The following is a 57080-nucleotide window of genomic DNA, read 5'->3' as shown; positions in this document are numbered from 1 at the left end:
TGGTCGCCGCTCTAGATGCCCGGCCGGGCACGGCGTTTCGGCTCAGACGCATCCCGCAGCTCGAAGCGGTCTCCCAGCTCCAGGACGATCTGACCGTCGAGGAAAAGGCCAAGCAATCCGGCATCCTGACCGTCACGCTCGAGGGCGACGACCGGACGCGCATCCGGGACATCCTGCGGGCCGTGGTCGACGGTTATGTCCAGCAGAACAAGGAGTACCGGAGCGAGGAGGCCGCCGCGACGCTGGCATCGCTGAAGAGCAGCATGCCGACGGTCATGAAGGCACTGAAGGACGCCGAGGACAGATACGCGGCGTTTCGCGCGCGCACGGGGACGGTCGATCTCGACGAACAGGGCAAGCTGCTGCTCGGTCAGGAAGTGGACATCGAGACGCGCACGCTCGAACTGAAGCAAAAGCGCGTCGACCTGATCGCGCGGTTCGCCGACGGCCATCCGGCCGTGCAGGCGCTCGACGCCAACCTGGCGGAACTGGCGGGCAAGGCGAAGGAGCTGAAGGCGCTCGAAGCCAGGTTGCCCGATACGGAGCGCGAGGGCCTCGGCGTGTTGCGTGACGTGCGCGTCAACACCGAGCTGTATACGAACCTGCTGAACACCGGCCAACAGCTCGAGATCGCCAGGCGCAGCGAGATCGGCAATGTCCGCGCCGTCGACCAGCCGGTCCTGCCGGTGAAACCCGTCAAGCCCAAGCGCCTGCTGCTGGTCGCGCTGTCGTTGTGTGTCGGGATTGCCCTTGGCATCGCCGCCCCGTTCGCGCAGCGGGCGGTATGGGGCCGCGTCGAGCATTCCGAGCACCTCGAGCAGGTGCTGGGCGTACCGGTCTATGCGGTGGTGCCGCATAGTCGGGAGCAGCGGCGTCTCGTGCAAAACCAGCAGCGTGCGGGACAGGGCGCGCATGTCCTCGCATCGGAAATTCCGGAGGACGTGACCGTCGACGCGATCCGCAGCCTGCGCACGACGCTGCAGTTCACGATGTCCGAGTCGGGGCACAACGTGATCATGGTCACGAGCCCGCAGCCCAGTGCGGGCAAATCGTTCCTCTGCGCGAACCTGGCTTCGCTGTTCGCGTCGGGCGGCAAGCGCGTGCTGCTGATCGATGCCGATATTCGCCGCGGTCAGTCGCACCGCCACTTCGGGCTGCCGGCGGCGCCCGGCCTGCCCGACGCGATCGCGAGCGGCGCGCTCGAGCGCGGCGTCCAGAAATCGGCGGTCGCCGGCGTCGACGTGCTCGCGCGCGGTGCCGTCGCCCGCACGTCGGAGCTGTTCAACGACGGCCGCTTCAAGATGCTGCTCGACACGGCAGCGCGTCTCTACGACATCGTCATCGTCGATACGGCCCCGATCCTCGCGCTGCACGATGCGGCGACCATCGGCCGCCACGGCGCGACGACGCTGCTGTGCGTCCGGCATGGCCGCAGTTCGATGCCGGAGATCCGCGAGGCGGAGCGTCGCCTGCGCAACGCCGGCATCGCGATCAGCGGCGTCGTGCTGAACGACGTGCCGCGGCGTCAGGCCGTCTACGGTGCGTATGGCGAAGGGAAATACGCATATGAAACCGAGCACTGAGCCCGCGATTCGCGACATCGCGCTGCGCGCCGCGAGCGACCGCGCGTCGCCCGCCGGCGAGCGGCTCGGTGCGCGCACGGTGCGAAGCCTCGCGTGGGCACTGGTGCAGGCATGGGGCGGCAAGCTCGTCACGCTCGTCACCTACTTGCTGGTCGCGCGCTGGCTCGGTCCGGCGGACGTCGGGCTTGCGGCCGCGGTCACGCTGTCGCTGTCGCTGGTCCTGATGATCGCCGAGGGCGGCCTGGGCGACGCGCTGGTTCAGCGCGCATCGCTCGACGACGACGATCTCGAATGGCCGTTCGCGTGCTCGATCGGCATGGCGATCGTGCTCGCGGCCGCGCTGTTCGTCCTCGCCGGGCGCGTCGAAACGTGGCTGGGCGTACCGGGCCTGGCGCCGTATCTGCGGGTGGCGTGCGCGTTCGTCCCGATCGGCTCGGCGAGTTCGTTCCAGGAGGGGCTGTACAAGCGGCGGCTGGATTTCCGTACGCTGGCGATGCGTCAACTCGTCTCGGTGAGCGTTGCGGGCGCCGTGGCGGTCGCGCTGGCGATCGCGGGCGCCGGTGCGTGGAGCCTGATTGCGCAGGCGGCGACCTTCATGACGATGTCCGCGCTCTGGCTCTGGCGCAGACCGGTCTGGCGTCCGCGCGGCCGCCGGAACGCGTCGACGTTCTGGCCCATTGCGCGCTTCGGCGGTCATGTCGTCGCGGCGAGGCTGATCGACTGGTGTGCGACGCGCACCGTGGACCTGATCGTCGTCGCGCTGTACGGCGCGGCCGGGCTGGGCATCTACGCGATCGGCGCGAGGCTGTACCAGACGGCGCTGGAACTGCTGTGCCGCGCCGCGACCGACGTCGCGCTCGCGGTGCTGTCGCGTGTCGCGCACGACGCCGGGAAGATGGCGGCCACCTACCTCGACGTCACGGGGCTGGCCGCGATGGTTGCGGCGCCGCTGTTCGTGCTGATGGCCGTGTCGAGCCACGACATCACGATCGCGCTGTTCGGCGCCCGCTGGGCCGATAGCGCCGCGATCATGACGCCGCTGATGGGGCTCGGCGCGATCCAGACGGTCCAGTTCGTCAACGGTGCATTCCTGTCGGCACGCGGCCGGCCGAACGTCACGATGTGGCTGACGGTCGTGAAGCTCGTCCTGGTATTGGGCGCGATGGTCTGCCTGCCGTCGCACGACGTCGCCGGGCTGGCGTGGCTGTATGTCGGCGCGGTGCTGTTCGTCACGCCGCTCAGCTTCGGTGCCGTCGTCGTCGAGCTGTCGATCGATCCCGGCCGCTTGCTGGGGCGGCTGCTGCCGCCGTATCTGATCGCGCTCGGCTGCGCGCTGCTCGTGTCGCGGCTTGGCGCGCACCTCGGCGGCGTGCCGGCCGTGGTCAGGTTGCCGCTGCTGATCGTCTGCTTCGGCGCCGCTTATGCCGGCGCAACCTGGATGTTGCGTCGTCAGGCCGCCCGGCAAACCGTGGCGATGCTGATCGCATTGCGTGACGCGAGGCAACGGACATGAGCCGCCTCGCGCTGCAGGTGCCGCGGCAACGCGCGTCGTCGTCCGGTGCGTCGACGATCGGGCCGCATCTGCGCTTCGATCTCGCGGACGCGGTCTTGCTCGTGCTGCTGCTGCTGAACTCGATCCAGTTCCTGAAGATCGGCGGTGCGCAACTCGGTCAGATGTTCGCGGTGCTCGTGCTGCCGGTGCTGCTGGTGCGGCGCCGGATTCCCGTCGGCGCGTGGGAAATCTGGGCCTTTGCGTTGTTCGTCGGCGTCGCGTTGTCGACGACGTTCCTGTCCGGCTATCCGCGCTTCAAGGCGGCCGAGCAGATCGTGAAATTCGTGTTCGTGATGCCGGCGTTCTATTTGATCGGCCGTTATTACGGCGCGCGGGCACGCACGCGGCCGTTGCCGTTCGGCTATGTCGCGATCGCGGGGTTCCTGGCGTTTCAGTACGCGCTGCAGTATTTCGACGTCCCGGTGCTGTACGAAAAAGTCGATTTCATGCAGAACGCGATTCACGGTTCGTTCAAGGAGCGCAACTGGTTCGCGGCGTCTTTCTTCCTGACCGCCTATGCCTGTTTCCTGCAGTCGCCGCGCCGCATTCCCGACGTCGTGAAGTTCGTTGCGCTCGCACTCGTCGTGACGCTGCTGAGCGAATCGAAGACGGTGTTGATCGCATGCGCGATCGTGATCCTGCTGCAGGTGCGCGGCCATTTTTTCGCGAAAGTGCTGACGATGGCCGCCGGGGCCGGGTTCTATCTGTACATGTTCACGCGCGAACTGACCGGCGACCAGCTTCAGGTCCGGCTGCAACAGGAGCGCGGGCTTGCCTTCACGGAATCGATCAAGCTGGTCGGCCGCGACTGGATCGGTCACGGCTTCGGCTTCGTCGAGCATTACTTCTCGCACTCGGCCGTCGCCGTCCGCGGGCTCGGCGAGGGCACGAGTGCCGTCTTTTGCGCGCCGCTGGATCTGATGCTGGTCGCCGGGCCGATCGGGCTGCTCGCATGGGCGGTGTTCTTCGCCGGTCTCGGCCAGGGCAGGCGCGCGATGGTGTTGCTGGCGCCGATCGCGGCGTGGTCGCTGATCAACCCGATGCACCAGAGCGAAACGTCATACCTGTTCGTCGGTTATCTCGCGTCGTTCGCGTTCGCTTCTCGGGCGGCACGCCTGAAAGCGCGCGCTGCGCCGCGCGTGTTGCGGCCCCGATCCATTTTCCCGTCCGGACCTACGCGATGAAATTCTCTCTCATCATGGCGACGCTCGGCCGTAGCGACGAGATCGAGCGCATGTTCGATTCGCTGCTGCGGCAGGCCTACGCCGACCTCGAAGTCATCGTCGTCGACCAGAACCCGGACGACCGGGTCGAGCGGATCGTCGGCCGGTATCGCGACCGGCTGACGATCGTTCATCTGAGATCCGACAAGGGCAAGTCGCGGGCGACCAACGTCGGCCTGAAGGCCGTGACGGGCGACGTGGTCGGGTTCCCCGACGACGATTGCTGGTATCGGCCCGGGACGCTCCATGCGATCGCGGCGCGCTTATCCGCCGACAGGATGCTCGACGGCGTGACGGGCATGAGCGTCGACGCCGCGGGCCGGCCGTCGCAAGGACGGTGGGCGAGCTCGGCGCAGACCGTCAACCGCTTCAACGTGTGGGTGTGCGCGACGTCGTACACGATCTTCCTGCGCCGGTCCGCCGTGCATGCGGCGGGGCAGTTCGACGTGGACCTCGGCGTGGGCGCGACCACGCGCTGGGGAGCAGGGGAAGAAGTCGACTTTCTCGTGCGCGCGTTGCAGGCGGGGTGCCGGATCGACTACGACCCGCATCTGCGCGTCCATCATCCCGAACCGCTCGCCGTGCTCGACGAGCAGGCCTATGCGCGCGGCCGGCGCTACAACCGCGGGTTCGGGCATGTGCTGCGCATCAATCGTTATCCGCTCGCCTACGTCCTTTACATGATCGCGCGGCCTGTCGCCGGCTGCCTGCTGTCATGCGTGCGCCGCAATCCCCGGCGTGCGAAGTACTACTGGATCGCCGCGTCGCATCGACTGCTTGGCTGGATGGACTGAACGATGAGCACGATCTCCACCGCTTCGACCGAATGCACCGACCGTGCCGAGCCCACCGAGCGCGCACCCCTCACGGTCTATGCCGACACGCGCTGGCCGGCCGGAACCGGCATCCACAACGTGATGGCGGCCTATGCCGAGCGCGCGCCGTCGACCGTCCGCATCGATCCGCTGCCGGTCGGCGGCGGTGTCGCGCACCCGCTGTCGCCGCTTGCGTTGAGCCGGGCGCTGAGGCGGCTGCCGGCCCGCAACGCCGTGTTCTGGAATCCCGGTTTCGTACCGGCCGCGTTGCCCGATTTCCCGTCGGTGGTCATGGTGCACGACCTCACGCATCGCCACTTCTACACGCGCGCGCATCGCTTCTACTACGACACGGTGCTGCGGCCGCTGTACCGGCGTTGCACCGCGATCGTCTGCGTGTCCGAGTTCACGCGCGACGAATTCCTCCGCTGGTCGGGCATGGCGCCGGATCGCGTTCACGCGATCCACAACGGGACCGACGCTGCATACCGGCGCAACCGCGACACGCTCGGTTATCCGTTCCCGTACGTGCTTTATCCGGGCAACCGGCGCAACTACAAGAACCTGCATCGGTTGATCGAGGCATTCGCCGCGAGCGGGCTGTTGTCGCTCGGCGTGCGTCTGATGCTGACCGGCGACCCCGACCCGTCGCTGCTTGCGCACGCCGCGCGGCACCGATGCGCGGACGGCCTCGTATTCACGGGGGTATTGCCGAACGATGCGATGCCGAAACTGTATCGAGGCGCGCTGTTCGTCGCGTTCGTGTCGCAGTACGAAGGTTTCGGCCTGCCGATTCTCGAGGCGATGGCATCCGACGTACCGGTGCTGACCTCGTGCGTGTCGGCGATGCCGGAAGTGGCGGGTGCCGCCGCGATGCTCGTCGACCCGTTGTCGGTCGTCGACATCGCGGTCGCCATGCGCCGGCTCGGCACCGAGGCCGCGTGGCGGGACGCGCTCGTCGCGCGGGGCCGGGAGCAGATCCGCCGGTTCGACTGGGACACATCGGCGCGCAAGTTCTGGCGGCTCGTCGAGCAGGTTGGCGCGTCGGCGTGACGCGCAGGGCAACGAACAGAGCCGGGCAAACCGGCCGACACAATCCACCACGGCGCGGGGTATCACGATGGAAACCGAAGGAAGAATCAGCGTCATCGTCGTCAATTACGGCACGCCCGACCTGACGATACGATGCGTGGCGTCATTGACGTCGTTGCGCGTTGCACTCGCCGACGACATCGTCGTCGTCGAGAATGCGTCGCCGGACGACTCGTACACGCGGTTGCGACACGCATTGCCGCGCGGCGTCAGGCTGCTGCGTGCCGCATGCAATCGCGGCTTCGGCTCCGGCGTGAACTTCGGCATGGCCGCCTGTCGACGCGACTACGTGCTGGTGGTCAATCCCGATACGCGTTTCAGCGAGAACGGGCTGGCGAAAGTGCTGGATCTGTTCGAGCAGCGACCGGAGACCGGGCTCGTCGGGCTCGACCTGCAATATCCCGACGGCCGGCGCCAGTACTCGGCACGACGGTTCTACAGCTGGCTCGACATCGTCGCGCGACGCACCGCGCTCGGCCGCTCGGGCCGCTTTCGCGCGCGGATGAACCAGCATCTGATGATCGATGCATGGTCGTGCGGCAATCCGTTCGACGCCGAATGGGTGATGGGAACGGGGTTCGTCGTGCGGCGCGACATGTTCGAGTCGCTCGGCGGCATGGACGAATCGTATTTCCTGTACATGGAGGATGTCGATCTGTGCGCGCGGACCTGGCTGGCCGGCTATCGAGTGCTCGGCATGCCGGGCGTCACGCTCGTGCACGATCATCAACGACAGTCGGCGGCGAGCCCCGTGTCGCGAGCGGGGCGGCATCATCTGCGCAGCCTGTGGCGGTTCTACCGCAAGTTCCACGTGCCGCTGTCGTTGCCGCCCGGCATCTCGCGGATCGCACGGCAATGAGGCCGGCGTCGCCGGTTCGTGTCGCCGTGCGTGCCGTGGTTGTCGCGTTGTGCGCGGTGGTCGCGCGCGGCGGCGATTGCGCGCAGCCGGTGCGGCCGCCGCACGACGCGCATGTCGTCGCCGGAAGCCCGCCGGTGTCGGCGCCGCGCGTGCTGCTTGCGCAGGGTGGCGTCGCGCGCTACGTCGTGCGCGCCGGTGCGACGGATGCCGTGACGCGCCATGCGGCGGACGAGATTGCCGACTACCTGTCGCGGATCAGCGGCGCGTCGTTCGCCGTGTCGGACGACGCGCACGACCGGACGCCGGCCATTGTCGTCGGCGGCGAGCATGCGGCGGAACGATGCCGTTCAGCCCGCGCGGCGCCGCTCGGCAGCGACGGCTTCGTCGTCTGCCGCAGCGGCGACGACCTCGTCGTGGCCGGCGACACCCCGCGCGGCACGCTGTTCGGCGCGTACTGGTGGCTCGACCGCAAGCTCGGCGTGAAGTGGCTCGCGCCCGATGCGACCGAGGTGCCGCAACAGGCCGAGCTGCGCGTCGACACGGCACCCGTCCGGCAGGTTCCCCGCTTCGCGTATCGGGAGGTGTTGATCGCGGAAGGGGAGGACAAGCCGTTCCGCGCGCATAACCTGCTGAACGGCGAGTCGCACGGCACGTCGTATCGCGCTTCCCCACCCGGTATCGACATGTGGGATCGCAGCTGGCTCGCGCGGGACGGCGACGCCGATTTCTGGACGCTCGTGCCGCACGACCGGTATGCGGCCGCCCATCCCGGCTGGTATGCCGGCGGGCAACTCGCGATGATGTCGGCCGACGTCCGCGCCACCATGGCGGCCGAGATCGTGAAACGCCTGAAGCGGCAACCCGACCCGAGCCGCATCTGGTTCGGCATCCGCGACATGGACTGGGGCTGGGACCTGGACGCAGCCAGCCGCGCGTTTGCCGACGCGCATGGCGGTGCGCCGTCGGCGGCGTTTCTCGATATGGTGCGGGACGTGGCGGCGCGGGTCCGGCAGGCGGTTCCCGGCGCGCGTTTCGCGATGCCGGCCTATCACTGGGGCTTCACGCCGCCGGACGGCATGCAGGTTCCGGATCACGTTCGCGTGTATCCGATGACGATCCAGGTCGACTACAGCGTCGCGCTGAACGAGGACCGCAACGCGCCGCTGCGCGACGGTCTGCGCAAATGGAGCGACATCGCGCGGCACGTCACCGTGTGGGATCACGTCGTGAACTTCGGCGGCTACCTCCAGCCGACGCCGAATCTCTATCCGATCGGCCGCAGCATCGCGTGGCTCGCCACGTTGCCGAGCGTCGACGGCTACTTCGCGGAAGGCGACTGGCAGTCGCGCGGCGGTGAATTCGCGAGCCTGCGCGTGTGGCTGATCGCCCGACTGCTCTGGTCGCCGACCGCGGACCCGCGCACGCTCGTCCGCGAATATTGCGACGCCTATTACGGCGCGGCCGCGCCGGCCGTCGTGCGCTACATCGATCGCATGCATGCCGCGCTGCGCGCGAGCGGCGACGTGCTGGCCGAACAGACGCCCATCGGCATGTCGATGTACACGTACGACTTCGTCCGCGAGTCGGAGCGGGATTTCGACGCCGCCGCCCGTGCGGTCGACGGCGATGCCGTGCGTAGCGCGCGCGTTCGCCAGGCGCGCATGCCGCTCGATTTCGTGATCCTGGCGCTGCGCGACCGCTACGCAGCGCGCGCCGCGCAGGAAGGCTGGGACCTCGATATTCGCGCGCGGCGCGCGCGTTTCGATGCGGCGATCTCGGCCGCGGGCGTTCGTCAGTACCGGCAAAGCGGCAATCTCGCGGCACTCGGCGCATTGCTCGATCTCGACCGCCATCCCGTCGTTGCGCCGCCGCTCGTGGCAGGCCTCGCCGACAGCGACTGGCGCGCGATCGATGTTTCGCGCGTGAATCTCTACGACAGCGCACGCGTGGTGGCCGACCCCGGTGCGCCGGACGGCGCAGCGATAGCGATACGCGGCGATTCGAGCGTCTGGGCAATCCAGCTCAAGCTCGACAAGCTGCCGCGCGACGGGCGCTGGGATCTCTACGCGTCGGTGCGTGTGCCGGAAGGCGGCGCTGCGGGTGGTGCTGGCGATGCGGCCGTGCGGGTGGGCGCCTACCCCCCGATGACGCTGCGCACCGACACGCCGGCGCGCACGCTCGACGACGCGCGATTCGAATGGCTGCCTGTCCCGGGCGGCCCGTTCGCGTATGACGCCGATCACGAGAAGGGCATTTATGTCCACGGAGTCGGATTCGCGCGAGGTCAGTCCGTGCGCGTCGGCACGTTCATCGCCATTCGTCACGGCGCGCCGGGCGGCACGCTGTCGCCGGTTCCGCCCAAAGGGAACGCCTCATGAAAGTTGCCATCGTCTCGCCCATTCCGCTGTTTCCCGTCAATGCAGGCAATCGCAGTCGCGTGCTGAATCTCGCGCGGGCGGTCAGATCGCTCGGCTGCGACGTGCATTTCGTGTATCTGGAATCGCGCCAGACGGGCGGCATGGACCTTGAGGCGCATCGCCGGGAGTTCGGTGCCGACCGCGTGTCGATATTGCGCCGCGCGGGCTTGGCGCTGGCGCTGTATCGCGTCAAGCGGGTGGCCTGGCTGGTGCGCCGTCTCGCCGCGAAAGCGGCCGGCAGCCGGCATGCGTACTACACGGGGCTCGACGAATTGTTCAGCGAGCGCTTCTCCGGGCAGTTGCGCGCGCTGCAGCATCACCACGCATTCGATGCCGTGTTCGTCGAATACGTGTTTTATTCGCGCGCGCTCGATGCGTTTCCCGACACGGTGGTCAAGGTCATCGATACGCACGACATCTTTGCGGACCGGCATGTTCCGTTCATCGGCCGCCCCGGCGCGAAGCGCTACATGTTTTCGATTCCACCGGAACGGGAGTGCGACGGATTGCGCCGCGCGCATGTCGCGCTGGCCATCCAGGCCGAGGAAGGCGGCCTGCTGGCGGCGCGCCTCGGCAGCGGCGACACCCCGGCAGTCGCGGTGCTGAGTCACCTGCTGGCGTTTCCGCCGCAGGTGGACTGTGCCGCGCATGCCGACGCGACCTTCCTCGGCAGCGACAACCAGCCGAATCGCGACGCCGTCAAATACTTCGTCGACGAGATCCTGCCGCATATCGTGGCCCGGCTGCCGGCGTTTCGCGTGCATCTCGCCGGCACGATCGCGTCGGCCGTCCCCGACGGGCCGCATATCGTCAAGCACGGCCCCGTCGCCGAGCTGGGCGACGCATTCGCCATCGCACCGATCTCGATCAATCCGATGCTGCTCGGCACCGGCATCAACATCAAGCTGCTCGAAAGCATGGCGCTCGGCGTGCCGATCGTCAGCACCCGGACGGGCGCGCGTGGCCTCGGCGAGCATGACCTGCGCGGGGTGACCGTCGTGCGCGACGGCGATCCGCAGGGCTTTTCGGATGCGGTCGTCCGGCTCGCGACGGACCGCACGCATCGCATTGCCCAAGGTGCGGCGGCGCGAGATTCCGCACGAGCCTGGCACGACACGCAGCTTCGCGTTCTTCGCGAGACGCTCCGGGTCGCCGCACCGGCCTGACGGGTGCATCCGTCGAAACCATCGAATCACCCAGGGGAATCGAACATGTCGAAACTGGCCGGTCTGACGCAGCGGCTTCGCGTCTGGTTGTATGTCAAGCGATTGACCATGCAATGGCGTCGTGAGGCCGCACGACGCGTCGCAGGCGACGACGGTAAGTCCGCCGCCCATCTGCTGGTCTTGCCGTGCGATCCGTGGACGCTGGTCGGCTCGAAGGGCGATGAAGCGATGCTGCGCGCGGTCGTCGAGCGGTTGCGACAGGCGAACGGCGAGTTGAAGGTGTCGGTCGTCACGGCCACGCCCGCGGCGGCAGACGCCGCGACCCGGCTCGGTTTGCATGCGGTCGACGCATGGAACGAGCCATGGCGCCTGACGGCCACGGTCGAACGGCTCGTCGCACTGCGACCCAGCGCGGTGGTCGTCATCGGCGCCGACGTGATGGACGGCTACTACTCGCCCATTACGTCGCTGAGGTTGCTGGCAACCGCGGATCTGCTGGTCCGACGCGGCGTGCCCGGCACGATTCTCGGCTTCAGCTTCAACCGCTTGCCGTACACGCAGTTGCGGCATGCGTTCGATCGGATCGACGCCCGGCTGCTGGTCAACGTCCGCGACGGCGTCTCGCTCGATCGATTCAGGCGTTTCAGTTCGGCGAGCGCGGAGCTCGTGGCGGATTCCGCCTTCATGCTCGAGCCGGACGAATCGTCCGATTGCGTCAGGCGCACGGCGGCGTGGGTCGCATCGCGCCGCGCGGCCGGCGACATCGTGATCGCATTCAACCTTCACCCGATGCTGATCCGCCGGGCCAGCGACGACGATATCGCGGCGCTGGTCGCGTCGGCGCAGGCAGCCATTCGTGAGCTTGCGGAGCATCATCGGATCAGCATCGTGCTGCTGTCCCACGACTATCGCGGCCGGGACGGCGACGATACCTGTCTCGAGCCGCTGCATCACGCATTGGCCGCGACGATGGGCGAGCGGCTTTGCTACCCGCGCACCAGGATGTCGGCGGCGGAACTGAAGGCCATTTCAGGGCAGGTGGACGGCGTGGTGACCGGACGCATGCATCTGGCGATCGCCAGTCTTGGCATGGGCGTGCCTGTCGCCGCGCTGACCTATCAGGACAAGTTCCAGGGTCTCTTCAGTCATTTCGGTCTGTCGGACGCCTTCTTGCTGAAGCCCGAGGAAGCGATGCGTTCCACCGATCTGGCGGCGGTGCTGGACCGGTTCGTGGCGGCGCTTCCGCAACTGCGCAACCAGGTGCACGCCGCGCTGCCGCGTGTAAAGGAGGCGTCATGCAGAAACTTGCGCGGCGTGATCCATGCGATCCGGCCTTAGCGAGCGGTTTCAACGATATTTTCCCCCGCGTTCGCAGCAGCGCCGCATTACGTGCGCGGTCGATCCCGGTCCGGCAAAGGCGTGCGTCCAGGGTGGCCGGTCGGCAGGAATCCGGACGATTGTCCGATCCGGGAAACGCCGCAGCCATGGTGACCGGAAACAAGCTGATTGCCGGGCCGGCTGCTGCTGCCGGCTGCGACGCCGGTCATTCCGGCGTGACTCGAATGAGCTGAATTCCAGAGGTATCGTTTTACATGCGGAATCCAAACGAAGATCCGGTTGATCCCGACGGTTCGGGTCTCAAGAAAAAAGCGAATTATCGTGCGCCGGCACTCGAGAAGGGCCTCGATATTCTCGAGTTGCTCGTCGGTCGCGAGTACGGAATGGCGCAGGCGGACATCTGTCGCGCGTTGAAGCGCAGCCGGAGCGAACTGTATCGGATGATGCAGGTGCTCGAGGAGCGAGGGTACATCTACAGGGTGGATCGTTACGACCGTTACGCGCTGACCATGAAGCTTTATTTTCTCGGACAGCATCATGCGCCGACACGATCGCTCGGCGCGCTTGTCGCACCGCTCCTGCAGCAGTTCGCGTTGCTGACTGTCCAGTCGTGCTACCTGACGGTATTCGATGGCGACACGATGGTTGTCATCGCAACGGCCGGCGCTGAAACGGAATGGAACCTGGCGGTCCGGGTCGGCACGCGCGTTCCGCTGCACGGCAGCGCTGCGGGAGAGATGTACCTTGCCTTTCAGGACGAAGAGGTGCGAAGCCGATTGCTTCGGACCATCGGGCACGATGTCGAGTCGTGGAATCAGCCGCGCAGTGACGAAGCATTGCCGACCCATCAGGTAGACGGTTATATCTGCCGCCCGAATGAGCGCATTCCCGGCATCACGGATATCGCAACGCCGATCGTCGACAAGTCGGGCTCGGCAATCGCCATCCTCGCTTGCCCATACCTGGCGCTCTCGGGAGAAGCCGGAGCGATGTCGATCAGGCAGATCGGCGTCGCGCTGTGCGAAACGGCACAGCGCATCTCCGCGACGGTCGATCAGCGGTTCATGCAGTCCGCCGTCGAGATGCCGTTGCGTTAGCCGGCGCGGAGTGCGCGTCGGGCGGGGTGAGGGTATTCCGGAAGCCGGTGCGGGAGCCGGTACCCTGGTCGATGTTTCTCGAGCACCGCGTCTACCGCCGTCGATCCATCGGTTTCTTCGCTTGTCGGCATGCACGATCACGCTCGCCGGCCTGAATACCCCGCAGATAGTGGCGCATAATGTATCGATGTCGACCCTTGGCAGGAAGAGGGTTTTATGCGCTGCACAATATGCGGGTCCGAGAATCCTCCCGGTTCGAAGGTCTGCCAGGAGTGTCAGGCCGTGCTGTCCCGCACTTGTCCGCAATGCGGACATGAGGCCGAGCCGGCAGCTCGCTTCTGCAGCAATTGCGGGACGTCGCTGGCAACACCCGCCGCTGCGCCGTCGTTTTCTCGACCATCGGGTCGGGAGCCGCCGCCAACCCCCATTCATTACACGCCCGATCATCTTGCCGAGCGGATCCGTGCCGAACACGCGGCCATGGAAGCGCGCGGCGAGCCCGCTGGCGAGCGCAAGACCGTTACCGCGCTGTTTGCCGACATGGCCGGGTCGACCGCGTTGATCCACGATCTCGATCCTGAAGTGGCGCATCGCCTGATCGTGCCCGTGGTCGAGCTGATGATGGACGCCGTCCACTACTACGAAGGGTACGTAGCGAAATCGCTCGGCGACGGCATCCTCGCGCTGTTCGGCGCACCGATCGCCCACGAAGACCATGCGCAGCGAGCGCTTTTCGCTGCATTGCGCATGCAGCAGGCGATGCGGCAGCACGGCGATCGCATTCGTCTGCGGGAAGGCATTCCTCTGCAAATTCGCGTCGGCGTTCATACGGGCGAGGTCGTCGTCCGTTCCATTCGCACCGACGACTTGCACACCGAATACGATCCGCTCGGGCATACGATCCACATCGCGTCGCGGATCGAGGGAATCGCCACGCCCACGTCGATTCTCGTCAGCGAGTCCACCCATAAGCTGGCCGAAGGCTATTTCGAGTTCAAGGCGCTGGGGGCAACGCAACTCAAGGGAATTCCCGCGCCGCTGTGCGTATACGAGGTGCTTGGCCTGGGGGCGTTGCGCACGCGCCTGCAGTTGTCGGCGCATCGCGGTCTCGCGCGGTTCGTCGGCCGTGAACCGGAAATGGAACATCTGAACCGGGCGCTGGAGGCAATGAGGGGCGGGCATGGGCGCGTGGTCGGCGTCGTGGGGGAGGCGGGCGTCGGAAAGTCTCGCCTGTTCCACGAGTTCAAGGAGCGTTCACGGCGTGGCGCGCTGGTGCTGGAGACGTTTTCGGTCTCGCACGGCAAGGCGTTTCCCAATTTGCCGCTCATCGAACTCCTGAAGAACTATTTCCAGATCACGACGCAGGACGACGAGCGGCGCTGCCGGGAAAAGGTCATCGGCAAGGCGCTCACGCTCGAACGCAGTTTCGAGGACCTCGTGCCATACATCCTCTATCTGCTTGGAATCGGCGACGGCGGGACGATACTGGTCGAGATGGATCCGCAGATCCGGCGCGACCGTACCTTCGACGCGATCAGGAAGCTTCTCGCGCGAGAGAGCCGGAATCAGCCGGTCCATTTGCTGTTCGAGGATCTGCAATGGCTGGACCGTGAGACAGAAGCCTTCCTCACGTACCTGGTCGACCACGTGCCGGACGAGCGAATACTCCTTTTGGTGAACTACCGGCCCGAGTATCGGCCCGTGTGGGACCGCGCGGTTCATTGCAGCAAGATCCGTCTCGAACCGCTTGGTCCATCCGATGCTCAAGGACTGCTTACGGCGCTGCTCGGCGAAGATCGCACACTCGTGCCTCTAAAGCAACTCATTCTGGAGAAGACGGAGGGCAACCCGTTTTTCATGGAGGAAGTGGTCCAGACGCTTGTCGAAGAGAAATCGCTGCTCGGCGATGCCGGGCATTACCGCATCGTGGAGACCCCGGCGACGCTGCATATTCCCACCACCGTGCAGGGCGTGCTGGCTGCTCGGATCGATCGGCTTCCCATCAAGGAAAAGGAACTGCTGCAGGCGCTCGCCGTGATAGGCCACGAGTTTCCGTTCAGCCTGATCCGGCGAATTTGCAGTGAAGCGCCGGCGCGGGACGATGAACTGCGCGGTCTGCTCGCCCATCTGGAAGCCGCGGAGTTCATCTACGAGCGACCGGCCTTTCCCGAGGTCAATTATTCATTCAAACACGCGCTGACTCAGGAAGTGGCCGGGCGCTCTTTGCTCACGGAGCGGCGTACCACGCTGCACGAGCGCACTGCGCAGGCGATCGAGGTGCTGTTCCCGACGCGCATCGCCGATTACTGCAGCGAACTTGCGCACCACTACAGTCAGAGCGGAAACATTCCCAAGGCTGTCGAATATCTGCATCGTGCGGCGCAGCAGGCGCTGCGTCATGCTGCCCACCCCGATGCAATGAATCACCTCGGAGCGGCGCTTGCGCTGCTCAAGCGTTTGCCGGATACACCCATGCATGCGCATTGGGAACTGACGCTGCTGCTTTCCCTCGGGCCGGTCTTGATGGATGTCCGTGGGTATGGCTCGACAGAGGTGGGCGTGACATACCGGCGCGCGCTCGAGTTATGCGAGCGGACCGGCGAGGCATCGCAACGCTTTGCGACGCAGCTGGGCTTGCGGATACACCATGTGGTGCGCGGCGAGTATGCAATCGCGACCGATCTGAGCAACCAGATGCTCGGTATTGCCCGGGATGCGAATGATCCGGGCTTGCTCGTGGAGGCACATGGTGCGCTGGGCGCGTGCTTCTTTTTGCAGGGCGATTTCGGCGCTGCTCGCGCAAACCTGGAACAGGCCTGCGCGATCTACGATCCGAAGCAGCATCAGGCACACGTCTTCGCACACGGGGTGGATCCCGGTATCCGGGCTCTCAATTACCTCGTATTGACCTTGTGGTTTCAGGGATATCCGGGACAAGCGCTCAAACGCGGCGCTGAAGCACTCGCGCTCGCGCAGGGCCTTTCTTATGGGCCATCTCTGGCGTTCAGTCTTACCTACGCAGCCCACTTGCATCAACTGCGGAGGGAGCCGGTGCTTGCCGGTGAGCGTGCGGATGCGGTCATTGCCGTATCGACCGAGCATGGATTGCCTTACTGGCTCGCGTGGGGGATGTTTCTGCGAGGCTGGGCGACGAGCGAGCAAGGAAACATCCAGGACGGAATCGCGCAGATGCGGCTGGGCCTCGATGCGCAGCGGGCAGCCGGCGGCGAAGACCTGCGGCCATATTCTCTCGCGTTGCTCGCCGACAGCTACTGGCGTGCGGGCGACAAGAGGGCGGCACGAGACACGCTGGAAGAGGCGATGGCGATCGTCGAGAAATCCGGTGAGCACTGCTACGAAGTCGAGCTCTGCCGGCTCACGGGAGTCTATTTGGCCGAAGCGGCGGTCAAGGACGGTACTGCACCTGCACGCGATGCCGAAGCGGTGGACTGTTTTCACCGAGCGATCGCGCGAGCGCGCCGGCAGGGTGCCAGAGCGCTGGAATTGCGAGCAGCGTCGGACCTTGCGAGGCTGTTGCAACGGCAGGGGAAGACCGTGGAGGCAAAGCGGGCACTGTCCGAGGTGTACAGCTGCTTCACGGAAGGATTCGACACGAGCGACCTGCGAGAGGCGAAAGCGCTGCTGGATGCATTGGACGAACGCGCAGGATGAATGGACCTGCGGCGCACGACGACGTATCGCGTGACGACGTACCGCCCATTACCTGCCGCTGCTCCGCATAACGGAGAGCTGGGGAGACGGGCATGACGATCACGCACACAAGACGCCGCAATGATGGACCGCGCAAACAGATCGCGCTGGCTTTGCAGGGTGGCGGGATGCACGGCGCCTTTACCTGGGGTGTGCTTGACAGTCTGCTCGAAGACAGCAGGCTCGAAATAGAGGGTGTCAGTGCGACCAGCGCCGGCGCGATGAACGCTGCTGTACTCGCATACGGGCTGCAAAAAGGGGGCGAAGACGGGGCGCGCCAGGCACTGCACGACTTCTGGCACGCAGTCGCGCAATCGGCGGAGCGCTACAACCCGCTGCGTTGGGTGCCGTGGCTGAAGGGCACGCACAGCTTCGGGCTCGATCATTCGCCGCTTTATGCATTCGCCGACATGATGCTGCGCGTTTTTTCGCCCTATCAGTTCAATCCGAACAACCTGAACCCGCTGCGCGAAGTGCTCGAAAGCCAGGTCGATTTCGATGCGCTGCGCAAGCACTGTCCGATCCGGTTGTACCTGTGCGCAACCAATGTCGAGACAGGGAAAATACGCATCTTCACGGGAGAGGACGTCAGTGCCGACGCGGTACTTGCATCGGCATGCGTGCCGACACTGTTCCAGGCGGTCGCGATCGATGGCGAGTACTACTGGGATGGCGGCTACATGGGTAATCCGGCCATCTATCCTCTCATCTACAATTGCGCGACGCGCGACGTCGTGATCGTGCACATCAATCCGCTCGTGCGCCGCGGTGTGCCAATCGCGGCTGCCGAAATTCTCAACCGTATCAGCGAGATCAGTTTCAACTCGTCGCTGATGCGCGAGATGCGAGCAATCTCGTTTGTCACCGACCTGATCCAGCAAGGCGCGATAAAACGCGGCGAGATGAAGGAAATGCTGATCCATTCCATTCGGGCCGACGACGCTCTGTGCGCGTTGAGTGTATCGAGCAAGTACAACGCGGATTGGGGATTTCTCAGCGAACTGCATGACTACGGGCGACGCGAAGCGGATACATGGCTCGCGCATCACTACGGAAACATCGGACAGCGGTCGAGTATCGACATCCGCAGGGAATTTCTCTGAGCGCATCGCGGTAATGTCGGCATCGGGCGATCATGCGCAGCCGCCCCGGGCCAAGGAGCGAACGTGAACCGGACGCAGGCGCGGTTCGTCGCGTTGTGGTCGTGCAGCGGCGGGACACAGGCCGAGGATGTGTATCGCATGCTGGCGCGATGCTATACGGAGCCGGCGCGCCATTACCATACGCTCGCGCATGTCCGGCGATGTTTGCGTCACCTCGACCTGGCGCGCGACTCGATTCCCGAACCGGACGCCGTCGAGCTCACGCTGTGGTTCCATGACGTGATTTTCGTTCCTGGCGCGCAGGATAACGAGCAGCGTAGTGCGGACTGGTTCAGCCGCCAGGCCGGGGGGCGAATCCGCGCGTGCGACCGTATCCGCGCGATGATTCTCGCGACGACCCACTTGGGCATTGCCACAGAGCCGGATACCCGTTTCGTGTGCGACATCGACCTGGCAGCGCTTGGCGCTTCTCGCAGCAGATTTCGCGAAGACGGCCGCCTCCTCAGGGCGGAGCGCCCCGATCTTGACGACCGGGCTTACGACCTTCATGAACGGACCATTCTGCGCGGGTTGCTCGCACGCCCGCGCATCTATCTCACGGATTTCTTCTACTCGCGCTGCGAGACGCGAGCGCGCAGAAACTTGAGCTGGCGGCTGGGCTTGCCGATTCCGGAATAACGACGACAAGCTACCGGGTCTCGTCACGTTGAGTTATGACCGTCGCGCAAGGGCGTGGGACAAGCCTTCGCTCAGGCGGCAGACGGATCCTGGCGGCACCCTGGTGAATCGCTAGAGTCCATGCACGACCAGAGTGTGGCCGCGGATGCGCGGCACCGGTGCCGGATGTGAAAGATTGGCGTTGCCACGTGCTACAGGTTGCGCCGACCGGCTGCATTCAGGGCGGACGGTTGCATAGGCTCCGGCGAGTGCTCGGCGGATTGCCGTCGGATCGGCGGCTCGGGACGGAGGTCGTGGTGCGGGTAGGATTCTGTTCGAAAATGCGCCGACTTGCGTCATCGCTCGGAACGTGGCGCGTCCGCCCTTTAGTGTCCATTTGGTGTTCGGGAGGGATGACACTAGTCTTGTTTTGGGGGCCTGAGCGGAAAGCCTTGCGGGGATTGGCTTACAGTACAGGCGCGATCCAAAGTTAAATGAAATGTGATCACTTGCCGCCGCAAAATTTTGCACAATGACGGCAGCGCGCTCTTGCGCCGCGATTCGACCGGGCGACCGGCCAGCCGGACCCGGGCCGGCCCGAGCCGATCACCGGCCGCCGGTCATCCCCCAACCGCCATTACCGAGCCCGACCTGCCGCCACCCACCGCCATGGACCATCCGAAACGCATCCTGATCGTCGAGGACGACGCCGACATCGCCGACGTGCTGAGCCTGCACCTGCGCGACGAGCGCTATGAAGTCGTGCACAGCGCGGACGGCGCGGAAGGGCTACGCCTGCTCGAACAGGGCAACTGGGACGCGTTGATCCTCGACCTGATGCTGCCGGGCGTCGACGGCCTCGAGATCTGCCGGCGCGCGCGTGCGATGACGCGCTATACGCCGATCATCATCACGAGCGCGCGGTCGAGCGAGGTGCACCGGATCCTCGGCCTCGAACTCGGCGCCGACGACTATCTGGCGAAGCCGTTCTCGGTGCTCGAACTCGTTGCGCGCGTGAAGGCGCTGCTGCGGCGCGTCGACGCGCTCGCGCGCGATTCGCGGATCGACGCGGGCACGCTCGACATCGCCGGGTTGTCGATCGACCCGATCGCGCGCGAGGCGAGCGTCGACGGCGCCCGCATCGACCTCACGCCGCGCGAATTCGACCTGCTGTATTTCTTCGCTCGGCACCCGGGCAAGGTGTTCTCGCGGATGGACCTGCTCAATGCCGTGTGGGGCTACCAGCACGAAGGCTACGAACACACGGTCAACACCCACATCAACCGGCTGCGCGCGAAGATCGAGGCCGATCCGGCCGAGCCCGTGCGGATCCTCACCGTGTGGGGACGCGGCTACAAGCTCGCCGCGCCGGGCCAGCGGGACGCATAATGAAACTCACGCTCACCCAGCGGCTGTCGCTCGTGTTCTCGATCCTGCTGCTCGCCTGCTCGGGTGCGTCGGCGTGGCTGCAGATCCGCGCGAACGACATGCGCGAGAAGGAGGTCGTGCAGGGGCTGTCGCGCGACCTCGCCGCCAACATCGCCAACAGCGCACCGCTGATGGACGCGAACGGGCTGCGCCCCGACGCCGTGCGCACGCTGTTCGGCCAGCTGATGGGCGTGAACCCGAGCGTCGAGGTGTACCTGCTCGACAACGCGGGGCGGATCAAGGGCGACGATGCGCCGCCCGGCCACGTGAAGCGCGACCGCGTCGACCTTGCGCCCGTGCAGCGCTTCATCGCGGGCCAGCCGCTGCCGATCCTCGGCGACGATCCGCGCAGCCCCGACGCGCGCAAGGTGTTCAGCGCCGCGCCGCTGCAGCGCGCCGGACAGCCGCCGTCGGGCTATATCTACGTGGTGCTGCTCGGCGAGGCGCACGACCGGCTGGCCGCGCGCGTCGACGCCGGCAACGTGCTGCGCACGACGCTGTGGTCGATGGCGGTCGTCGCGCTGCTCGGCCTGCTCGCGGGCCTCACCGCGTTCAGCTTCATCACGCGCCCGCTGCGCCGGCTGACGGACGCGATGCGCCGTTTCGACGCGCATGGCGTGCCCGACACGCAGCCGCCGGTGCCGCGCTCGCCGCCGGGCCGGCGCGGCGACGAAATCGCGGTGCTCGAATCCGCGTTCGCGCAGATGGCCGACCGGATCGGCGACCAGTGGCGCACGCTGACGCACCAGGACCAGCAGCGGCGCGAACTGATCACGAACATCTCGCACGACCTGCGCACGCCGCTCACGTCGCTGCACGGCTATCTGGAGACGCTGTCGCTGAAGTCCGACGCGCTCACCGAACCGGAACGCCGGCGCTACCTGTCGATCGCGCTCGCGCAGAGCGCGAAGGTCGGCCGGCTCGCGCAGGCGCTATTCGAGCTCGCGCGGCTCGAATCGGGCGGCGTACAGGCCGAGCGCGAGCCGTTCTCGCTCGTCGATCTCGTGCAGGACGTGTTCCAGAAATTCGAATTGGCCGCGCAGGCGCGCGGTGTCGCGCTGCATGCGCGGATCCCGCCGCGCGTGCCGGTCGTGTCGGCCGATCTCGGGATGATCGAGCGCGTGCTGACCAACCTGCTCGACAACGCGCTGCGGCACACGCCTTCGCACGGCGAGGTCGAGGTCGCGCTGGAGCCGCGAGGCGACCGCGTGGTCGTGACCGTGTCGGATACCGGGGAGGGGATTCCGGCGGCGCGGCGCGAAGGGTTGTTCCAGCGGCCGCAGCGGCCGATGAGCGGCGGCACGGTGACGAGCGGCGGGCTCGGCCTGCTGATCGTGCACCGGATGCTGGCGCTCAACGGCAGCGGCATCCGGCTCGTCGACCGGGCCGGGCGCGGCGCGGTGTTCGAGTTTGCGCTGGCGGTCGCGGCGCCGGCGGCCGGCGACGCACGCTGAAATTCGTCGACGGCGCCGTCGTCTGCGTTCAGCCGCCGCGCTTGCGCCGCACGTCGCTCGGCGTGGTGCCGGTCCAGCGCTTGAACGCGTGGCGGAATCCGACCGCATCGCTGAAGCCGAGCGTCAGCGCGATGTCCTCGGTGCTGAGCGTGGTCGTGCTGAGATAGTCGATCGCAAGCGCCTTGCGCACGCTCGTCAGCAGTTCGCTGTACGACGTGCCTTCGGCTTCGAGCTTGCGGCGCAGCGTGCGCGATGTCATGCAAAGCATGTCCGCGATCGCGTCGATGTCCGGGAATTGTCCCGGCGTGCGCGTGAGTTCCTGGTAGACGCGGCGTGTGACGCCCGCCTGGGTGCGAAGCTCGTCGAGCAGGCGCGCGCAATGCGACGACACCTGCGCGGCGGTGATCGGATTCGCGAGCTGCGGCGCGCGCGCGAGCCACGCTGCCGGGTAGTCGAGCACGTTGCGCGGCTGGCCGAACGCGAGCGGGCATTCGAGCGCGTCGGACAGCAACGCCGCATGCGGCGGTTCCGGCTGCGTGAACTGCGCGCGCGCCGGCACGCACCATGCACCCATCACGTCCTTGATGATCGTCACGTGCAGCGCGAACTGCATGTCGATCAGGAAGCGGTACAGCGGCGGGTCGAGGCATGGCAGCAGCGCTTCGTCCTGGTTCGGAAACAGCCACGACGCCGTATCGCCCTGCGCGACCCAGCGGATCGCGAGCGCGGGGTTCGCGAGCTGGTGATATTTGACGGCCGAGTCGAACGCATGGGCCATCGACTCCGAGCACAGCATCGCGTAGCCGTACATTCCGTAGCTCGATGCATGCAGCAGGCGGCCGACGCGCACGCCGAGATCCGGATCGTCATACAGGCGGATCGCGTTGCGTGCGGCCGTCAGGAACTGCTGCGACGAGGTCAGCGTGAACGGATCGGCGACGGCGGCGGGATCAAGGCCGGTCTCGGCCAGCACGGACCCCGCGTCGAGCCCGAGGTCCGATGCGACCTGGAGCAGGACCGCGACCTTGGACGGCGAGAAGCGTTTCTCGCGCAGCAGGGCGGACAGCGTGGCGTCGGGTAGTCGATCGCCGGGCGACTGTGTGCCCGTCGGTTTCATCAGCGCGTCGCGCGGCATGACTGAGTCCTGAGTCCAATTCGATACCGATTCCGGGCCCGCGATTCTGCGCCCGAACGCGCGGTTTCGCCACAGGGTTCACCCTGAGCGCAACCGCGCTGCACCGGGCCGGATCGACCGGCGCATAGGGCCGACCAGCGGCTCGATCCGAGCTGGATACCACCCGCGATTATATCCACGCCCATGGACAGGAGCCCTGGTTGCGAAAGGCCCGGTGGCGCTGCCGCTCGTTGGCCTGGCGTGCGGTCGCCAGCGCAGCCTCGTGTCGTTGGCCTTCGCTCACGCCTATCAGCCTCGGTTGAACGACGAGGCGCGAACGGGTCCGACTTTGTCGGGCATCAGCGATAGACCGGGAAACGCTTGGTCAGCTCGGCGACCTGCGCGCGCACGCGCTCGATCGTCGCCGCGTCTTCCGGGCTCTCCAGCATGTCGGGGGCGATCGTACCGGCACCGTGCTCGACGTTGCCTATGTACCTGGCGCCGACAACGTAGCGTCGAACCGGAATCAGGTCGTTGCACGGGCTGCGCTGCGTCACAAGTTCTGACCGGGTCTGTCCACGGACGGAGCGGCCGGCACGCAGTGGCCGCTCATTTCTCTTTCATCCTATATTGATCAATACAACCACCGTTTGCGGAGCAGCCGTTCAGGGTAATCGAGGCCTGGACGCAACTGCGGTGATCGGGGTCGAGTCTGTGGCCGATCGACGGCGGCGGCGGCCGACCGGGGTGCGTTGTCATCGGGGGCGAACCCATGCTCGATCTTCCACGCAGATTGCTCGCCGCAGGCATGAGCGCCATCGTGTTGTCGTTCGCCTGCGGTTCGTCCTACGGGCAGCAGGTCGTCAGGATCGGCGTGTCCAGCCCATTGACGGGCATCAGTGCCGCGAACGGCAAGGACCTCGAGAACGGTGCGCGCCTGGCCGTCGAGGAGGCGAACGCCAGGCACATCAGGCTGGGTGGCCGGGATGTCCGTTTCGAACTCGACTCCGTGGACGACCAGGGCGACCCGCGCATCGGTGTCCAGGTCGCCCAGAAGCTGGTCGACGACGGCGTCGCCGCGGTGGTCGGCTACTACAACTCCGGCGTGGCACTGCCGTCGGCGCCGATATTCGCGAAGGCCGGCATCCCGCTGATCGACCCGGCAGCCACCAACCCGGCAATCACCCGCCAGGGATTGAAGACGGTGTTCCGCATCATCGCGACCGATACGCAGAACTCCGGCGATGCCGGAACATATGCCGTCACCGTGATGAAGGCGCGCCGCATTGCGGTGATGGACGACCGCACCGCATTCGGCCAGGGGGCGGTGGAGGAGTTCAAGAAGGCCGTGCTGGCTGCCGGCGGCACGGTGGTCGCATCCGAATACACGACCGACAAGGCGGTCGAGTTCAACGCGCAGCTTACGAACATCAAGGCCGCGAACGCGGACCTGCTGTACTTCGGCGGCCTGGACAACCAGGCGGCGCTCATTGTCAAGCGGATGCGGCAATTGGGCATGCGTGTCCAGTTCGTCGGCAGTGGCGGCATCGCCGACAGTATCTTCATCAACGTGGCCGGCTCGGCGGCCGAAGGCGCGATGGCGTGGGAATACGGCCGGCCGATCGACACGCTCCCGCAAGGCAAGGCGTTCGCGCAGAAATTCGAGCAGCGCTTTGGCGCGAGCATGCTTACCTATGCGCCGTTCGCCTACGACTGCGTGTGGGTGGTGATCCATGGGATGCAGCAGGCGAATTCGTCGAAGCCCGCCGAGTTCCTGCCGGCGCTTCGTGCGACACGCTACGAGGGCGTTACCGGAAAGATCGCGTTCGATGCGAACGGCGACCTCAGGAATCCGACGTCGACGCTTTATCGGGTGAAGGGCGGCCGCTGGGTTCCCGTCACGACGATCGGAGCGGAATGAGACCTGCGCAGCTTCGTACGATCTCGGGGCGATCGACGTGATGCGCCCCGCATGCCGGCCACCTGTCCGTTTCGATCATCTTTTCGGCCGCGTCGATCATTTGCAAAGCGCGGCCGGCGGGCGATAGTCGGCGTTCGTGAGACGGTCCATGGCCGCCCGGGCGATGGGGCGTCGAACGAGCGGCGCCAGCATCGATCCGGGAGCGGTTCCCGCGATGCGCAAAGCCTGCGCGCCGGCCGCACAAGGATACCTATATGAACACGAGACACTGGATCCAGTCGTATGGCTCGATCCCCGCCGAGATCGACGCCGATCGCCATCCTTCCGTAAGCGCGCTGCTGGACGACGCAATGCGCCGCTTCGCCGATCGTCCTGCGTTCCATGGGTCCGGCCGCACGCTGACCTATGCCGATGTCGACCGCCTGTCGAGCGCGCTGGCCGCGTATCTGCAGCAGGTCGCCGGCGTGCGCAAGGGCGATCGCGTGGCCGTGATGCTGCCCAACGTGCTTGCGTTTCCGGTCGTGTTCGTCGCCGTCGCGAGGATCGGCGCGATCCAGGTCAACGTGAACCCGCACTACACCGCGCGCGAGCTCGAGCATCAGCTCAACGACGCTGGCGTCGAGGTCGCCGTGGTGTGCGGCGGGTCGATGAGCACGTTCGCCAACGTGGTCGGCGGCACGCGCGTGCGCACCGTGCTGAGCGTTGGGCGCGGCGATCTGGGCGTGGTCGACGCGCCGGCCGGTGCATGCGACGCGTTGCCGCCCGGTTCGATCGCGCTGGCGGACGCGATCGCCGCGGGCGAGTCGCTCGCGGGCGAACCGGTCGCGCTGGGCGGCGCGGACCTGCTGCTGCTGCAATACACGGGCGGTACGACCGGATTGTCGAAGGGCGCCGCGCTGTCGCACCGCAACCTCGTCGCGAACATCGGACAGTTCGCGGCGATCGTGCCGGCCGCGCGGGAGCCCGGCGAGGAGGTCGTCGTCACCGCGATCCCGCTGTATCACATCTTCGCGCTGACGGTGAACTTCCTGTCCTACTTCGCGATCGGCGCGCAGAACTGGCTCGTTGCGAACCCGCGCGACATGGACGCGTTCATCGACGTGCTGAAGGCCGCGCGGCCGACCGTGTTCGTCGGCGTGAACACGCTGTACGCGGGGCTCGCCAGCCATCCGCGCCTGAAGGAAGTCGACTGGTCGCGGCTGAAGCTGTCGGCCGGCGGCGGCGCGGCGGTGATCGACGTGATCTCGTCGCGCTGGAAGGCGGTGACGGGCAATTTCATCCGCGAGGGCTACGGGCTGTCGGAAACGTCGCCGGTCGTGTCGTTCAACCCGCAGTCGATCGACGGATTCACGGGCACCACGGGCCTGCCGCTGCCGTCGACCGACGTGAAGCTGCTCGACGACCAGGATCGCGAGGTCGCGATCGGCGAAGCGGGCGAGATCTGCGTGAAGGGGCCGCAGGTGATGACCGGCTACTGGCAGAAGCCTGAAGCGAACGCGGCCGCGTTCACGGCGGACGGCTATTTCCGCACCGGCGACGTCGGCGTGTTCGACGCAGCCGGCTTCCTGCGGATCGTCGACCGCAAGAAGGACATGATCATCGTGTCGGGCTTCAACGTGTATCCGAACGAGGTGGAAGCCGTCGCGACCGCGCTGCCGGGCGTCGCCGAATGCGCGTGCATCGGCGTGCCGGACGCGCGCACGGGCGAGGCCGTCAAGCTGTTCGTGGTGCCGGCGCCGGATGCTGAGGTGACGGAGGCGCAGCTCGTCGAGCATTGCCGCGCGAGCCTCGCGGCCTACAAGGTGCCGAAGCTCGTCCGCTTCGTCGACCGGCTGCCGAAGTCGACGGTCGGCAAGATCCTGCGCCGGGAACTCAGCCGCACCGACTGATGGCGCCGAAGCGCCGCGCGGCCGCGGCTGCGCGGCCCGGCGCGCCGAAAGCCCCGAAGCAGACGCGCGGGCCGCTCAAGTACAATGCGAGCGGTTCGATCGACGGGGACGCGATGACCGGCTCAGATTCCCTTTCCGCCCTGCCCGGGCGTGCGCTGCCGTCGCCGAGCGCGACGGTGCCGATCTCGCTCGTCAACGGCTTCCTCGCGAGCGCGGGTGCGCAGCGCGACGTGGTCGAACGCTATCTGCGCGGGGCCGGCATCCCGATCGAGCTGCTCGGCGAGCCGCATGCGCGCGTGACGGAGGAGCAGTTCTCGACGCTGTACCGCACGCTCGCGATCGATCTCGACGACGAGATGCCCGGCATCTTCTCGCGCCCGCTGCGCGGCGGCACGCTGAAGTATCTGTGCCTGAGCCTGCTCGATGCGCGCAACCTCGAAACGGCGCTGCATCGCTTCGGCCAGTTCTTCCATATCCTGCTCGACGATTTCTTCGTCGAATCGAAGCGCGACGGTCTCGTCGCGCAGGTGCTGCTGCGCCCGAACGACGTCATCGGCCCGATCGGCGCGCTCGGCCAGGAGCTGATGCTCAAGCTCGTGCACGGCGTGTGTTCCTGGCTGATCGGGCAGAAGATCCCGCTGCTGCGGATCGAGTTCGCGTGCCCGCGGCCGCGCCATGCGGTCGACCACCTGTACTTCTTCACCGGTTCCGTGCAGTTCGACTGCGAGCGCACGCTGATGCGCTTCAGCGCGGACTACCTCGACGCGCCGATCCGGCAGAGCAAGCGCAACCTGCGCAAGTTCCTCGCGCGCGCGCCCGGCGACTGGATCTTCGAATCGTTCAGCGAACAGCTCGTGTGCCATCGCGTGCGGCAATACCTGTCGGCGGCGCTGCCCGACCTGCCCGCGATCGACCAGGCGGCCGAGCACCTGCATTGCTCGGTGCGCACGCTGAGCCGCCACCTTGCCGCCGAAGGCACGACGTTCCAGGCGCTCAAGGACGAACTGCGGCGCGACATCGCAATCCAGCGGCTGACCGATACGCCCGACACGATCGCGGCGATCGGCGCCGATATCGGCTTCGACGATCCGAGCGCGTTTCATCGCGCGTTCCGGCACTGGACGGGGAGCACGCCGGGGACGTATCGACGGAGGGCGTAGCGCTTGTGGGAGCCGGTTTTCGAGGACGGTTCCCATAACAGGCTTCCATTGCTTGTTCCCATAACCGGCTTCCTTCGTTCGCTCCCATTGCCGGCTCCTGTCGTCGATTCCCATAACCGGCTCCCGTTGCGGCCGTCGACCGCCCGCCGACGGCATGCTCGGCCGCTTCGGCAGGCACACCGATTGCTCTCCGTTTTCGCCAAAACCGGCTCCGGCCAAACCCTTATCCGTCCGCCCGTTTCCGGCCGCGCCCACGCATCCCGTGGCCGATTTTGTCACCATGTGGGCCGGATATGACAACGGGAATCGGCCATCGCGGCATTACGATGGGTCACGTCGTCGCCCGGGCCTGGCCGGTTCTGCCGTATCGGCCCCGTGGCGCACCTCATTCACCGCCTGATTGGAACATCGACCATGAGCTATAACGCCCCCGTCAAGGACATGCTGTTCGTGCTGAAGGAACTCGCGGGCATCGACGCCGTTGCGCAGTTGCCGGGCTTCGAGGATGCCGGTTACGACACGGCGCAGGCCGTGCTCGACGAATCCGCGAAATTCTGCGGCGAGGTGCTGGCGCCGCTGAACGTCGAAGGCGACCGCAACCCGAGCAGCTGGAAGGACGGTGTCGTGACTGCGACGCCGGGCTTCGCGCAAGCGTTCCGCCAGTTCGTCGAAGGCGGCTGGCAGGGGCTGCAGCATCCGGCCGAGTACGACGGCCAGGGGCTGCCGAAGCTGATCGCGACGCCGTGTATCGAGATGCTGAACGCGTCGAACCTGTCGTTCGCGCTGTGCCCGCTGCTGACCGACGGCGCGATCGAGGCGCTGCTGACGGCCGGCACTGACGAGCAGAAGCAGCGCTACGTGCCGAAGCTGATCTCGGGCGAATGGACCGGCACGATGAACCTGACCGAGCCGCAGGCGGGCTCCGATCTGGCGCTGGTGCGCTCGCGCGCCGAGCCGCAGGGCGACGGCACGTACAAGGTGTTCGGCACGAAGATCTTCATCACGTGGGGCGAGCACGACATGGCGGACAACATCGTCCACCTGGTGCTGGCGCGCACGCCGAACGCGCCGGAAGGCGTGAAGGGCATCTCGCTGTTCATCGTGCCGAAGTTCATGGTCAACGACGACGGCTCGCTGGGCGCGCGCAACGACGTGCACTGCGTGTCGATCGAGCACAAGCTCGGGATCAAGGCAAGCCCGACGGCGGTGCTGCAATACGGCGACCACGGCGGCGCGATCGGTTATCTCGTGGGCGAGGAAAACCGCGGCCTCGAATACATGTTCATCATGATGAACGCGGCGCGCTTCGGCGTCGGCATGCAGGGGATCGGCGTGGCCGATCGCGCATACCAGAAGGCGGCGGAATTCGCGAAGGAACGCGTGCAGAGCCGCCCGGTCGATGGTTCCGCGAAGCAGTCGGTGACGATCATCCATCACCCGGACGTGCGCCGGATGCTCGGCACAATGCGTGCGCTGACCGAAGGCGCGCGGGCGCTGGCGTACGTGGCGGCCGCGCACAGCGACATTGCCCACTGCCATTCGGACGAGGCGACGCGTGGCCGTCATCAGGCAATCTACGAGTATCTGGTGCCGGTCGTGAAGGGCTGGAGCACGGAGATGGTCAACGACGTGGCGAGCCTGGGCGTGCAGGTGCACGGCGGGATGGGCTTCATCGAGGAGACGGGCGCGGCGCAGTACTACCGCGATGCGCGGATCCTGGCGATCTACGAAGGCACGACGGCGATCCAGGCGAACGACCTGGTGGGCCGCAAGACGATGCGCGACGGCGGCGCGGTGGCGAAGGCGCTGATCGCGGAGATCGGCGACACGGTGGCGGCGCTGGGCAAGCTGGACGGCGCGGCGGCTGCGTCGATGAAGGTGCAGCTGGAAAAGGGTGCGCGCGCGCTGTCGTCGGTGGTGGACTACGTGGTGGCGAATGCGAAGCAGGACCCGAACGCGGTGTTCGCGGGCAGCGTGCCGTACCTGAAGCTGGCGGGCGTGGTGCTGTGCGGCTGGCAGATGGCGCGCGCGCTGGTGGCCGCGCAGGCGAACAGCGCGAGCGACCCGGCGTTCTTCGACGCGAAGATCGCGATCGCGCAATGTTATGCGGAGCACATTCTCGTGCAGGCAGGCGGGCTCGAAGCGTCGATCGTCGGCGCGAAGGGCAACGAGAGCGTGCTCGCGTTGACGGAAGTCCAGTTCTGATCGATTGACGGTCGGGACGCAGGAGGAGACAGGATTTTGACCACACAGGACTTGCTCGCGCAATACGGCCCGCGCGAATCGATGGAATACGACGTCGTGATCGTCGGCGGCGGCCCCGCCGGGCTGTCGGCGGCGATCCGGCTCAAGCAGCTGGCCGCCGAGAAAGGCACCGAGATCGGCGTGTGCGTGCTCGAGAAGGGTTCCGAGATCGGCGCGCACATCCTGTCGGGCGCAGTGATGGACCCGCGCGCGATCACCGAACTGTTTCCCGACTGGAAGGAACAGGGCGCGCCGCTCACCGTCGAGGTGACGGAAGACCGCTTCCTGTTCCTGTCCGAGAAGAGCGCGGTGACGACGCCGAACTGGGCGCTGCCCGAGAACTTCAAGAACCACGGCAACTACGTGATCTCTCTGGGCAACGTCACGCGCTGGCTTGGGGCACAGGCGGAAGCGCTGGGCGTCGAGATCTTCCCGGGCTTCCCGGCTGCCGAGATCCTGTACAACGACGACGGCTCCGTGAAAGGTGTCGCGACCGGCAACATGGGCGTGGGCAAGGACGGCGAGCCGACCGAGAACTTCCAGCTCGGCATGGAGCTGCACGCGAAGTACACGCTGTTCGCCGAAGGCTGCCGCGGCCACCTTGGCCGCCAGCTGATCTCGAAGTTCAAGCTCGACGCGAACGCCGATCCGCAGGCGTACGGGATCGGCATCAAGGAACTGTGGGAAATCGATCCCGCGAAGCACAAGCCGGGCCTCGTGATCCACACGGCCGGCTGGCCGCTGAAGTCGGATACCTACGGCGGCTCGTTCCTGTATCACATGGACAACAACCAGGTCGTGGTCGGCTTCGTGGTCGGCCTCGGCTACACGAACCCGTACCTGTCGCCGTTCGAGGAATTCCAGCGCTACAAGACGCACCCGTCGATCCGCGCGTTCCTCGAAGGCGGCAAGCGCGTGTCGTACGGCGCGCGCGCGATCACCGCGGGCGGGCTGCTGTCGCTGCCGAAGACGGTGTTCCCGGGCGGCGCGCTGATCGGCGACGACGCGGGTTTCCTGAACGCATCGCGGATCAAGGGCAGCCACGCGGCGATCAAGACCGGCATGCTGGCGGCGGACGCCGCGTTCGACGCGCTGCAGGCCGGCCGTCAAGGCGACGAGCTCAACGCATACCCGGACGCCTTCAAGCAGTCGTGGCTGTACACGGAGCTGTACCGCGCGCGCAACTTCAAGCAGTGGATGGCCAAGGGGCTGTACCTGGGCACGCTGATGGTCGGGCTCGAGCAGAAGGTGATGGGCGGCAACGTGCCGTGGACGCTGCACCACCAGCACGCGGACCACGAGACGCTGAAGCCGGCGTCGCAGTGCGAGCCGATCGAGTATCCGAAGCCGGACGGCAAGCTGACGTTCGACCGGCTGTCGTCGGTGTTCATCTCGAACACGAACCACGAGGAGAACCAGCCGGCGCACCTGACGCTGAAGGATGCGAACGTGCCGGTGAACGTGAACCTGCGTACGTACGCGGGGCCGGAGGCGCGCTTCTGCCCGGCGGCCGTGTACGAGTTCATGAAGAACGACGACGGCAGCGATCGCCTGGTGATCAACGCGCAGAACTGCGTGCACTGCAAGACCTGCGACATCAAGGACCCGACGCAGAACATCGTGTGGGTCACGCCCGAAGGCGGCGGCGGGCCGAATTACCCGAACATGTAATGCATCAACGCGCATGCGTGCGCGAACGAACCGGAGCAGACGATGAGCAATGCAGCGAAAGAAGTCGTGGTGGTGAGCGGTGTCCGTACCGCGATCGGTGATTTCGGCGGCAGCCTGAAGGACTTCTCGCCGACCGACCTCGGTGCGAAGGTCGTGCGCGAAGTGCTGTCGCGTGCGAACGTGCCGGGCGACGCGGTCGGGCATGTCGTGTTCGGCCACGTCGTGAACACCGAGCCGAAGGACATGTATCTGTCGCGCGTCGCGGCGATCGACGGCGGCGTCGCACAGCACACGCCCGCGATGAACGTGAACCGGCTGTGCGGCTCGGGCCTGCAGGCGATCGTGTCGGCCGCGCAGACGATCATGCTCGGCGATGCCGACGTTGCGATCGGCGGCGGGGCGGAGAGCATGAGCCGCGCGCCGTACACGGTGCCGGCCGCGCGCTTCGGCCAGCGCATGGGCGACGGCAAGCTCGTCGACATGATGCTCGGCGCGCTGCACGACCCGTTCCAGACGATCCACATGGGCGTGACGGCCGAGAACGTTGCACGCAAGTACGGCATCTCGCGCGACGCGCAGGATGCGCTCGCGCTCGAATCGCATCGTCGCGCGGCGCGCGCGATCGCGGAAGGTCGCTTCAAGGATCAGATCCTGCCGATCGCGATCCGCACGAAGAAGGGCGAGGTCGCGTTCGACACCGACGAGCACGTGCGTCACGACGCGAGTGCGGACGATTTCACGAAGCTGCGCCCGGTGTTCGCGAAGGAGAACGGCACGGTGACGGCCGGCAACGCATCGGGCATCAACGATGCGGCCGCGGCCGTGCTGATGATGAGCGCGGATGCCGCGCGCGCGCAGGGCGTGAAGCCGCTCGCACGCCTCGTCGCGTATGCGCACGCGGGCGTCGATCCGGCCTACATGGGCATCGGCCCCGTGCCGGCCACGCAGAAGGCGCTCGAACGCGCGGGCCTGAAGATTACCGACCTCGACGTGATCGAGGCGAACGAGGCGTTCGCCGCGCAGGCCTGCGCGGTCACGCAGGAGCTCGGCCTCGATCCCGCGAAGGTCAACCCGAACGGGTCGGGCATCTCGCTCGGTCACCCGATCGGCGCGACCGGTGCGTTGATCACGGTCAAGGCGCTGTACGAGCTGAAGCGCATCGGCGGGCGTTACGCGCTCGTGACGATGTGTATCGGCGGCGGCCAGGGGATTGCTGCGATCTTCGAGAACATCTGATAATCGACGCTCAGCACCCGAACACACAGGAAATTTCATGGCCATCGAAATCGTCGGCGTCGTGGGCGCCGGAACCATGGGCAACGGCATTGCGCAGACCGCAGCCGTTGCGGGACTCAACGTCGTGATGATCGACGTCAGCGATGCGGCGCTCGACAAGGGCATCGCGACGCTGAAGGGCAGCCTCGAGCGGCTCGTGTCGAAGGACAAGCTCGACGCGGCCGCACGCGATGCGGCGCTGGCGCGCATCACGACGTCGACCGACTACGCGAAGCTCGCGTCGGCCGACATCGTGATCGAAGCCGCGACCGAGAACGTCGAGCTGAAGGGACGCATCCTGAAGCAGATCGAGGCCGTCGCGCGGCCGGACGCGATCATCGCGACCAACACGTCGTCGATCTCGATCACCGCGCTTGCGGCGCCGCTCGCCGATCCGTCGCGCTTCGTCGGCATGCACTTCTTCAACCCGGTGCCGCTGATGCCGCTTGTCGAGATCATCCGCGGGCTGCAGACGAGCGACGCGACCGCGTCGGCCGTGCGCGAGCTGACCGAGCGTTTCGACAAGTCGCCGATCGGCGTGCGCAATTCACCGGGCTTCGTCGTGAACCGGATCCTCGTGCCGATGATCAACGAGGCGTTCTTCGTGCTGGCCGAAGGCATCGCGTCGGCCGAGGAGATCGACGCGGGGATGAAACTCGGCGCGAACCACCCGATCGGGCCGCTCGCGCTGGCCGACCTCGTCGGCCTCGACGTGTGCCTCGCGGTGATGGACGTGTTCGTGAAGGACTTCGGCGATCCCAAGTATCGTGCGTGCCCGCTGCTGCGCGAGATGGTGTCGGCGGGGCGGTTGGGGCGCAAGACGGGGCGTGGGGTGTACGACTACAGCAAATAAGCGGCAAACCATGCCACTTCGCGCGGCCGCCTCCGGGCGGCCGCGTGCATTGAGCGGTGAGGTCACGCGTCCAGCACCGCCAGATCCCGCGGCAACGTCCGCTTGAACATCGCGAGGATCTGCCGCGCCGCCTTCGGCGGCAGCGTGATCGCGTGGCGCACAGCCGCCGCGATCTGGATCATCATCAGCCCGGCGAACGCGCTGCGTTGCGCGCGTGTCGTGTCGGGCGCCACTTCTCCCAACGCATCCGCGAACAGCGCGGCCAGAAATTCTCCGTCGGCCCGGTCGAGTTCCTGCAGCGCGCGGTCGGCCTGTGTCGCGCGCCAGATGTCGCGCATCAGCGGCTCGTCGACGAACATCCGGTAATAGCTGTCCGTGATGCGCGCGAGCGTGCCGTGCAGGTCGTCGAGTGTCTTCATCGCGGCGAGATCGCGCCGCACGCAGTCGTGCCCGATTGCGTTGTAGCGCTCCGCGAGCGTGCCGATCACGGCCGCCTTGTCCGGAAAGTACTGGTACAACGAACCGAACGAGATGCCCGTGCGTTCGACGATGTCGCTCATCCGGAACGCGTCGCAGCCTTTCTCGATCATCACGTCCGATGCACACGCGAGGATGCGCTCGAACCGCTCGCGGCTGCGCTGCTGCGTCGGCACGAGCCGCGCGCGCGCCGGCGCGTCTGGTGCCGCCGTTTCGGGCTCGTCGTTCTGCCCCGATTTTTGTCGGCCCATGCCGCCTCCGAAAAACTTGACCTTGCTAATGCGAGAGTCTATCGTGTTTCTAAAACGCGAGACATTCTCGCATTTTAGAGAGAAAAGGAGACGCACATGTCGGCACTTCCCATCCTCATCGTCGGCGGTTCGGGCAAGACGGGCGCCCGCGTCGATGCACGGCTGCGCGCACGCGGTATCGCGGCGCGGCCCGTGTCGCGCACGTCGGCTGTCCGCTTCGACTGGACGGCGCCCGCGACGTGGCCCGCCGCGCTCGACGGCGTGTCGGCCGCGTACGTGACCTACCAGCCGGACCTGGCAGTCGAGGGCGCGGTGGAAGCGATCGCCGCATTCGCGCGGCTCGCGCGTGAAAGCGGCGTCGAGCGCGTGGTACTGCTGTCCGGACGCGGCGAGCCCGGCGCGCAGGCCGCCGAGGCCGCGCTGCAGGCGTCGGGCCTGGGCTGGGGTGTGGTGCGCGCGAGCTGGTTCAACCAGAACTTCTCCGAGGGCTATCTGCTCGACAGCGTGTTGGCCGGCGAGGTCGCGCTGCCGGCTGGCGCGGTGCGCGAACCCTTCGTCGATGTGGACGACATCGCTGACGTGGCCGTGGCCGCGCTCACCGATGCGCGGTTCGCGGATCGCGTGATCGAGGTCACGGGCCCGCGCGCGCTGACGTTCGCCGAAGCCGTCGGCGAAATCGCGCGGGCCGCCGGCCGTCTGATCGCTTATCGCGAGATTCCGCCCGATGCGTTTGTCGCGGGGCTGCGTGAGGTCGGCGTGACGGAGCCGGTCGTCGAGTTGCTCGACGAATTGTTCGGCACGGTGCTCGACGGGCGCAACAGCGAGGTGGCGCACGGCATCGAGCATACGCTCGGGCGTCCGGCGCGCGATTTCGCCGACTATGCGCGTGCGACGGCCGCAACTGGCGTGTGGAGCGCATGACCATGATCGCGTTCGTGACTTCCGCAATGCTGTGGGGTTCGGCTATCGGCTGCGGGCTGATGGCCGGCGTGTACTTCGCGTTCTCGACGTTCGTGATGACGTCGCTCGGACGAATCGCGCCGCAGGCCGGTGTGGCTGCGATGAACGCGATCAACGTCGACATCGTGCGTTCGCCGTTCATGCCGCTGTTCCTCGGCACGACGCTGATGGCGCTCGCGCTGGCCGTGATCGCACTGTTCGATCGCGATCGGCCGGGTGCGATGGCGGCGCTCGCGGGCGGCGTGCTGTACGTGTTCGGCATGTTCGCGGTGACGATGGCCGTCAACGTGCCGCTCAACGATGCGCTCGCCGCGGCCGATCCGGCGGCCGCGCGAGGCGCGGCGCTGTGGACGCGCTACGTGCACGAGTGGACGATGTGGAATCACGTGCGCATGGTGGCGTCGGCGGCCGCGTGCGTGTTTTTTATCGCGGGGATTGCGGCGCGGTAGCGCTGCCGTCGAGCCGGACACGCGCTACGCATAAAACATCGACGGCGATACGCGGAGATGCTGCTTGAACATCGCGGATAACGCGCTCTGGCTGCTGTAGCCATGATCCATCGCGATGGTCAGCACCTTCCCGCGATGCGCGAGCAGCCGCCGCGCCTGTTCACGCCAGCGGCGGAAGCTGAGCACCGTTTCACGCCGGAATGCGCGATGGCGTGCCCGGGCCGGCAGGCCGAGCACATCGGCCCATTCGGCGGTCGTGCGAAGGACGGCTGGCGGAAGACGACGATGCGGATGGGTACTCGCCCGCGCGGCGGACGGGCCGAGCGCCGCGCTACAGCAGACGCTCGGACAGCACGCGGAACGCGACGTCGGGCACGACGAAGCACATCGGCTCACCGGTGGCGCCGATGCGCGCGAGGAAGTCGCCGCCTGCGGGCCCGACCGTCTTCAGCGGCCGGACCGCGTCGATGTCGATCGGCAGGTCGATCGACGCGTACGCAAGACGGTCGCAGTCCGCGACGTGCGCGATCGCCGCGTGCTGCAGCGATAGCGTCGCGACGGCATCACGCCAGTCCTTGAAGAACGGCGCGAACGCGTCGGGCAGCGTTCGATCGTCCGATGCTTCAGCCGCGCAGTGGAAGTCGGGCGCGCTGCCGCCTCCGCTCGCGAGTAGCGTATCGTAGCGTCCGTCGCGCACGGCATGCGTGAAGCGCCGCGCGAGATGCGACGGCAGCGCGTCGCTGAAGAGGCGGCTGCCGAGCGCGTAGAGCGGGTGGTCGAACACGTTCTTCACGAACAACACCGTGCGGTCGGCCGGCATCCCGCCCGGCAGCGCATCGACGTAAAGCCGCCAGTTGCTCTGCAGCGGCGACGGAAACACGCGTCGCAGCGGGCCGGCGAGCCGCGGGCCGAAGTGCCGGTGCGCATAGGTGAGCGTCGTGAACAGCGTGCGGCCGTCGCGGCTCGCGAGCGTGACGCCGCGCGGCACCAGGTGCGCGACGGCCGCGACGTCGACAACCCACGTGCAATACACGACATTCTCGACGTCGCTCGCGAGTTGCAGGAACGGCAGCCGCGACAGCAGCGCGCGGCGCGCGCGCAGCAGCGGGCCGCTCGCGACGATCCGGTTGGCGAGCCGGCCGATCAGGCCGGAAGACGGGTAAACGAAGGTGTTGTCGTAGCGCATGAGCGGCATTGTGCCGGGGTTGCTACGCGGGCGGAAGATGCGCGGCGGCGTCGAACCGCCGAACGGGGCGCGGACGCGCATGGTTGCGGCCGCACCGATCGTGGGTAGAATTTCCGGTGCCGTGCTTCGGACTTCGTGCTTCGATCGTCGGAATCGCAGGGCCGTGCGTCGTCGTCCGAGCGCGTATCCGGGCAACCGGCCTTCGCTTGCAGGTCTCGCATGCGAAAGCCGGCTTGCGCGCGTCAGTACCCCGAATCGCTGCCGCCTTGATCGGTGACGATCGCCACCCCCGAGCTCGTGCCGAGCCGCGTCGCGCCGGCGTCCAGCATCGCGAGCGCGGCCGCGCGGTCGCGCACGCCGCCCGATGCCTTCACGCCGAGATCCGGACCGACCGTGCGGCGCATCAGCGCGACATCCGCGAGCGTCGCGCCGCCGTGGCCGAAGCCCGTCGACGTCTTCACGAACGCGACGCCGAGATCGCGGCACATCTCGCACACGCGCACCTTCTCGTCGTCGCTCAGCAGCCCCGTCTCGAGGATCACCTTCAACGGCACCGCGCCGCACGCGTGCTGCACGGCCGCGATGTCGGCCTTCACGTCGTCGGCGCGGCCGCTCTTCAGCGCGCCGAGGTTGATCACCACGTCGATCTCACGGGCGCCCGCCGCGATCGCGGCCGACGCCTCGAATGCCTTCGCGGTCGACAGCCCCGCGCCGAGCGGAAAGCCGACCACCGCGCAGACGAGCACGCCGGTATCGGCCAGCTCGCGTGCGGCGAGCGGCACGTTCGCCGAATTCACGCAGACCGAGTAAAAGCGATGCTCGGCCGCCTGGCGGCAGAGTTCGCGGATCTGCGCGTCGCTCGCGTCGGGCGCGAGCAGCGTGTGATCGATGGTTTGGGCGAGTTGGGCGTTGGAAAGCGGCATGTTTCAGGACTCCACGGATCGTGTGCCGGAAAGGCACACGGAAAGTTGATGTTTTCACATCGGTTTGTTACAAATACGACATTCCGGCCGGGCCCGCGCGCCCGGCACGACGAGCGACGAGTGCGACAGGCACGCAGGATACAGGCATGGAAACGAAGAAGGGCGAACGGATCAAGACGCTGATGAACGTGCTGCAAGGGCAGAATGCGATTCATCTGAGGGAGGTCGCCGAGCTGTTCGGCGTGTCCGAGATGACGATCCGCCGCGATCTCGCGGACAACCCGCACGGCCTGAGCCTGATCGGCGGCTACGTGACGCGCCATTTCGCCGCGCAGCGCAGCGACATCGGCGAGTACCTGATCAGCGCCGAGAACAACCGGCAGACCGAGGAAAAGCGCCGCATCGGCAAGCTGGCCGCGCAGTTCGTGACGACCGGCGACACGATCTTCGTCGACTGCGGCTCGACCACGCCGTTCATCGTCGACTTCATTCCGGACGACCTCGAATTCACGGCTGTCTGCAATTCGCTGAACGTATTCGCGAAGCTGCAGCAAAAGCCGCATTGCAGCGTGATCCTGTGCGGCGGCGCGTACCACCGCAAGAACATGGTGTTCGAGTCGGTCGCCGAAACCGGCATCCTCGACACGGTGCGCGTGTCGAAGGCGTTCATCTCGGCGGCCGGCGTGAGCGACCGCTGCGGCGTCACGTGCTTCAACTTCCACGAAGTCGACGCGAAGAAGAAGGTGATGGCGCGCGCGCAGAACCGCTTCCTGATTGTCGACCACACGAAGTTCGACGAAGTGCGCGCGGCTTATTTCGCCGAACTGACCGACTTCAACTACGTGATCTCCGACGGGCAACTGAGCAGCCGCTACGAAACGGCGATCCGCGAACACGGGATCGCGCTCGTGACCTGACGCAACGCGGCCGCGGATCGCTTCACGCATCGCGTGCTTCCGCCGCGCTCAGGTAGCCGGTGACCACGTCGAAGCGGCGCGTCGCGCCCGGCGCGAGCACCGCGACATGGCCCTTGCGGCGTTCGGCTTCGTAACCCTCCGGCTCGCAGGTCGACGGCAGCGCGAACGCGGCGACCTGCTGGTCCGCGTTGTGCAGGATCCAGCGCGTCGCATGCGGGAACTGTTCGGGGCGGTACGCGGTGTGGAAGGCGCCGCCGTCCGGATGCGCGAGCAGGAAATGCGCGACGCCGTCTGCATCCGTTTCCGCACCGTTCATGAAAAACACGATCTCGGGGTCGTACAGCGCGGGCGCATCGAGCGTCGCGAGCCGTTCCGGTTCGCGTGCGAGCGTGGCCGTGTAATCGCGCCACGCGGCGATCGGCTTCACGTGCGCGGGCACGCTTTCACGCAATTGCAACCCGCCGCGCGGCAGCGACTGCACGAAGCGGCCGCCCGGCACGTACGCATAGTTCAGGTGTGCCATGTACATCAGGTCCATCGGCGCGCCGCCGAGATTCGTCACGTCCATCGCGATCGTCATCTGCGCGTCGTGCTCCGCGAGGCGCACCGACGGACGCGCGACGTAGTGGCTGCCGAAGCCCTGCACGTATTCGTATTCGCCGGTCACTTCGATCGTTGCGCCGCGTGCATCCGTGCCGACGATCAGGCTCGCGCGATCCATCGGCGCGCACGGCATCTCGCCATGCAGCGCGTGCGTATCTTCCGGGCCCGGGCAGCCGTTGCGCAGCAGCCCGCTGTGGAACATGAAGCAGCCGTAGGTATCGATGATCGACGCCGCGCGCTTCGGATGCCGGAACATGTGCTTCATCGTCAGGTCGCGGCCGTCGAACGCGGCGGCCCAGATCATCTGGCCGAGATACGGCAGCACGACGAGGTGGCCGCGGCGGTTCTCGAGCTTCAGCGCCTCGACGCCGGACGGATACGCGAACGCGGTGACGGTGATGCCGTCGGTGCGGTACAGCGTGCGCGGCGTGTCGCGGAAGTCGTCGCGCCGCAGTTCGATCTCGCCTCGCATGGTCACGCTTCCGACGTGTTGCGCGTCGCGGCGTAGCGCGCGGGCGCGTTGCCGTCGGCTGCCGCGTCGGGTGTTGCTGCCGGCAGGTGGCGCAGGCAGTAGAAGCCGTAGTAGACGATCACGACGAAGCATGCGAGCGGCACGACGAACGCGAGCTGCATGTTGCCGCCGGTGTGATCGGAGATCAGCCCCTGGATCAGCGGCACGACCGCGCCGCCGACGATGCTCATCACGAGGATCGAGCCGCCGTATTCGGTGTCCTTGCCGAGGCCGTCGATCGTGAGGCCGTAGATCGTCGGCCAGCACGGGCCGAGGAACACGCTTACGCACACCGCTGCATAGACGGCCGTGATGTCGTGCACGCTGATCGTGTACGCGAGCAGCGCGATGCACAGGATGCCGTAGACGATCAGCACCTTGGCCGGGCCGACGCGCTTCATCACGAGCGTCGCGACCAGCTTGCCGACGAAGAACGCGAAGAACGTCGCGAGCAGGTAGCGCGAGGCGCCGCGCTCGGTGAGACCGCCGATCTGCATCGCGAGCCGGATCGTGAAGCTCCACACGCCGACTTGCGCGCCGACATACAGGAACTGCGCGACGATGCCCGCGACGAAGCGCCGGTTGCCGAACAGGCGCGCGAGCGTGCCGCGCGCGTCGATCCGGTGCGTGGCCGCGCTCGGCCCGTTGCCCTTGCAGGCCGGGTAGGGCGTGAGCGCAAACACGACGAACACGGCGACGAGCACGACGATCAGCCATTTGTACGGCTCGAGCGTGGCCTGGATCATTGCGAGCTGGCGCACGTGCGCGTCGGCCGCCGACATTGCCGCGAGCTGCGCATGCGACGCATCGCCTTCCTTGAAGATCAGGAAGCTGCCCATGTACACGCCGGCCATCGCGCCGAACGGGTAGAACGTCTGCGAGATGTTCAGCCGCCGCGTGCTGGTATCGCGCGGGCCCATCAGCGTCGAATACGAGTTCGACGCCGTTTCGAGGAACGACAGGCCCGCGGCGATCACGAACAGCGCGACGAGGAACATCCCGTACTTCGCCATCGACGCGGCCGGGAAGAACAGCAGGCAGCCGGTCGTGTAGAGCAGCAGGCCGACGAGGATGGTCGTCTTGTAGCTGAACTTCTTCACGACGGTCGCGGCGGGGATCGCGAGGAAGAAGTAGCCGAGATAGAACGCGGACTGCACGAATGCCGATTCGAAGTCGGACAGGAAGAACGATTTCTTGAACTGCGCGATCAGCACGTCGTTCAGGTTCGCGGCGGTGCCCCACAGCGCGAACAGGCAGCACAGCAGCGTGAATGCGAACAGCGGCGTGCGGTTCAGGTAGTAGCCATCGGGTGTGTGTTCGATCCTGGCTCGGCTCATGGGTGTCTCCTTCCCAATTGTCTCGTCGATGAAGGCGCCGTTCAGAGGCCGGCGTCGCGGAGGAAGCGCTCGAACGTCGCGGCGTTGGCGTACGACTTCTGCGTGCCGAGGCCTGTGACCGAATGCGCGGCGTACGCGGATGCGTGGCGCATCGCGTCGACCACGTCGCGCGATGCGGCGTAGCAGCGCGCGAAGCAGCCGATATACGCGTCGCCGGCGCCCGTCGTATCGCGCGCGTCGACCGGCACGCCCGGCACGTGCCGCACGCCGTCGCGCGACACGAGCAGCGAACCCTTGTCGCCGAGCGTGACGAGCACGTGCTTCAGGCCGCGCGCGACCAGCGCTTCGGCGGCGCGCGCCGCGGTGTCGCGCGAATCGACCGGCATGCCCGACACGATCGCGAGTTCGGTTTCGTTCGGTACGAAGAATTCGACGGAGCGAATCCGCTCGAAATCGAGGTCGGCCACCGCGGGCGCGGGGTTCAGCAGCACGGGGATGCCGTGGCGCGCGCCGAACGCGATCGCGTGATAGACGGTGTCGAGTTCGATCTCGAGCTGCAGCACGATCAGCGCGCATTCGGAAAGCATCGGCGCGGCCGCGTCGATGTCGGCCGGCTTCAGGTGGCGGTTCGCGCCCTTGACGATCAGGATGCTGTTGCTCGAATCGGGTTCGACAAAGATCGGCGCGACGCCGCTTGGCACGCCGGTGACCTTGCGCACGTGCGTGGTGTCGATCCCCTCGCGCTCGAAATTGCGGATCGTGTTGTCGGCGAACACGTCGTCGCCGACCTTCGTCACCATCACGACGCGCGCGCCGAGGCGTGCGGCCGCGACCGCCTGGTTCGCACCCTTGCCGCCGCAGCCGAGCTCGAAGTTCGGTGCTTCGAGCGTTTCGCCCCGGGCGGGCATGCGCGTGACATAGGTCACGAGGTCGACCATGTTGCTGCCGATGACGGCGATTGTCTCCATCTGTGTCTGTTCCTTGGTATGGGGTGCGCCGCATGCGTGGTCGGCGGCGGCCTGTGATGAGTGATAATAAAATCACATTAAATGTGAAAATTCAATCTCCAGACGTTAGTCGGGTCACTATTTGGGATGGGGACGTGCGATGGTTTTGCTGATGGGGATGTCGACATACAAAAAAGGTCGCACTGACGAGAAGGGGCGGAAATGTGCAAAAAAGACGCCACCTCGCATTTCACTATGTGGCAAATAGAAGTAACTGATTGATATCAAGCTACTTTATTTCCCGCTGCGTTAGGACGGCTTGAGAGTCGGCAGGGGCGTGCAAAAGTTGCCCGTCGAGGAAATTGATGAGTATTTCTAAGTTAATGTGCGCACTCAGTTGATGTGGCAAGGGAAAGCGATATCCTTTCACAATGCTTTCTGATTGAGGGCGGAAATCCACTCGATGCGAGCAGGTTGAATGACCTGACGTTGGCGCTGTCCCCGCGGGTGACAGAAGACGAAGGGCGGAGCACGGATGAACGTGACGCCGACTGCACGGGTGGCTCAACATGGGCCCCGTTTGGGGCGACGGCAGACTTACAGGACCGCGTGACATCTCGTCGACGTTGTGGCGCTTAATCGCGAGAACTGAAGGGAAACATAGTAAATGATATGAACGCCTCCCATCGCGGCGATCGAAAAACGGTGCCGTCACCACTTCGGCGCCGCTGCATTTCTGGCGTTGGCGACGACGTGCCGGTGGGCGGATTCATGGGACATTGCGTCACACGCGGGTCTGGACGTTCTTCGATCCGGGCGGGGGGGCGGGTGAGGCGGCTTCGCCTGAGACGCGGCTGAAGCTCAATTGCGGGTGCGCACCCTCAGCGGCGCGTAAGGCGATGGCCTCGACGGGCAGATGGCTGAATTCTCTCCGCGGTGTGGAGAGAATTCAGGTTGCGCCCATCAGGGTTCCGCCGTTGCCGAGATTCCGGTAACGTGGCCCCTATTGGCGCGAGCCGGCCCGCCGACTCCTCCATTCCTGACCAGATGACTGACCTAGTCCCGCATCGCTATTGACCGACATCCGCCGCATGATTGATTCGGCGCGCGCCTGGGCGGCCGCGGCAGTCAACGCGGAACTGCCCCTCCTTTATTGGCAGGTCGGTTGTCGCATTCGAGATGATGTGCTGGGCGGTGAGCGCGCAGGCTACGGACAACAGATCCTCCCCGCGCTCGCACGGCAGCTGAGAGGCGAGTACGTCCGGGGTTGGAGCGAGCAGCAATTGCGCCACTGCATCCGCGCGGCCGATGTGTTTCCTGATGAGCCAATTCTCTCCGCACTGCGGAGAGAATTGAGCTGGACCCATCTGAAGATGTTGATGTAAGTCGAAGACCCGCTCAAGCGCGGCTTCTACATTGAGCTCTGTCGTCTGGAGCGCTGGTCGTCGCGGCAGTTGCAGGAGCGGATGCAGTCGATGCTGTTCGAGCGCAGCGCGCTGTCGCGGCAACCCGATGAAGTGATCCGGCGCGAAGTGGCGCACCTCCGCGACGCGCAGCAGATGACGCCCGACCTCGTGCTGAAGGAGCCGTACATACTCGACTTTCTCGGCCTCAATGATCACTATCTGGAGCGCGATCTCGAAGACGCGATCCTGCGCGAGATGGAACAGTTCCTACTGGAGCTTGGCGCGGGCTTCACGTTCGTTGCTCGCCAGAAACGGTTGCCGATCGACGACGACGACTTCTATCTCGATCTGTTGTTCTACAACCGCAAGCTCAAACGTCTTGTCGCTATCGAACTAAAGCTCGGTTCCTTTAAAGCCGAGTATAAGAGTCAGATGGAACTGTACTTGCGCTGGCTCGCGAAGCACGAGCAGGAGCCGGATGAGGCACCGCCGATCGGCATTATTCTGTGTGCTGGGAAGAAACAAGAACAGATTGAATTGCTTGAACTTGGCAAAAGCAGCATCCACGTCGCCGAGTATCTAACCGTGCTTCCGCCGCGCGAGACGCTGCAGGCCAAGTTACATCAGTCAATCGCTGCTGCCCGCGCGCGGCTCGAAGAAAACCGCGAAACTTGAATCCGCTAAAGTTTTTGCGAGCGAGGCTGTTTACTTTGTAGCGGTCTTCGTAAACAGAAATGTAAAGAGGCGCCTCTTATGAAACTCATGACGGCTTGCGCGACTCTCGCGTTCGCTTGCTTTTCTGGCATGCGTGTACGTCTCTTGCACGGGAACCGCGAGATCTTCGGGCCGGCCTCTCCAGCCGGGCGAAGGGCCGCATGGTGAAGGTTGGAAGCCGTAGACCATGATGCGCGGTCCGGAGAAGTCGGACTCGCTCATAGTTGTGGCGGCCCGATTACATAAACGGTCGGGCTCACCAAAATTTCCCCATGTTGCATCTGAGGTAGTACGATTGCCGGTCGGGTTTCGTACATTACCGTGGCGAAGCGGGCGGCGCAGCCGGTGACGTGCCTGATTTGTCTGACATGATCGATGGCGTTCGACATAAAGATCGCCAATGCAGATCAGGGAGACTCGAACCGCGGTCGGTGATCGGGCCGCTCCAGCAATCTTGCCGGCCAAGGTCGTTCGCGGAGAATGTCGATTGAATGTCACACTTCGCCATTTGCGCGCTTTTGTTGCGGTGGCAAGACAAGGAAGTTTTACCGGCGCGGCCATCGAGCTGTGCCTGACGCAATCCACGCTGACCAAGACGATCCGCGAATTCGAATCAATGCTGGGTGTCGAGGTATTCGAAAGGAATACGCGCCGGCTCGCGTTGACTTCGTACGGCGTTTCCTTTTACGTCGACGCGGTCCGGATTCTCAACGATCTTGATTTCGCGCTGAAGGGGATCGGCGAACAGATTCGCGGGTGCAGCGGAACGGTGCATATAGCAAGCGGGCTTTCGTTCGGTTCCACCGTGATGCCGCATGTGATTCGAGCGCTCCATGAAAGGGAGCCTGGTATTCACGTCAATCTGATCGCCGATACCAGCGTCGGTGTGATCCGGCGAATAGAGTCGGGCGAAGTCGACGTTGGTATCGGCTCGTATATCGGCATGGCGGCGAGCGTACTGCACGCGAGGCTTCTGTTGACTGCCCGGCTCGGCGTCGTTTTTCCGGCTGCCTTGGTCAGCATTCCATCGCCGCTGACCCTTAAGGATCTGAGCGAACTGACGATTCTGCGAGACGCCGACGATTCGTGCATCGCTGTGGCATTGAGGCAATACGCGCCGGGCCTTTGGGAACGTATGGCGCGTAAGGTTGCAGTTACGAGCCTTGACATGCAGCTTGCGCTTGTGCGGAGCGGTATCGGCGCATGCATCATTTCGGCGCTTGCTGCGTCGCATCAGGGCGCGCTTGGTCTACCTTATCGGCTCATCGAATCACCGATACTTCAGCGCGAAATCTACATTTTTACCCGGCGCGGTGCGTCGCGTTTGCCGGCTGCCACCCGATTCCTAGATATCCTGACCGACGTGCTATCGACGATCGAATTCGCCGACGGCGTCCAGCTCGCTCCGGAATTCAGCAAATCGCCGCGCGTGTAATGACCCAGCGAAACCTGCACAGATTATGCGACTAAAGCGAATGCCTCAGCTGGCGTTTTCATCTTCAGCGCCTAGTGGGGCCGTCGATGGTTGAACTGAATCCAGTCTGCAATCACACGGCTGACATGCTGCAGGATTTCGAAGCGGTGACGGTGTACGCATTGCTCCTTGAGCGTTCGAATCACGCGCTCGACCATGCCGTTCTGTTGCGGGCAATGCGGCGTAATGAACTCCTGGTGCAGTCTGTAACTGCGCACCAGCGCCTGACCTACTCCCCGCGTTTAGTGCGGTGACGGTGTAGAGTCCGTTCCAGAGAGGAGCGGCAATGAAAAAGCGATTCACAGAAGAACAAGTCATCGGCATCTTGAAAGAAGCCGAGGCTGGCCTAAAGCCGGCGGAGCTCTGCCGCAAGTACGGCACCTCGGAAGCGACCTACTACAACTGGAAAGCGAAGTTCGGCGGGATGACGGTCTCTGAAGCGCTGCGCCTGAAAGAACTGGAGCAGGAGAACAGCAAGCTCAAGCGCCTGTTGGCCGAGTCGATGCTCGACAACGCCGCGCTGAAGGACTTGCTGGCTCGAAAGTAGCAAGCCCGCAGGCCAAGCGCGAAGCGGTCCGGATATTGATGACCGAACGCGCCATGGGTGTTACCCGGGCCTGCGGGCTGGTAGGGATTTCGCGCTCGCTGTTCTACTACGAATCACGCCGCCGAGTTGACGACGAAGCGCTGACTGGCCGGATGATGGCCATTGCCGCGCAGAAGTGCCGCTACGGCTATCGCCGGATTCACGTGCTGTTGCAGCGGGATGGCTGCTTCGCCAACCACAAGCGCATCTGACGCCTGTACAGCAAGGCGGGACTGAGCGTGCGCAAGCGGCGACGCAAGCGTATTGCGGCTGTCGAGCGCACGCCCCTGCCGTTACCAACAGGCCCGAATCAGAGTTGGTCGATGGACTTTCTATGGTCCACCCGCAAACCGCAAGCGCAGACTGGTGGCGATAGACGACTCGCGTTTATCTATCCGGCCTATAGCGATCCGATCGAAGTCGGATCTGGCCTGCATGATGTAGTCGCACGCTTCCGTCCCAATTAGTGGCGCGGCATGATGTCTGCCGGAAGTCCAGACGGGTTTGGGGAAGCGACGGATGGTCGTTTGCGCCATGCTGATTGGCTGCGCGAGCTGCGAAAAGACGTTGCATCGAGGGTAGCGATCGGTCTGGTATGCCTCAGGTGTGATAATGCAGGTTAAACTCCGCGCCGCTTCGCATGGCAGCCCATGCAATGCGTACGAGTTCGTTTGCCAGAGCGCAGACCGCAATGTGTGCATGCCGGCGTTCGGCAAGTTGGATTAGCCAGTGCCTGTGCAGTTCGCACAGGCGCACGATGGGACCTATCCGTGATTTCGTGGGCAGGTCAACTCCTCGATCAGTGCCTTGATCGGCTCCGCAAACCGGGCTTGCACCTTCCGCTCAGGCTTGACCGGACGGTAATACACTGTGCGGCGTGGCACCTCGAACCAGCGGCACAGCTTCGAAATCGAGTCGGTTATGCCTTCTTCTTTTAGTCCCTGCCGGATCGTCTCAATCACTTGTCGTCCTCGCCCAGCAAGGACTGCAATTTTCTTCTCGCGCGCAGCTCCAGCATCGCGTCGCCGTACGCTTCCTGCAGGTCATTGATCTGGCGCTCGTACTGCTCTTTCACGTCCTGCGGATTCGGTCGCAGCACGTTTTCCATGCCGCGCTTGTCATCTTCGCCTCAGTTCTCAATTTCAGAGGGCGAGAAGTCATAGGCCGGCTGGCCTCGGCCACCGTCGTTTTGCCCTGAATGATGTCCAGCACTAGCGCGCTCTTGCGCTTCGCCGTCCATCGCTTGATGTCTCCGTCCATTTTCGTGCTCGTCGTCTTTCCGTCCACTATGACGTGAACAGGTTTTCACTGGGTCACTACACGCGTGTCATGAATTAGTCGGTCGTGTGTATCTGGGTGTTAACCCGTGGTTGGTGGGGCGTGGAACCGTGCGCATTCATGAGCAAACCGAATTGATCCAGTCGAATATGTCAATTTACAAGGGCGGCCAGTTGTCCCGAGAATGAGCCTGGAGTCATCGAGCAAGTCGAACGAGCAAATGCCGATTTCTTGATGTTGCCGCCGGGAACAAGAAACGGAACGACCGTGTCGATGACCCGTCATTAAAACCATAACGACGGTGCCGACAGTTGATACGCATGCGGCACTGCTCGGGCACGAAGTGGGAATGGGGCATGTGCGATACATCGGAAGTCTTGTTCGTCGACGGCGACGAACTGCAGTCGTGCTTGGTCGGTCGGCTGCTCTTGCGAGGTTACACGGTCGAACACCAGAAATCGGGCAGTGCAGCGATGCGCAGACTGGCAAAAGGTTTGCCTGCCGTCGTCGTACTCGAGCGGCGTTTGCCCGATGTCGACGGGCTCGGAGTCCTGGCGTGGATCAGGGCTCGCTTTCCGGATCTTCCTGTCATTGTTTTGGGCAGTGCCGTGCTTGAGCACGAAGTGGTGTCGGCGCTGCGTGCGGGCGCGGACGATTTCGTCCGCAAGCCCGTGCTGGAGGATGAATTCGTCGCCCGGATCACGGCGTTGCTTCGACGGCATCATCGGCCGGCGCTAGACGTCATTGAAATCGGACACCTATTCATCGACATGCGGGCGAAGGAAGTCTCCGTAGCGGGCGATCTGGTGCGGCTGACGCAGATCGAATACCAGATCGTCGAACTGCTGGCTCGGGATATCGGCGTGGTGATTCCGCGCGAAACGATCGCGAGCCGCGTCTGGCGCCGCCCCGATGTCGAGTCGGTATCGCGATCACTGGACACACACATCTTCCGAATCCGGCGAAAACTGAGGTTGCATACACCTCGGGGCTCGCGCTGCGCTCGGCCTATACGCTCGGGTACAAGCTTGATTACGCGAGACGCGAGCTATCGAGAAGGGGGCGTGCCGGCGACAGCTACCGTCTCGACAATCGGATTGCCCGATACATGCGGGGCGTGTCGAACGTCCGGCAGGCTGGCGATAGGTGATGAAGTGGCGAGATTTGCTCATTCGGTTTTCCGTTGGCTGGCGGCACGATTCGGTTCCGCATCGACAGCGTTGAACGCTCGGATGTCAATCCATTTCCCTTTGCCGCCTTGCCGTCGATTGACACCGACCAGACGCTCGGCGATCGGGTCGACCGCGGCAATGAAATGCAAGTTTCCCGTCAAACCTTGTGCGAGATGCAATATTCGGAATTGTTGTGAAATCGGCTGAGAAATATTGTTGAGAATTGAGACAAGAATTGCTTCGTAATTCAATAAATAAGTGCGCGGATGAAGCGAGCGTGAGTCTGCGGACACGACCCGTGCCAGGCGGACTTCGGACGCGGCAGGTCACACCGGCCTGGCGTTCTGGCGGAATATGGCGTCCCTCAGACCGCTGCGAGCCGAGCCACCATCAATCAAGTTCCGTGTTCAAGCGACGTATGGCGAGCGGAGATATCCGTCGAGTCATCCTGCATAGTGGGATTGCCATCTGCACAAGTCGGTTTTCGACGGCGCGCGAATCATGTGCGGCGCGGATATTTGCGCGTGTACAGCCATATCGGTAGCAGTTGAGGCAGACAGTGATTATCTATTTGATAGAGGATGACGAGGACCAGGCGCGGTGTTATCAAGCAATGCTGGAACGGGCCACATGGACCGTACAAGTGATTCCGGAAGGCACGCGCGCGTTGAGGGAGATCCAGCGTGCCGCGCCGGACGTTATCGTCCTCGACCTCCGGTTGCCGGATATCGACGGGCTCGAGGTGATTGCATGGTTGCGCGAACGCTATGCCGCGTTGCCGGTGCTGGTGCTCACGAACGCCATTCTCGAGTCGGACCTCGTCGAAGCGCTGGAAGCAGGGGCTGACGACTACCTTGTCAAGCCTCCGCGCGAGCGGGAGCTGGTGGCGCGGATCAAGGCGCTTCATCGCAGGACCATCGAAATCAGGGAAAACCTGACTACGATCAGGTTCGGGGCATACCGGGTCGAGACGGTGGAGCGCGAGATCTATCTCGGCAACGAAAGAGTCCCGCTATCGCCCAAGGAGTACGAAATCGTAGAGCTGCTCGCGCGGAATGTCGGGCAGGCCGTATCGCGCGAAACGATGATCGGTCGCGTATGGGGGCGTGCGGTCGAGGACGAGAGTTCCCGCACGCTGGATACGCATATCTATCGAATTCGGCAGAAGCTCAATCTGTCGCGGCGCAATGGCGCGCTGCTCCGTTCGATCTACACGCAGGGATATCGACTGGATGAACTGGGTGTCGCAACAGAATAAGCAGCCTGATCGGAACTTTTCATGAACGACTGAATGGGATGTCGGGAATTAATTAGTCTCGTTAAGAGTCTTGGATATGCTGATTAATTGTTGGCGTTCACTATTAGCGATAGCGATGCTCAATAACCATGCTAGCGGCGATCAAGCACAAAACCGCCTGGTTTAAAGGGGTTTGCGGGAAATGGCGCATTTGTCGCAGTGTTGTCGGTACGCAACAAATAGTGCTGGCTCTGCTCACTAACTTTGCTAGCGCTTCTGTCGTGTCCTTTCATTCCGCTAGCGTATATGTCCGTCACCGCTTCGAAATCCTGCAGCATGTCAGCCGTGTGATTGCAGACTGGATTCAGTTCTACGACCATCGACGGCCCCACTAGGCGCTGAAGATGAAAACGACGGCTGAGGCATTCGCTTTAGCCGCTTAACCTGTGCAGGTTTCGCTGGGTCATTACAGTGCTGTGCGGCGCCGGCCACAATCTGTGGATGATGCTGCGCAAGCTGCGGCATTTTTACGCCCTGATTCTCGCCGCTTTACACAACTTCAAAACCGCTACACTGTCGCCGGCGTGGAGCCTATCAGTGCGATAAAACGAATTGTTCAGCGCCGACTAAGTATTCCTGATTTACGCAGCAAGGCGATCGAGCGTCGGATTGCTGCTCACGGCTTCCCGGGCTTCGAAGGCATGCGTGCGCGCCTGCCGTTTTTCCTGTGCGTGGACGTTGTAACGGCAGTGCATGAAAAGGTTTGGCGCCTGGTCGTGGACCGATGCAAATCGCTGCTGGTGGCGCGCTGATTTGAAGCGGCGCATCACCTTCTCGCGCAACTGCGTTGGCTGGGGTGAGTTCTACGCCCGGTTGTTCAGTCTTTTGTGGTGCCGGTGCTCTACGTTCAGGCCCAGTTCCCTGTTGGCCGCAGCGTAGCTCTTGAGCTTGTCGGTGAGTAGCACACGTGGAGCGCGCCCATGCTCTTTGAGCAGTTTGCGCATCGAGCGCCGGGCCGCATGTCGGTCGCGCCCGGCTTTGCACCAGCACGTCGAGCACCGCACCATGCTGGTCCACGGCGCGCCACAGCCAGTGCTTTCTGCCGTTGATCGTGACCACCACCTCGTCAAGGTGCCACTTGTCACCCCGGGCCATCACGGTAGGCAGATGCGCCAGGCAATGCCCAGACCGAACTTCACCAACCAGCGTTGCACCGTCTCGTACGTCACTTCAATACCACGGGCGGCCAGCAACTCCTCGACCATGCGCAGGCTCAGCGGAAAACGAAAGTACAGCCACATTGCGGAGCTGATTGTGTCGGGCGGAAATCGGCAACCGGCATAGGAGATGGCATCGTTGTCGGGTGTGCTTGCCGCACATGGGTTCGTTTCATACCCGCAATTGTCGCCGCATTTCCGGCACCATGCAAACAACGTGGCAATACCCTTGCCGCACACACCGTGCTTCATACGCTCGCCTCCCCCCATGCCTGAAGCCGTCGGCTCACGATCAACGTTGATTTCGGGACTCCGGGTGCAATGGTTCGCAGTCCGATCCAGATTCGATTCGTTCCGTGACAGCATGCGCGTGATTTTGCGGGTCCGACTATCTAGAATTCCATGTGGTTAAATAATATGAAAGAAAGTGGTTGGCATATTGTATTAATTCAAAATGGTTCAGAATTTCTTGATCGAGCGTCTGTATATTTCATTAGATTCATGAGATGACAACGGAACTCGAACAACATGCGAAATCGAGCTTCAACGCGTACCGCACTCTTCGCGCTTACTCTGATTTTTTCGAACCTGTCCCGAGCGGCGCTCGGTGGCGCACCGGTGAATTATGGCGGAGCGGGTCAAGACGAATCTCGATCGGCCGCGGGTTCGGCGATCGCCGAATCGGGAGCGATGCGATATACCATCAGACGAAACAAGGTGAAGGACCGTGTCGAGATTCATCAGTACGTCGATGCAAGCGGCCAAGTGTTTGCGGTTGCATGGTCCGGGAAGACGAAGCCTGATCTCGACGAATTGCTGGGGCACTCCGCATTCTCGACCATGGTGGCGCGGCAATCCACACCGCGCCAGATCAACCGGCATAGTCTTGAACAACGAAGCAACGATCTCGTCATTCAGAGCCAGTCGCACGGTCATCTGTTTCGCGGCAGAGCGTGGATCCCTACGATGCTGCCTGCGGGCGTTTCGAGCGAGGTGGTCCAATGAGGCGCCGACTCGCGATTTTCCTCGCTATTGCGTTCCTCGCCGGTTGTGGCGGCAACGACAGCGGCAACGACAGCGGCGACGGCGCTGCTCCGCCGCCCGTGCAAGGGCCCGGCAGTAGCGGCGTGAACGGTGATTTTCCACCGCCCAGCGCAGCGAGTCCGGGCTACAACGGCGGTTTCGTCGCGGCGAGCGGCGGCAATGTCGTTCCGGTCTATTTCGAGAGCGGCTCCTCGCCGACCTATTCGTCGAACATCCCTTATGTCGACGTGCAGGTATGCATGCCCGGCACGACGCGTTGCGTAACGATCGACCACGTCCAGGTCGATACCGGTTCGACCGGCTTGCGCGTCATGAAATCAGCATTGAGCGGGCTCGATCTCCCGGTGCAGACGAATTCGAGCGATGGCTCCCAAGTCGACGAATGCATGCTATATGCAACGAGCGAAGTGTGGGGACCGGTCGTCCATGGCGATCTTCATGTCGGCGGAGAAGCCGCAGCAAACCTGGCCATGCAGGTGATCGACGACGGCAGTGGGGCGTCGAGTGTCCCGGCTTCGTGCAGTTCAAAAGGGGCGCTCACCGATACCGTCGAAAGTTTCGGCGGAAAAGGCATCATCGGCATCAGTCAATTGTTCTCCGACAGCGGCGACTACTACGCGTGCAGCGGCAGTTCCTGCTCGTTGTCGAGCACGAGCCCAGTCACCGTGACGAATCCCGTCGCGGCGTTCGATGGTGACAACAACGGCGTCTCGTTGCAGATCCCGCCGGTGTCGGATTTTGGCGCGCCAAGCGTCGTCGGCCAATTGATTTTCGGTATCGGCACTCACATCAACAACCAGATAGCTGGTGCGGCCGTCCTCTATACCGACGGCAACGGATACGTTCAAGTCGGCGACGGAAAGAACCGGATGCTGGGATTCGTCGACAGCGGTACGGCGAGCTACTTTTTCCCGACGGACGGCCGGATTCCGATTTGCTCGGATAACGCGCCGTGGTATTGCCCGCCGTCCCCGCTTTCGGTCGACGTCGACGTGCTCGCCGTGGATGGGTCGTCCGACCGCCAGATGACGTATCGACTGTCGAGCGCTGATGGTATCTCGCAGGACATGCAGGTGGCCCCCATCGGCGAAAGCGGATCGGTGTTCGGCGACGGCGGCTCGTGGTACGTGCTCGGATTGCCGTTCTATTTCAACCGGAGGGTCTACGGTTCGATCCAACATCAAGACGGCGACCCGATGTATTACGCGCTCTGAATGCCGCGCATTTTTCAGTTCCCCAGCCTCCTCAAAACGCTATTTTCACCAATCAGCCGAATTCGCAAACGATACCCATCGTGGTACTCGGCGACGGTATCAGTTTACCCATCGATCTATCTCCTCAGAGATGTTCATGAAGAAAATATGGCTCATCGGTGCAATGCTTACTTGGTCGGACCTGAAAAATTCCTGCAGGCCCGACGCAGAAATGGATTAAACGTCATCCGGAATGATGTAGAACTCCCAGAAGGCCTATCGATCTGATGCAAAATTCATTCGCTCGCTTCCCTCATGCCTGAAGCCGTCGGCTCACGATCAACGTTGATTTCACGACTCCGGATGCAATGGTTCGCAGTCCGATCCAGATTCGATTCGTTCCGTGACAGCATGCGCGTGATCTTGCGGGTCCGGCAACTTACGGCCTCCCCCGATCGGCCATTAGACTGGCCTGACCGATTTCCCTTCGTATGCAGCTTTCCAATGAACGGTCATCTCCGTACCTGGCCGGTCGGGTTGGCGCGATGCGGGCATACGCGTATCGCTGCCGATCGCGCTCGCCTTCTCCTTCCCGATCCATTCCCCGGTGCCTGTCGCGCCGCCGTTACGCAGGTGCGTTCATGTCGTTGAGCATGCCGTCTTCCGCCACGGTTCAGCGGCCGCGCAGCGGCCGCCTGATCGAAGTCGATTTCTTCCGCGGGCTCGTGCTGTTGATGATCGTCGTCGATCACATCAGCGCGAGCGTGCTGTCACGCGTGACGCTGCATGCGTTCGCGCTGTGCGACGCGGCCGAGGTGTTCGTCTTTCTCGGCGGCTTCGCGACCGCGAGCGCGTACGGTACGATCGTCGAACGGCAGGGCGCGCGCGCCGCGCAGCGCCGGTTCGTGCGCCGCGCGATGCAGATCTACCGCGCGTTTCTCGCGACGTCGACGCTGATGCTCGTCGTGTCGGCCGTGCTCGATCACTACGGGATCGATGCGCCGAACCTCGCGCTCGACGACGTCGGCGTGATGCTCGCGTCGCCGCTCACGGGCCTCGCCGAATTGCTGACGTTCCAGCGCCAGCCGTATCTCGCGTCGGTGCTGCCGATGTACGTGTTGTTCGCGCTCGCGTCGCCGGTGTTCGTGCCGTTCGCGCGCCGCCATCCGTGGCTGCTGGTCGCGCTCGGCGTCGCGTCGTGGCTGGCGGCGGGCTGGCTCGGCCCCGAGCTGCTGGATACCGACGGCTTCCGCTGGAGCTTCAACCCGTTCGCATGGCAACTGATGTTCGTCGCCGGCGTGCTCGCGCGCTGCCAGCCGTTCTACCGGCGCATCGCGCTCGGGCGATGGGGCGCCGCGGCGACCGGCGTCGCGTGCGCGGTCGTGCTCGGTTGCGCGAGCTACAAGCTGTTCTCGGGGCTACCGCTGCCCGAAGGCGTGTTCAAGCGCGATCTCGCGCTGCCGCGCGTCGTGAGCTTCGCGGCCGTCGCGTGGCTGATGGCCGATTGCGTGCGCTACGGCTGGATCGCGCGGATCGCGCAGGGCGTGCGGCCCGTCGTCGCGATCGGCCAGCGCGGGCTGATCTGCTTCGTCGCGGGCGCGGCGATCTCGCTCGTCATCGATGCGCTGCTGCACCCGGTCGCGCACGGCGCCGATCTGCGGCATGTCGGCGTGGGACTCGTGGCCGACGCATGCGCGCTCGGGCTGATGATGGCCGTGGCCGGTTCGGGAACGTGGATCGCGCGGTGGCGTAGTCGGACCTGCCCCCTGCATGCCCGACGCAGAAAGGGGTTGAACGGGCACACTGTCAACTTGGGGGACTTCGTCGATGAAAATGCATAAGGAACTGGTGCTCAGAAGGCATTCGGCGGAGTTTGGGTGACATTGGTAAATTCGCGCCATGCGACGAACCGTGCCGCGAGGTGTTTGCGATAGAGAGAAGCGCGCAGCAGATGTCGTTTCAGTGCGAAGTGCTGTCGGATCGGACCGAAGCTCGACAGGAAGACCTGCATGCGCTTCAGGTTGCGTAAGCCGCGCATGCGACGCTCGCATTCCCGCGTGGGCTGGTGTGTAAGAATGCCTAAATATGAGGGAAATTCCACATATCGTTGTCACGCATACTGGGCTTAGCGTATCGAGCGGCGCGCCGCGCGTCCGTCAGCAACTGAACCAAAGTTGTAAGCAGACGCGCGACGAGAAATGAACAATGGTTCCTGATATGTACTGCGCACTGAAATTTGCAACCTTGCGCGCACTGATGAAAACTGTATATGACGCACATCGCGAAAAAGATTTCTACTGCAGCAATAATTTCCAGTGTTTTATTTTTCCTGGCTTTGGCTCACGCAGATGCGACAAAGGTATCCATCATCGATGAGAAAGCAAAAAGTGAGGCGGAGGTAGGGAAAATATTCTACGTTGGAGGCGTGACGTCATCGAAAGTTGTTGATTTAATTAAGGCCATCGATGAATTAAATGTCAACCATAAATTAAAGAAAATATATCTATATATTGATAGCTACGGCGGGGACATGGATAGCGGATATATGGCTTACATGGCAATAAAGAGCTCAAAAATTCCCATTACATCGGTGAATCTCGTTACCGTCATGTCGTCGGCCACGATGATGTTTTGTGGCGCACATGATCGCATTTCTCTTTCTGGCGGACGCTTTATATTGCACCCGGCTAACGTGTGGGTGAGCGGGAGGATACAACCTGATCAGCTCGGCATAGTGGAATCCAATCTAGATGAATATAATAAAATGTTCTTTTCGGTATATAAGGAGTGTACGGATTTTAGTGACTCCGAAATTAAATCCATCCTTGCTAGCGAAAATCAAAGAAGATTTCTTTCTGCAGAAGAGGCAAAAATGCATGGAATGATTAAAGGAACGGCGAATAAAATTGTTGATGCATCAGTTGTCTATTACATTAGCGATTCCATTCACAAATAATCATCGCCACTGTGGGCTGCAGGAACCGTGCAGTGACCGTGACCCAATGCGGAATGCGTTATTGGAGCGGGCAGGCAGCCTGCATCGCCTGGTCAATACCATGTTTGGCTTGGCCGACACTAACCGCGGAGGTACTGTCACGTTGCTATCGATAGCGCGAGCGAAGACGTATAACATAAGTATTCCTGATTTACGCAGCAAGGCGATCGAGCAACAGATTGCTGCTCACGGCTTCCCAAGCTTCGAAGGCATGCGTTCGGGCCTGCCGTTTTTCCTGTGCGTGGACGTTGTAACGGCAGTGCATGAAAAGGTTTGCCGCCTGGTCGTGGACCGATGTAAATCGCTGCAGGTGGCGCGCTGATTTGAAGCGTCGCATCACTGACCTGAGGCGGAATTTTGTGACCAATCAGGCAGTGAGTCTCGCGTCGATATTATCGGAATCCAGCCAGGCTCGACGGACCGTGGCGGGAGGTTGGTAGCGATGCGCGCTATGCGGCCGGCGCTCGTTGCAGAACTGCCGCCGGCGTTCGATGAGCACCTTTGCCTCGGCACGGCTGTGGAACCATTCCCGGTTCAGCAATTCGTCACGCAGCTTGCCGTTGAAGCTCTCGACGAACCCG

Annotated in this window: 47 protein-coding genes and 7 pseudogenes (2 of these 54 running past the window's edge); 39 read left to right on the top strand and 15 right to left on the bottom strand. The window is 64.5% G+C overall.

The window, feature by feature from the left end:
* The 16 genes from OEJ37_RS02710 to OEJ37_RS02635 all read left to right on the top strand — a co-directional run.
* Positions 1 to 1583 carry the 3' portion of a polysaccharide biosynthesis tyrosine autokinase gene (locus OEJ37_RS02710; RefSeq protein ID WP_263343108.1) on the top strand. Its footprint begins 649 nt before the window's first position, so the window shows 1583 of its 2232 coding nt (coding positions 650-2232); its start codon lies off the left edge, out of view; it ends in the stop codon at positions 1581 to 1583.
* On the top strand, positions 1567 to 3096 hold the full coding sequence (locus tag OEJ37_RS02705; RefSeq protein WP_263343106.1) for an oligosaccharide flippase family protein: 1530 nt from the start codon (positions 1567 to 1569) through the stop codon (positions 3094 to 3096). The genes OEJ37_RS02710 and OEJ37_RS02705 overlap by 17 nt, the downstream gene beginning before the upstream one ends.
* Positions 3093 to 4319: a hypothetical protein gene (locus OEJ37_RS02700; RefSeq protein ID WP_263343105.1), complete on the top strand. Its 1227-nt coding sequence runs from the start codon at positions 3093 to 3095 to the stop codon at positions 4317 to 4319. Before OEJ37_RS02705 ends, OEJ37_RS02700 begins: the two co-directional genes overlap by 4 nt.
* Positions 4316 to 5152 (top strand): glycosyltransferase family 2 protein, encoded by an 837-nt coding sequence (locus OEJ37_RS02695; RefSeq protein WP_263343104.1) that lies wholly within the window; start codon positions 4316 to 4318, stop codon positions 5150 to 5152. Before OEJ37_RS02700 ends, OEJ37_RS02695 begins: the two co-directional genes overlap by 4 nt.
* 3 nt (positions 5153 to 5155) lie before the next feature.
* Positions 5156 to 6226, top strand: a complete 1071-nt coding sequence (locus OEJ37_RS02690; protein WP_263343103.1) for a glycosyltransferase family 4 protein — start codon at positions 5156 to 5158, stop codon at positions 6224 to 6226.
* A 67-nt stretch (positions 6227 to 6293) separates the two neighbouring features.
* Positions 6294 to 7124, top strand: a complete 831-nt coding sequence (locus OEJ37_RS02685) for a glycosyltransferase family 2 protein (protein WP_174419667.1) — start codon at positions 6294 to 6296, stop codon at positions 7122 to 7124.
* Positions 7125 to 7150: 26 nt separating this feature from the next.
* A complete protein-coding gene (locus tag OEJ37_RS02680; RefSeq protein WP_263343101.1) occupies positions 7151 to 9502 on the top strand; it encodes a DUF4838 domain-containing protein in 2352 nt (783 codons plus the stop codon).
* Positions 9499 to 10707, top strand: a complete 1209-nt coding sequence (locus OEJ37_RS02675; protein ID WP_263343099.1) for a glycosyltransferase — start codon at positions 9499 to 9501, stop codon at positions 10705 to 10707. The genes OEJ37_RS02680 and OEJ37_RS02675 overlap by 4 nt, the downstream gene beginning before the upstream one ends.
* A 45-nt stretch (positions 10708 to 10752) precedes the next feature.
* Complete coding sequence (locus OEJ37_RS02670) at positions 10753 to 12045, top strand: polysaccharide pyruvyl transferase family protein (RefSeq protein ID WP_263343097.1); 1293 nt, start codon at positions 10753 to 10755, stop codon at positions 12043 to 12045.
* The gene (locus OEJ37_RS02665; protein ID WP_263343095.1) at positions 12003 to 12278 is read left to right on the top strand and encodes a hypothetical protein; all 276 of its coding nucleotides are present in this window, start codon (positions 12003 to 12005) and stop codon (positions 12276 to 12278) included. The genes OEJ37_RS02670 and OEJ37_RS02665 overlap by 43 nt, the downstream gene beginning before the upstream one ends.
* Before the next feature lie 21 nt (positions 12279 to 12299).
* The gene (locus tag OEJ37_RS02660; RefSeq protein ID WP_263343093.1) at positions 12300 to 13142 is read left to right on the top strand and encodes an IclR family transcriptional regulator; all 843 of its coding nucleotides are present in this window, start codon (positions 12300 to 12302) and stop codon (positions 13140 to 13142) included.
* Positions 13143 to 13358: 216 nt separating this feature from the next.
* Positions 13359 to 16814 carry an adenylate/guanylate cyclase domain-containing protein gene (locus tag OEJ37_RS02655; protein ID WP_263343092.1) on the top strand — a complete coding sequence of 1152 codons (3456 nt, stop codon included), beginning with the start codon at positions 13359 to 13361 and terminating at the stop codon, positions 16812 to 16814.
* A gap of 92 nt (positions 16815 to 16906) precedes the next feature.
* Complete coding sequence (locus OEJ37_RS02650) at positions 16907 to 17956, top strand: patatin-like phospholipase family protein (RefSeq protein ID WP_175947913.1); 1050 nt, start codon at positions 16907 to 16909, stop codon at positions 17954 to 17956.
* A gap of 138 nt (positions 17957 to 18094) precedes the next feature.
* Positions 18095 to 18634 (top strand): hypothetical protein, encoded by a 540-nt coding sequence (locus OEJ37_RS02645; protein ID WP_411859231.1) that lies wholly within the window; start codon positions 18095 to 18097, stop codon positions 18632 to 18634.
* Between the two features lie 648 nt (positions 18635 to 19282).
* Positions 19283 to 20002 (top strand): response regulator transcription factor, encoded by a 720-nt coding sequence (locus OEJ37_RS02640; RefSeq protein WP_111021077.1) that lies wholly within the window; start codon positions 19283 to 19285, stop codon positions 20000 to 20002.
* Entirely contained in the window at positions 20002 to 21495 is a 1494-nt protein-coding gene (locus tag OEJ37_RS02635; RefSeq protein WP_263343088.1) for a sensor histidine kinase, read from the top strand. Before OEJ37_RS02640 ends, OEJ37_RS02635 begins: the two co-directional genes overlap by 1 nt.
* A 28-nt stretch (positions 21496 to 21523) precedes the next feature.
* Here the strand turns inward: OEJ37_RS02635 and OEJ37_RS02630 are convergent, their stop codons facing one another.
* Positions 21524 to 22630 (bottom strand): AraC family transcriptional regulator, encoded by a 1107-nt coding sequence (locus OEJ37_RS02630; RefSeq protein WP_175920561.1) that lies wholly within the window; start codon positions 22628 to 22630, stop codon positions 21524 to 21526.
* Positions 22631 to 23052: 422 nt separating this feature from the next.
* Between OEJ37_RS02630 and OEJ37_RS02625 the strand changes: the two are divergent.
* From OEJ37_RS02625 to OEJ37_RS02590, 8 genes and pseudogenes are all read left to right on the top strand, one after another.
* Positions 23053 to 23175, top strand: a pseudogene (locus OEJ37_RS02625) (porin); the annotation flags it as partial.
* A gap of 242 nt (positions 23176 to 23417) precedes the next feature.
* Positions 23418 to 24530, top strand: coding sequence for a branched-chain amino acid ABC transporter substrate-binding protein (locus OEJ37_RS02620; protein ID WP_411859222.1), 1113 nt, complete (start codon positions 23418 to 23420; stop codon positions 24528 to 24530).
* Positions 24531 to 24784: 254 nt separating this feature from the next.
* Positions 24785 to 26419 carry an AMP-binding protein gene (locus OEJ37_RS02615; RefSeq protein ID WP_263343083.1) on the top strand — a complete coding sequence of 545 codons (1635 nt, stop codon included), beginning with the start codon at positions 24785 to 24787 and terminating at the stop codon, positions 26417 to 26419.
* Positions 26419 to 27579 carry an AraC family transcriptional regulator gene (locus OEJ37_RS02610; protein WP_263343082.1) on the top strand — a complete coding sequence of 387 codons (1161 nt, stop codon included), beginning with the start codon at positions 26419 to 26421 and terminating at the stop codon, positions 27577 to 27579. Before OEJ37_RS02615 ends, OEJ37_RS02610 begins: the two co-directional genes overlap by 1 nt.
* Positions 27580 to 27993: 414 nt before the next feature.
* Positions 27994 to 29784 (top strand): acyl-CoA dehydrogenase, encoded by a 1791-nt coding sequence (locus OEJ37_RS02605; RefSeq protein ID WP_175920558.1) that lies wholly within the window; start codon positions 27994 to 27996, stop codon positions 29782 to 29784.
* 81 nt (positions 29785 to 29865) lie between these two features.
* On the top strand, positions 29866 to 31494 hold the full coding sequence (locus OEJ37_RS02600) for an electron transfer flavoprotein-ubiquinone oxidoreductase (protein WP_411859230.1): 1629 nt from the start codon (positions 29866 to 29868) through the stop codon (positions 31492 to 31494).
* Positions 31495 to 31536: 42 nt separating this feature from the next.
* Positions 31537 to 32730, top strand: coding sequence for a beta-ketothiolase BktB (bktB, locus tag OEJ37_RS02595; protein WP_263343078.1), 1194 nt, complete (start codon positions 31537 to 31539; stop codon positions 32728 to 32730).
* Positions 32731 to 32767: 37 nt separating this feature from the next.
* Positions 32768 to 33622 carry a 3-hydroxybutyryl-CoA dehydrogenase gene (locus OEJ37_RS02590; protein WP_263343077.1) on the top strand — a complete coding sequence of 285 codons (855 nt, stop codon included), beginning with the start codon at positions 32768 to 32770 and terminating at the stop codon, positions 33620 to 33622.
* A gap of 62 nt (positions 33623 to 33684) precedes the next feature.
* On the opposite strand, the gene OEJ37_RS02585 is transcribed toward OEJ37_RS02590, so the two are convergent.
* Positions 33685 to 34350, bottom strand: a complete 666-nt coding sequence (locus tag OEJ37_RS02585; RefSeq protein ID WP_263343076.1) for a TetR/AcrR family transcriptional regulator — start codon at positions 34348 to 34350, stop codon at positions 33685 to 33687.
* Positions 34351 to 34446: 96 nt separating this feature from the next.
* On the opposite strand from OEJ37_RS02585, the gene OEJ37_RS02580 reads away from it, so the two are divergent.
* Positions 34447 to 35271, top strand: coding sequence for an NmrA family transcriptional regulator (locus OEJ37_RS02580; protein WP_263343075.1), 825 nt, complete (start codon positions 34447 to 34449; stop codon positions 35269 to 35271).
* A 2-nt stretch (positions 35272 to 35273) separates the two neighbouring features.
* A complete protein-coding gene (locus OEJ37_RS02575) occupies positions 35274 to 35759 on the top strand; it encodes a DUF1772 domain-containing protein (RefSeq protein WP_263343073.1) in 486 nt (161 codons plus the stop codon).
* 24 nt (positions 35760 to 35783) lie between these two features.
* Here OEJ37_RS02575 and OEJ37_RS02570 read toward each other — a convergent pair whose 3' ends face one another.
* The 3 genes from OEJ37_RS02570 to deoC all read right to left on the bottom strand — a co-directional run bounded on the left by OEJ37_RS02570 (position 35784) and on the right by deoC (position 37868).
* Positions 35784 to 35996 carry a helix-turn-helix domain-containing protein gene (locus tag OEJ37_RS02570; protein ID WP_263343072.1) on the bottom strand — a complete coding sequence of 71 codons (213 nt, stop codon included), beginning with the start codon at positions 35994 to 35996 and terminating at the stop codon, positions 35784 to 35786.
* Positions 35997 to 36090: 94 nt separating this feature from the next.
* Entirely contained in the window at positions 36091 to 36954 is an 864-nt protein-coding gene (locus tag OEJ37_RS02565) for a DUF2071 domain-containing protein (protein ID WP_317891510.1), read from the bottom strand.
* Positions 36955 to 37187: 233 nt separating this feature from the next.
* Entirely contained in the window at positions 37188 to 37868 is a 681-nt protein-coding gene (gene deoC / locus OEJ37_RS02560) for a deoxyribose-phosphate aldolase (protein WP_263343069.1), read from the bottom strand.
* Between the two features lie 146 nt (positions 37869 to 38014).
* Here deoC and deoR point away from each other — a divergent pair, with 146 nt between their 5' ends.
* A complete protein-coding gene (gene deoR, locus OEJ37_RS02555) occupies positions 38015 to 38785 on the top strand; it encodes a DNA-binding transcriptional repressor DeoR (RefSeq protein WP_152862188.1) in 771 nt (256 codons plus the stop codon).
* A 22-nt stretch (positions 38786 to 38807) separates the two neighbouring features.
* Here deoR and OEJ37_RS02550 read toward each other — a convergent pair whose 3' ends face one another.
* From OEJ37_RS02550 to rbsK, 3 genes are read right to left on the bottom strand one after another with little or no spacing between them, the layout of a single operon-like run.
* Entirely contained in the window at positions 38808 to 39860 is a 1053-nt protein-coding gene (locus tag OEJ37_RS02550) for an aldose 1-epimerase family protein (protein ID WP_263343068.1), read from the bottom strand.
* Positions 39861 to 39862: 2 nt separating this feature from the next.
* Entirely contained in the window at positions 39863 to 41236 is a 1374-nt protein-coding gene (gene fucP / locus OEJ37_RS02545) for an L-fucose:H+ symporter permease (RefSeq protein WP_263343067.1), read from the bottom strand.
* A gap of 41 nt (positions 41237 to 41277) precedes the next feature.
* The gene (rbsK, locus tag OEJ37_RS02540) at positions 41278 to 42204 is read right to left on the bottom strand and encodes a ribokinase (protein ID WP_175919829.1); all 927 of its coding nucleotides are present in this window, start codon (positions 42202 to 42204) and stop codon (positions 41278 to 41280) included.
* A gap of 1070 nt (positions 42205 to 43274) precedes the next feature.
* On the opposite strand from rbsK, the pseudogene OEJ37_RS02535 reads away from it, so the two are divergent.
* Positions 43275 to 44264, top strand: a pseudogene (locus OEJ37_RS02535) (PDDEXK nuclease domain-containing protein).
* Between the two features lie 526 nt (positions 44265 to 44790).
* A complete protein-coding gene (locus OEJ37_RS02530; RefSeq protein WP_244130798.1) occupies positions 44791 to 45738 on the top strand; it encodes a LysR family transcriptional regulator in 948 nt (315 codons plus the stop codon).
* A gap of 71 nt (positions 45739 to 45809) precedes the next feature.
* Here the strand turns inward: OEJ37_RS02530 and OEJ37_RS02525 are convergent, their stop codons facing one another.
* The gene (locus OEJ37_RS02525) at positions 45810 to 45935 is read right to left on the bottom strand and encodes an integrase core domain-containing protein (RefSeq protein WP_244130806.1); all 126 of its coding nucleotides are present in this window, start codon (positions 45933 to 45935) and stop codon (positions 45810 to 45812) included.
* Between the two features lie 128 nt (positions 45936 to 46063).
* Between OEJ37_RS02525 and OEJ37_RS02520 the strand changes: the two genes are divergently transcribed.
* Both OEJ37_RS02520 and OEJ37_RS02515 read left to right on the top strand, forming a co-directional pair.
* Positions 46064 to 46324, top strand: a complete 261-nt coding sequence (locus OEJ37_RS02520; RefSeq protein WP_175919827.1) for a transposase — start codon at positions 46064 to 46066, stop codon at positions 46322 to 46324.
* A gap of 38 nt (positions 46325 to 46362) precedes the next feature.
* Positions 46363 to 46575: an IS3 family transposase gene (locus tag OEJ37_RS02515; RefSeq protein WP_175919826.1), complete on the top strand. Its 213-nt coding sequence runs from the start codon at positions 46363 to 46365 to the stop codon at positions 46573 to 46575.
* A gap of 746 nt (positions 46576 to 47321) precedes the next feature.
* Here OEJ37_RS02515 and OEJ37_RS02510 read toward each other — a convergent pair.
* A pseudogene (locus OEJ37_RS02510) lies at positions 47322 to 47623 on the bottom strand (DUF1153 domain-containing protein).
* Positions 47624 to 47997: 374 nt separating this feature from the next.
* Here OEJ37_RS02510 and OEJ37_RS02505 point away from each other — a divergent pair.
* The 3 genes from OEJ37_RS02505 to OEJ37_RS35030 all read left to right on the top strand — a co-directional run bounded on the left by OEJ37_RS02505 (position 47998) and on the right by OEJ37_RS35030 (position 50862).
* Positions 47998 to 49020 (top strand): response regulator transcription factor, encoded by a 1023-nt coding sequence (locus OEJ37_RS02505; RefSeq protein WP_175919825.1) that lies wholly within the window; start codon positions 47998 to 48000, stop codon positions 49018 to 49020.
* A gap of 352 nt (positions 49021 to 49372) precedes the next feature.
* Positions 49373 to 50071, top strand: coding sequence for a response regulator transcription factor (locus OEJ37_RS02500; RefSeq protein WP_174419694.1), 699 nt, complete (start codon positions 49373 to 49375; stop codon positions 50069 to 50071).
* 476 nt (positions 50072 to 50547) lie between these two features.
* Positions 50548 to 50862 (top strand): hypothetical protein, encoded by a 315-nt coding sequence (locus OEJ37_RS35030; protein WP_411859232.1) that lies wholly within the window; start codon positions 50548 to 50550, stop codon positions 50860 to 50862.
* 51 nt (positions 50863 to 50913) lie between these two features.
* Here OEJ37_RS35030 and OEJ37_RS35025 read toward each other — a convergent pair whose 3' ends face one another.
* The 3 genes and pseudogenes from OEJ37_RS35025 to OEJ37_RS35015 all read right to left on the bottom strand — a co-directional run bounded on the left by OEJ37_RS35025 (position 50914) and on the right by OEJ37_RS35015 (position 51519).
* The gene (locus OEJ37_RS35025) at positions 50914 to 51117 is read right to left on the bottom strand and encodes a DDE-type integrase/transposase/recombinase (protein WP_411859221.1); all 204 of its coding nucleotides are present in this window, start codon (positions 51115 to 51117) and stop codon (positions 50914 to 50916) included.
* A gap of 25 nt (positions 51118 to 51142) precedes the next feature.
* Positions 51143 to 51205, bottom strand: a pseudogene (locus OEJ37_RS35020) (hypothetical protein); the annotation flags it as partial.
* Entirely contained in the window at positions 51205 to 51519 is a 315-nt protein-coding gene (locus OEJ37_RS35015; protein WP_411859220.1) for a hypothetical protein, read from the bottom strand. The pseudogene OEJ37_RS35020 and the gene OEJ37_RS35015, both read right to left, overlap by 1 nt.
* 276 nt (positions 51520 to 51795) lie before the next feature.
* Here OEJ37_RS35015 and OEJ37_RS02490 point away from each other — a divergent pair, with 276 nt between their 5' ends.
* From OEJ37_RS02490 to OEJ37_RS02480, 3 genes and pseudogenes are all read left to right on the top strand, one after another.
* On the top strand, positions 51796 to 52272 hold the full coding sequence (locus OEJ37_RS02490) for a DUF2844 domain-containing protein (protein WP_263343065.1): 477 nt from the start codon (positions 51796 to 51798) through the stop codon (positions 52270 to 52272).
* Positions 52269 to 53525 carry a DUF3443 family protein gene (locus OEJ37_RS02485; RefSeq protein WP_263343063.1) on the top strand — a complete coding sequence of 419 codons (1257 nt, stop codon included), beginning with the start codon at positions 52269 to 52271 and terminating at the stop codon, positions 53523 to 53525. Before OEJ37_RS02490 ends, OEJ37_RS02485 begins: the two co-directional genes overlap by 4 nt.
* Before the next feature lie 620 nt (positions 53526 to 54145).
* Positions 54146 to 55255 (top strand): annotated as a pseudogene (locus OEJ37_RS02480) (OpgC domain-containing protein); the annotation flags it as partial.
* A 101-nt stretch (positions 55256 to 55356) separates the two neighbouring features.
* Here OEJ37_RS02480 and OEJ37_RS02475 read toward each other — a convergent pair.
* A pseudogene (locus OEJ37_RS02475) lies at positions 55357 to 55575 on the bottom strand (IS6 family transposase); the annotation flags it as partial.
* Between the two features lie 198 nt (positions 55576 to 55773).
* On the opposite strand from OEJ37_RS02475, the gene OEJ37_RS02470 reads away from it, so the two are divergent.
* Together OEJ37_RS02470 and OEJ37_RS02465 are read left to right on the top strand one after the other, a co-directional pair.
* Positions 55774 to 56460, top strand: a complete 687-nt coding sequence (locus OEJ37_RS02470) for an ATP-dependent Clp protease proteolytic subunit (RefSeq protein WP_263343062.1) — start codon at positions 55774 to 55776, stop codon at positions 56458 to 56460.
* A 61-nt stretch (positions 56461 to 56521) separates the two neighbouring features.
* Positions 56522 to 56821, top strand: coding sequence for a hypothetical protein (locus OEJ37_RS02465; protein WP_174422381.1), 300 nt, complete (start codon positions 56522 to 56524; stop codon positions 56819 to 56821).
* Between the two features lie 45 nt (positions 56822 to 56866).
* Here the strand turns inward: OEJ37_RS02465 and OEJ37_RS02460 are convergent.
* Positions 56867 to 57080: pseudogene (locus OEJ37_RS02460) on the bottom strand (IS3 family transposase); it runs 908 nt beyond the window's last position.

The organism is Burkholderia sp. BKH01 (assembly GCF_025685725.1).
Classification (GTDB): domain Bacteria; phylum Pseudomonadota; class Gammaproteobacteria; order Burkholderiales; family Burkholderiaceae; genus Burkholderia; species Burkholderia pyrrocinia_C.
Note: the sequence above shows the minus strand (reverse complement) of the source record. Positions and strands in the feature narration are given on the sequence as shown.

Bases quoted from the DNA above. Each gene is read 5' to 3' on its own strand.
- rbsK (WP_175919829.1), bottom strand. From the start codon at position 42,204: ATGGAGACAATCGCCGTCATCGGCAGCAACATGGTCGACCTCGTGACC.
- OEJ37_RS02630 (WP_175920561.1), bottom strand. From the start codon at position 22,630: ATGCCGCGCGACGCGCTGATGAAACCGACGGGCACACAGTCGCCCGGC.
- OEJ37_RS02670 (WP_263343097.1), top strand. From the start codon at position 10,753: ATGTCGAAACTGGCCGGTCTGACGCAGCGGCTTCGCGTCTGGTTGTAT.
- OEJ37_RS02640 (WP_111021077.1), top strand. From the start codon at position 19,283: ATGGACCATCCGAAACGCATCCTGATCGTCGAGGACGACGCCGACATC.
- OEJ37_RS02505 (WP_175919825.1), top strand. From the start codon at position 47,998: ATGTGCGATACATCGGAAGTCTTGTTCGTCGACGGCGACGAACTGCAG.
- OEJ37_RS35025 (WP_411859221.1), bottom strand. From the start codon at position 51,117: ATGGTGCGGTGCTCGACGTGCTGGTGCAAAGCCGGGCGCGACCGACAT.
- OEJ37_RS02695 (WP_263343104.1), top strand. From the start codon at position 4,316: ATGAAATTCTCTCTCATCATGGCGACGCTCGGCCGTAGCGACGAGATC.
- deoR (WP_152862188.1), top strand. From the start codon at position 38,015: ATGGAAACGAAGAAGGGCGAACGGATCAAGACGCTGATGAACGTGCTG.
- OEJ37_RS02490 (WP_263343065.1), top strand. From the start codon at position 51,796: ATGCGAAATCGAGCTTCAACGCGTACCGCACTCTTCGCGCTTACTCTG.
- bktB (WP_263343078.1), top strand. From the start codon at position 31,537: ATGAGCAATGCAGCGAAAGAAGTCGTGGTGGTGAGCGGTGTCCGTACC.
- OEJ37_RS02520 (WP_175919827.1), top strand. From the start codon at position 46,064: ATGAAAAAGCGATTCACAGAAGAACAAGTCATCGGCATCTTGAAAGAA.
- OEJ37_RS02655 (WP_263343092.1), top strand. From the start codon at position 13,359: ATGCGCTGCACAATATGCGGGTCCGAGAATCCTCCCGGTTCGAAGGTC.
- OEJ37_RS02685 (WP_174419667.1), top strand. From the start codon at position 6,294: ATGGAAACCGAAGGAAGAATCAGCGTCATCGTCGTCAATTACGGCACG.
- OEJ37_RS02650 (WP_175947913.1), top strand. From the start codon at position 16,907: ATGACGATCACGCACACAAGACGCCGCAATGATGGACCGCGCAAACAG.
- OEJ37_RS02525 (WP_244130806.1), bottom strand. From the start codon at position 45,935: ATGGTCGAGCGCGTGATTCGAACGCTCAAGGAGCAATGCGTACACCGT.
- OEJ37_RS02575 (WP_263343073.1), top strand. From the start codon at position 35,274: ATGATCGCGTTCGTGACTTCCGCAATGCTGTGGGGTTCGGCTATCGGC.
- OEJ37_RS02550 (WP_263343068.1), bottom strand. From the start codon at position 39,860: ATGCGAGGCGAGATCGAACTGCGGCGCGACGACTTCCGCGACACGCCG.
- OEJ37_RS35015 (WP_411859220.1), bottom strand. From the start codon at position 51,519: ATGAAGCACGGTGTGTGCGGCAAGGGTATTGCCACGTTGTTTGCATGG.
- OEJ37_RS02590 (WP_263343077.1), top strand. From the start codon at position 32,768: ATGGCCATCGAAATCGTCGGCGTCGTGGGCGCCGGAACCATGGGCAAC.
- OEJ37_RS02665 (WP_263343095.1), top strand. From the start codon at position 12,003: ATGCAGAAACTTGCGCGGCGTGATCCATGCGATCCGGCCTTAGCGAGC.
- OEJ37_RS02515 (WP_175919826.1), top strand. From the start codon at position 46,363: ATGACCGAACGCGCCATGGGTGTTACCCGGGCCTGCGGGCTGGTAGGG.
- OEJ37_RS02705 (WP_263343106.1), top strand. From the start codon at position 1,567: ATGAAACCGAGCACTGAGCCCGCGATTCGCGACATCGCGCTGCGCGCC.
- OEJ37_RS02605 (WP_175920558.1), top strand. From the start codon at position 27,994: ATGAGCTATAACGCCCCCGTCAAGGACATGCTGTTCGTGCTGAAGGAA.
- OEJ37_RS02485 (WP_263343063.1), top strand. From the start codon at position 52,269: ATGAGGCGCCGACTCGCGATTTTCCTCGCTATTGCGTTCCTCGCCGGT.
- OEJ37_RS02565 (WP_317891510.1), bottom strand. From the start codon at position 36,954: ATGCCGCTCATGCGCTACGACAACACCTTCGTTTACCCGTCTTCCGGC.
- OEJ37_RS02645 (WP_411859231.1), top strand. From the start codon at position 18,095: ATGCTGGCGCGATGCTATACGGAGCCGGCGCGCCATTACCATACGCTC.
- OEJ37_RS02700 (WP_263343105.1), top strand. From the start codon at position 3,093: ATGAGCCGCCTCGCGCTGCAGGTGCCGCGGCAACGCGCGTCGTCGTCC.
- OEJ37_RS02620 (WP_411859222.1), top strand. From the start codon at position 23,418: ATGAGCGCCATCGTGTTGTCGTTCGCCTGCGGTTCGTCCTACGGGCAG.
- deoC (WP_263343069.1), bottom strand. From the start codon at position 37,868: ATGCCGCTTTCCAACGCCCAACTCGCCCAAACCATCGATCACACGCTG.
- OEJ37_RS02470 (WP_263343062.1), top strand. From the start codon at position 55,774: ATGACGCACATCGCGAAAAAGATTTCTACTGCAGCAATAATTTCCAGT.
- OEJ37_RS02585 (WP_263343076.1), bottom strand. From the start codon at position 34,350: ATGGGCCGACAAAAATCGGGGCAGAACGACGAGCCCGAAACGGCGGCA.
- OEJ37_RS02580 (WP_263343075.1), top strand. From the start codon at position 34,447: ATGTCGGCACTTCCCATCCTCATCGTCGGCGGTTCGGGCAAGACGGGC.
- fucP (WP_263343067.1), bottom strand. From the start codon at position 41,236: ATGAGCCGAGCCAGGATCGAACACACACCCGATGGCTACTACCTGAAC.
- OEJ37_RS02675 (WP_263343099.1), top strand. From the start codon at position 9,499: ATGAAAGTTGCCATCGTCTCGCCCATTCCGCTGTTTCCCGTCAATGCA.
- OEJ37_RS02610 (WP_263343082.1), top strand. From the start codon at position 26,419: ATGGCGCCGAAGCGCCGCGCGGCCGCGGCTGCGCGGCCCGGCGCGCCG.
- OEJ37_RS02660 (WP_263343093.1), top strand. From the start codon at position 12,300: ATGCGGAATCCAAACGAAGATCCGGTTGATCCCGACGGTTCGGGTCTC.
- OEJ37_RS02690 (WP_263343103.1), top strand. From the start codon at position 5,156: ATGAGCACGATCTCCACCGCTTCGACCGAATGCACCGACCGTGCCGAG.
- OEJ37_RS02615 (WP_263343083.1), top strand. From the start codon at position 24,785: ATGAACACGAGACACTGGATCCAGTCGTATGGCTCGATCCCCGCCGAG.
- OEJ37_RS02635 (WP_263343088.1), top strand. From the start codon at position 20,002: ATGAAACTCACGCTCACCCAGCGGCTGTCGCTCGTGTTCTCGATCCTG.
- OEJ37_RS02600 (WP_411859230.1), top strand. From the start codon at position 29,866: ATGGAATACGACGTCGTGATCGTCGGCGGCGGCCCCGCCGGGCTGTCG.